General features: G+C 65.7%; 50 protein-coding genes and 1 tRNA gene (1 of these 51 cut by a window edge). 13 read left to right on the top strand and 38 right to left on the bottom strand.

The features are described from left to right. A partial coding sequence (locus tag G7Y49_RS00780) for a heme lyase CcmF/NrfE family subunit (RefSeq protein WP_165170245.1) occupies positions 1-1,628 on the bottom strand: 1,628 nt, incomplete at its 3' end. Positions 1,629-1,631: 3 nt separating this feature from the next. Next, the gene (locus G7Y49_RS00775; protein WP_165170243.1) at positions 1,632-2,303 is read right to left on the bottom strand and encodes a cytochrome c maturation protein CcmE; all 672 of its coding nucleotides are present in this window, start codon (positions 2,301-2,303) and stop codon (positions 1,632-1,634) included. A 327-nt stretch (positions 2,304-2,630) separates the two neighbouring features. On the opposite strand from G7Y49_RS00775, the gene G7Y49_RS00770 reads away from it, so the two are divergent. Next, positions 2,631-3,539, top strand: a complete 909-nt coding sequence (locus G7Y49_RS00770) for a class I SAM-dependent methyltransferase (RefSeq protein WP_165170241.1) — start codon at positions 2,631-2,633, stop codon at positions 3,537-3,539. Between the two features lie 222 nt (positions 3,540-3,761). Here the strand turns inward: G7Y49_RS00770 and G7Y49_RS00765 are convergent, their stop codons facing one another. The 7 genes from G7Y49_RS00765 to G7Y49_RS00735 form a co-directional block, all read right to left on the bottom strand. Further along, positions 3,762-4,460 carry a cytochrome c3 family protein gene (locus G7Y49_RS00765; protein ID WP_165170239.1) on the bottom strand — a complete coding sequence of 233 codons (699 nt, stop codon included), beginning with the start codon at positions 4,458-4,460 and terminating at the stop codon, positions 3,762-3,764. Positions 4,461-4,499: 39 nt separating this feature from the next. After that, a complete protein-coding gene (locus tag G7Y49_RS00760; protein ID WP_165170237.1) occupies positions 4,500-5,747 on the bottom strand; it encodes an ammonia-forming cytochrome c nitrite reductase subunit c552 in 1,248 nt (415 codons plus the stop codon). A 118-nt stretch (positions 5,748-5,865) separates the two neighbouring features. Further along, on the bottom strand, positions 5,866-6,804 hold the full coding sequence (locus G7Y49_RS00755; RefSeq protein ID WP_241157210.1) for a 4Fe-4S binding protein: 939 nt from the start codon (positions 6,802-6,804) through the stop codon (positions 5,866-5,868). 56 nt (positions 6,805-6,860) lie between these two features. Further along, positions 6,861-7,130, bottom strand: coding sequence for a chaperone NapD (locus G7Y49_RS00750; RefSeq protein WP_165170235.1), 270 nt, complete (start codon positions 7,128-7,130; stop codon positions 6,861-6,863). 3 nt (positions 7,131-7,133) lie between these two features. After that, positions 7,134-7,457, bottom strand: coding sequence for a hypothetical protein (locus G7Y49_RS00745; protein ID WP_165170233.1), 324 nt, complete (start codon positions 7,455-7,457; stop codon positions 7,134-7,136). Between the two features lie 14 nt (positions 7,458-7,471). After that, a complete protein-coding gene (locus tag G7Y49_RS00740) occupies positions 7,472-10,012 on the bottom strand; it encodes a molybdopterin-dependent oxidoreductase (RefSeq protein ID WP_165170231.1) in 2,541 nt (846 codons plus the stop codon). A gap of 86 nt (positions 10,013-10,098) precedes the next feature. Then, entirely contained in the window at positions 10,099-10,803 is a 705-nt protein-coding gene (locus G7Y49_RS00735) for a 4Fe-4S dicluster domain-containing protein (RefSeq protein WP_165170229.1), read from the bottom strand. A gap of 217 nt (positions 10,804-11,020) precedes the next feature. Between G7Y49_RS00735 and G7Y49_RS00730 the strand changes: the two genes are divergently transcribed. Further along, positions 11,021-12,502 carry a PLP-dependent aminotransferase family protein gene (locus tag G7Y49_RS00730; protein ID WP_165170226.1) on the top strand — a complete coding sequence of 494 codons (1,482 nt, stop codon included), beginning with the start codon at positions 11,021-11,023 and terminating at the stop codon, positions 12,500-12,502. A gap of 104 nt (positions 12,503-12,606) precedes the next feature. On the opposite strand, the gene G7Y49_RS00725 is transcribed toward G7Y49_RS00730, so the two are convergent. The 4 genes from G7Y49_RS00725 to G7Y49_RS00710 all read right to left on the bottom strand — a co-directional run bounded on the left by G7Y49_RS00725 (position 12,607) and on the right by G7Y49_RS00710 (position 17,662). After that, positions 12,607-13,251, bottom strand: a complete 645-nt coding sequence (locus tag G7Y49_RS00725; protein ID WP_165170224.1) for a molecular chaperone — start codon at positions 13,249-13,251, stop codon at positions 12,607-12,609. Positions 13,252-13,400: 149 nt separating this feature from the next. Further along, the gene (gene nrfD, locus G7Y49_RS00720) at positions 13,401-14,600 is read right to left on the bottom strand and encodes an NrfD/PsrC family molybdoenzyme membrane anchor subunit (protein WP_165170222.1); all 1,200 of its coding nucleotides are present in this window, start codon (positions 14,598-14,600) and stop codon (positions 13,401-13,403) included. Positions 14,601-14,612: 12 nt separating this feature from the next. Next, positions 14,613-15,230 carry a 4Fe-4S dicluster domain-containing protein gene (locus tag G7Y49_RS00715; protein ID WP_165170220.1) on the bottom strand — a complete coding sequence of 206 codons (618 nt, stop codon included), beginning with the start codon at positions 15,228-15,230 and terminating at the stop codon, positions 14,613-14,615. An 8-nt stretch (positions 15,231-15,238) separates the two neighbouring features. Then, positions 15,239-17,662: a molybdopterin-dependent oxidoreductase gene (locus G7Y49_RS00710; protein ID WP_165170218.1), complete on the bottom strand. Its 2,424-nt coding sequence runs from the start codon at positions 17,660-17,662 to the stop codon at positions 15,239-15,241. A gap of 109 nt (positions 17,663-17,771) precedes the next feature. Between G7Y49_RS00710 and G7Y49_RS00705 the strand changes: the two genes are divergently transcribed. Continuing rightward, on the top strand, positions 17,772-19,238 hold the full coding sequence (locus G7Y49_RS00705) for a PLP-dependent aminotransferase family protein (protein WP_165170216.1): 1,467 nt from the start codon (positions 17,772-17,774) through the stop codon (positions 19,236-19,238). A 150-nt stretch (positions 19,239-19,388) separates the two neighbouring features. Here G7Y49_RS00705 and G7Y49_RS00700 read toward each other — a convergent pair whose 3' ends face one another. The 3 genes from G7Y49_RS00700 to G7Y49_RS00690 form a co-directional block, all read right to left on the bottom strand. Beyond that, complete coding sequence (locus G7Y49_RS00700; protein WP_165170214.1) at positions 19,389-20,618, bottom strand: MFS transporter; 1,230 nt, start codon at positions 20,616-20,618, stop codon at positions 19,389-19,391. 292 nt (positions 20,619-20,910) lie between these two features. Beyond that, positions 20,911-20,986, bottom strand: a tRNA-Ala gene (locus G7Y49_RS00695). 213 nt (positions 20,987-21,199) lie between these two features. Continuing rightward, positions 21,200-21,526 carry a Veg family protein gene (locus G7Y49_RS00690; RefSeq protein WP_165056403.1) on the bottom strand — a complete coding sequence of 109 codons (327 nt, stop codon included), beginning with the start codon at positions 21,524-21,526 and terminating at the stop codon, positions 21,200-21,202. A gap of 298 nt (positions 21,527-21,824) precedes the next feature. Here G7Y49_RS00690 and G7Y49_RS00685 point away from each other — a divergent pair, with 298 nt between their 5' ends. From G7Y49_RS00685 to G7Y49_RS00670, 4 genes are all read left to right on the top strand, one after another. Continuing rightward, positions 21,825-22,625: an SDR family NAD(P)-dependent oxidoreductase gene (locus G7Y49_RS00685; RefSeq protein ID WP_165170212.1), complete on the top strand. Its 801-nt coding sequence runs from the start codon at positions 21,825-21,827 to the stop codon at positions 22,623-22,625. Positions 22,626-23,114: 489 nt separating this feature from the next. Further along, complete coding sequence (locus G7Y49_RS00680) at positions 23,115-23,669, top strand: TetR/AcrR family transcriptional regulator (protein ID WP_241157209.1); 555 nt, start codon at positions 23,115-23,117, stop codon at positions 23,667-23,669. A gap of 131 nt (positions 23,670-23,800) precedes the next feature. After that, a complete protein-coding gene (locus G7Y49_RS00675; protein WP_165170208.1) occupies positions 23,801-24,853 on the top strand; it encodes a DUF5692 family protein in 1,053 nt (350 codons plus the stop codon). Positions 24,854-25,359: 506 nt separating this feature from the next. Further along, complete coding sequence (locus tag G7Y49_RS00670; RefSeq protein WP_165170206.1) at positions 25,360-26,016, top strand: hypothetical protein; 657 nt, start codon at positions 25,360-25,362, stop codon at positions 26,014-26,016. 133 nt (positions 26,017-26,149) lie between these two features. Here G7Y49_RS00670 and G7Y49_RS00665 read toward each other — a convergent pair whose 3' ends face one another. The 4 genes from G7Y49_RS00665 to G7Y49_RS00650 form a co-directional block, all read right to left on the bottom strand. Further along, a complete protein-coding gene (locus G7Y49_RS00665) occupies positions 26,150-26,410 on the bottom strand; it encodes a DUF3343 domain-containing protein (protein ID WP_165170204.1) in 261 nt (86 codons plus the stop codon). Between the two features lie 310 nt (positions 26,411-26,720). Further along, positions 26,721-26,939 carry a DUF3791 domain-containing protein gene (locus G7Y49_RS00660; RefSeq protein ID WP_206214493.1) on the bottom strand — a complete coding sequence of 73 codons (219 nt, stop codon included), beginning with the start codon at positions 26,937-26,939 and terminating at the stop codon, positions 26,721-26,723. Position 26,940: 1 nt separating this feature from the next. After that, a complete protein-coding gene (locus G7Y49_RS00655; RefSeq protein ID WP_165170202.1) occupies positions 26,941-27,186 on the bottom strand; it encodes a hypothetical protein in 246 nt (81 codons plus the stop codon). Beyond that, complete coding sequence (locus tag G7Y49_RS00650) at positions 27,183-27,662, bottom strand: DUF3990 domain-containing protein (protein WP_165170200.1); 480 nt, start codon at positions 27,660-27,662, stop codon at positions 27,183-27,185. Before G7Y49_RS00650 ends, G7Y49_RS00655 begins: the two co-directional genes overlap by 4 nt. 956 nt (positions 27,663-28,618) lie before the next feature. On the opposite strand from G7Y49_RS00650, the gene G7Y49_RS00645 reads away from it, so the two are divergent. Beyond that, entirely contained in the window at positions 28,619-29,104 is a 486-nt protein-coding gene (locus G7Y49_RS00645; protein ID WP_165170198.1) for a C-GCAxxG-C-C family protein, read from the top strand. Between the two features lie 265 nt (positions 29,105-29,369). On the opposite strand, the gene G7Y49_RS00640 is transcribed toward G7Y49_RS00645, so the two are convergent. The 8 genes from G7Y49_RS00640 to G7Y49_RS00605 form a co-directional block, all read right to left on the bottom strand. Next, entirely contained in the window at positions 29,370-30,257 is an 888-nt protein-coding gene (locus tag G7Y49_RS00640) for a TetR/AcrR family transcriptional regulator (protein ID WP_165170196.1), read from the bottom strand. Between the two features lie 230 nt (positions 30,258-30,487). Continuing rightward, positions 30,488-30,769 carry a hypothetical protein gene (locus tag G7Y49_RS00635; protein ID WP_165169982.1) on the bottom strand — a complete coding sequence of 94 codons (282 nt, stop codon included), beginning with the start codon at positions 30,767-30,769 and terminating at the stop codon, positions 30,488-30,490. 9 nt (positions 30,770-30,778) lie between these two features. Further along, the gene (locus tag G7Y49_RS00630) at positions 30,779-30,997 is read right to left on the bottom strand and encodes a DUF4332 domain-containing protein (RefSeq protein WP_165170194.1); all 219 of its coding nucleotides are present in this window, start codon (positions 30,995-30,997) and stop codon (positions 30,779-30,781) included. Positions 30,998-31,114: 117 nt separating this feature from the next. Next, positions 31,115-33,367, bottom strand: coding sequence for a molybdopterin-dependent oxidoreductase (locus G7Y49_RS00625; protein ID WP_165170192.1), 2,253 nt, complete (start codon positions 33,365-33,367; stop codon positions 31,115-31,117). A 263-nt stretch (positions 33,368-33,630) separates the two neighbouring features. After that, positions 33,631-34,845 carry an acetate/propionate family kinase gene (locus G7Y49_RS00620; RefSeq protein ID WP_165170190.1) on the bottom strand — a complete coding sequence of 405 codons (1,215 nt, stop codon included), beginning with the start codon at positions 34,843-34,845 and terminating at the stop codon, positions 33,631-33,633. Next, entirely contained in the window at positions 34,839-35,870 is a 1,032-nt protein-coding gene (locus tag G7Y49_RS12385; protein WP_165170188.1) for a spermidine synthase, read from the bottom strand. The genes G7Y49_RS00620 and G7Y49_RS12385 overlap by 7 nt, the downstream gene beginning before the upstream one ends. A 148-nt stretch (positions 35,871-36,018) precedes the next feature. Then, entirely contained in the window at positions 36,019-36,606 is a 588-nt protein-coding gene (locus G7Y49_RS00610) for a DJ-1 family glyoxalase III (RefSeq protein WP_206214492.1), read from the bottom strand. Between the two features lie 145 nt (positions 36,607-36,751). After that, complete coding sequence (locus tag G7Y49_RS00605) at positions 36,752-37,849, bottom strand: aldo/keto reductase (RefSeq protein ID WP_165170186.1); 1,098 nt, start codon at positions 37,847-37,849, stop codon at positions 36,752-36,754. Positions 37,850-38,386: 537 nt separating this feature from the next. Between G7Y49_RS00605 and G7Y49_RS00600 the strand changes: the two genes are divergently transcribed. Then, entirely contained in the window at positions 38,387-39,619 is a 1,233-nt protein-coding gene (locus tag G7Y49_RS00600) for an ATP-binding protein (RefSeq protein WP_165170184.1), read from the top strand. 361 nt (positions 39,620-39,980) lie between these two features. Here the strand turns inward: G7Y49_RS00600 and G7Y49_RS00595 are convergent, their stop codons facing one another. The 5 genes from G7Y49_RS00595 to G7Y49_RS12430 all read right to left on the bottom strand — a co-directional run bounded on the left by G7Y49_RS00595 (position 39,981) and on the right by G7Y49_RS12430 (position 43,101). Continuing rightward, entirely contained in the window at positions 39,981-40,340 is a 360-nt protein-coding gene (locus tag G7Y49_RS00595; RefSeq protein ID WP_165170182.1) for a YccF domain-containing protein, read from the bottom strand. 189 nt (positions 40,341-40,529) lie between these two features. Beyond that, positions 40,530-41,264 carry an EcsC family protein gene (locus tag G7Y49_RS00590; RefSeq protein ID WP_165170180.1) on the bottom strand — a complete coding sequence of 245 codons (735 nt, stop codon included), beginning with the start codon at positions 41,262-41,264 and terminating at the stop codon, positions 40,530-40,532. A 59-nt stretch (positions 41,265-41,323) separates the two neighbouring features. Beyond that, the gene (locus G7Y49_RS00585) at positions 41,324-41,980 is read right to left on the bottom strand and encodes a DUF4230 domain-containing protein (RefSeq protein WP_165170178.1); all 657 of its coding nucleotides are present in this window, start codon (positions 41,978-41,980) and stop codon (positions 41,324-41,326) included. 8 nt (positions 41,981-41,988) lie between these two features. Then, positions 41,989-42,819, bottom strand: a complete 831-nt coding sequence (locus G7Y49_RS00580) for a hypothetical protein (RefSeq protein WP_206214491.1) — start codon at positions 42,817-42,819, stop codon at positions 41,989-41,991. A gap of 78 nt (positions 42,820-42,897) precedes the next feature. Continuing rightward, a complete protein-coding gene (locus G7Y49_RS12430; RefSeq protein ID WP_370519549.1) occupies positions 42,898-43,101 on the bottom strand; it encodes a helix-turn-helix domain-containing protein in 204 nt (67 codons plus the stop codon). Positions 43,102-43,227: 126 nt separating this feature from the next. Here G7Y49_RS12430 and G7Y49_RS00570 point away from each other — a divergent pair, with 126 nt between their 5' ends. Next, complete coding sequence (locus tag G7Y49_RS00570; RefSeq protein ID WP_165170174.1) at positions 43,228-43,482, top strand: helix-turn-helix transcriptional regulator; 255 nt, start codon at positions 43,228-43,230, stop codon at positions 43,480-43,482. A 902-nt stretch (positions 43,483-44,384) separates the two neighbouring features. Here G7Y49_RS00570 and G7Y49_RS00565 read toward each other — a convergent pair. Beyond that, positions 44,385-45,509: an AAA family ATPase gene (locus tag G7Y49_RS00565; RefSeq protein WP_165170172.1), complete on the bottom strand. Its 1,125-nt coding sequence runs from the start codon at positions 45,507-45,509 to the stop codon at positions 44,385-44,387. A gap of 294 nt (positions 45,510-45,803) precedes the next feature. On the opposite strand from G7Y49_RS00565, the gene G7Y49_RS00560 reads away from it, so the two are divergent. Next, complete coding sequence (locus G7Y49_RS00560) at positions 45,804-46,658, top strand: HipA domain-containing protein (protein WP_165170170.1); 855 nt, start codon at positions 45,804-45,806, stop codon at positions 46,656-46,658. Continuing rightward, complete coding sequence (locus G7Y49_RS00555; RefSeq protein ID WP_165170168.1) at positions 46,655-47,440, top strand: helix-turn-helix domain-containing protein; 786 nt, start codon at positions 46,655-46,657, stop codon at positions 47,438-47,440. The genes G7Y49_RS00560 and G7Y49_RS00555 overlap by 4 nt, the downstream gene beginning before the upstream one ends. Before the next feature lie 98 nt (positions 47,441-47,538). Here G7Y49_RS00555 and ettA read toward each other — a convergent pair whose 3' ends face one another. Continuing rightward, a complete protein-coding gene (gene ettA / locus G7Y49_RS00550) occupies positions 47,539-49,218 on the bottom strand; it encodes an energy-dependent translational throttle protein EttA (protein WP_165170166.1) in 1,680 nt (559 codons plus the stop codon). 122 nt (positions 49,219-49,340) lie between these two features. Between ettA and G7Y49_RS00545 the strand changes: the two genes are divergently transcribed. After that, positions 49,341-50,159 (top strand): 5-formyltetrahydrofolate cyclo-ligase, encoded by an 819-nt coding sequence (locus tag G7Y49_RS00545; protein WP_165170164.1) that lies wholly within the window; start codon positions 49,341-49,343, stop codon positions 50,157-50,159. Between the two features lie 13 nt (positions 50,160-50,172). Here the strand turns inward: G7Y49_RS00545 and fdhF are convergent, their stop codons facing one another. The 3 genes from fdhF to G7Y49_RS00530 form a co-directional block, all read right to left on the bottom strand. Beyond that, entirely contained in the window at positions 50,173-52,887 is a 2,715-nt protein-coding gene (gene fdhF / locus G7Y49_RS00540; protein ID WP_165170265.1) for a formate dehydrogenase subunit alpha, read from the bottom strand. A 67-nt stretch (positions 52,888-52,954) separates the two neighbouring features. Further along, a complete protein-coding gene (locus G7Y49_RS00535) occupies positions 52,955-54,793 on the bottom strand; it encodes an NAD(P)-binding protein (protein WP_165170162.1) in 1,839 nt (612 codons plus the stop codon). A 156-nt stretch (positions 54,794-54,949) separates the two neighbouring features. Next, positions 54,950-55,752: the 3' portion of a radical SAM protein gene (locus G7Y49_RS00530; RefSeq protein WP_165170160.1), read on the bottom strand. 481 nt of this gene lie beyond the right edge of the window; the window shows 803 of its 1,284 coding nt (coding positions 482-1,284); its start codon lies off the right edge, out of view — the gene reads right to left on this strand; it ends in the stop codon at positions 54,950-54,952.

Raw genomic sequence — 55,752 nt, 5'->3', positions numbered from 1 at the left:
ACGCCGGCCGCGCCCGAGCCGGCCGCGCCCGCGCGCTTGCCCGCGCCGCGCAGCACGCGCGCCACCATGAACGCCGCGTTGAAGAACAGGCAGGACGCCACCGCCAGGCCCACCACGGCCAAGCCGTTGTAGTACCAGCTCGGACCCTGCTCGAGCAGGCCCTCGGCGCCCGTGCCGCCCGCCGCCACGATGGCGTCGTAGCTCGGCAGGAGCACCATGAGGTAGTACGCCATGAGCGCCGCGAACAGCGCCGCCGCGCAGATGCCGGGCACGAGCGCCCGCTTCGCGAACGCCTTGCCCTCGGTCTTGCGCCAGCCCAGGAGCGGGCACACCGCGATGAGCGCGCAGTACACGATGCCCAAGGGGCGCGCGACCGCGTTGTACGTGCCGGCGGAGAGCGCCTGCCCGCCGAACGGCAGGAACTCCGGCAGGGCGCTTGAGAGCGTCATGTAGGCGAGGAGGAACGCGAACACCACCATGATGAGGTTGTTCACGTAGTAGGCCGCGTCTCGCGAGGCCAGCGAGTCGATGTCCTCGTCAGACGCCGTGACCGCGCCGAAGCTCCCGCGGCGCACGAGCAGCCCGACCGCGCCCGCGAGCAGCGACAGCACGATCAGCGCGAGGAACAGCACGAGCGACACCGGGTCGCCCTCGAAGGCGTGCACCGACTGCACGAGCCCCGAGCGCGTGATGAACGTGCCGAGCACCACGAACGAGAACGCGAGGCACGCGCACATGACGCTCCAGCGCTTGAACGCGCCGCGCTGGCGGTAGATGGTGAACGAGTGGATGAGCGCGACGCCCACGAGCCACGGCAGAAGGCTCGCGTTCTCCACCGGGTCCCAGCCCCAGTAGCCGCCCCAGCCGAGCACCACGTAGGCCCACACGGCGCCGAGCCCGATGCCGACGCCCAAGAGCAGCCACGAGAACATGAGGAAGGGCGTGGAGCGCTCCACCCACGCGGGCGAGTCGTCGTTCACCACGAGCGCCGCGATGGCGTAGGCGAACGGGATGGTGAGGCCCGCGTAGCCGATGAACAGCGTGGGCGGGTGGATGGCCATCGCCCAGTGCTCCAGAAGCGCGTTCATGCCGAGCATCGAGGCGGCGTTCGTCAGCGTCCCGTCAGCGTTGAGGTAGCGCGGGTCGATCACCGCGAACGGCATGTTCTCCTCCGAGAACAGGAGCACGCCCACGAACGCGACGAGCACGAGCTGCGCCACGGCCACCGCGCCGTTGTCGAGCGGGCGGGTGTCCTTGCGCGTGGCGAAGACCACCGCCGAGCTGAACACCGCGATGAGCCACGCCCAGAACAGCAGGCTGCCCGCGCGGCCCGCCCACAGGCCCGACAGCTTGAACAGCCACGCGAGCTCGCCCGTGGCGTCCGAGCGGTTGTGCACCACGTAGTCGAGCGAGATGTCGCCGCTCATGAAGCAGAACACGAGCACCGCGCAGCACACCGTGAGCGCCGCGGCCGACACGAGCACCGCCAGGCGCCCGCCCCAGGCGAACGCGTCGGAGCGCTCGAGGCTTCCGCGCGCGTGCAGGACGTGCGCCACGCCCAGGCACGCGAGGGATATGAGGCATCCCGCGAACGCGACGAGCAGGCCGATCAAACCGATCATAGACATAGGCTAGCCCTCCAGCGCGACGTCGGACGCCGCGAACTTTCCGTCTTCGTTCATCGAACCCGTGAGCACCACGGAGGCGCCCTCCGTCACCTCGTCGGACAAGGCGCCCTCGAAGAGCACGCTCACCGTGCCCGCCGCCGCGCCGTCGGCGTCGACCAGCGTGAAGCGGTCGCCGAGGCCCGCGGCCTGCAGGCTGCCCGCCCCCACGGTGCCGGCCACCTTCACCACGGTGCCCGTGATCTCGTCGCCGTACTCGAGCATGCGCGCCACCGTGAGGGCCGCGTCGGCGTTCTCGTACTTCGAGGGACACTTCGTGACGAGCTCAGAGCACGCCAGCACGCCGTCGTCGCCGATCTTACCCGTGCAGATGGCCGTCACGTCGTTGCCGAACGTGGAGGACGCCGCGCCCTCGTAGCGCACCGGAAGCTGCATGGCGGGCGAGCCCGCGGGGTCGTAGATCTTGAACGTGAGCACGTCGTGCTCCGTGACGAACGAGTTCTCCACCACGTTGCCCGACACCTGGACCTTCTGCCCGGCGGGCGTGCTCTCGACAGCCTCGGCCACCGTCACGGTCTTGGCCGCCGTGCCGCCGCCGACCACGGCCAGAAGCACGATGAGCACGATCACGACAATGCCCGACACGGCGATCAAGCGCTTCTTCATCTTCGCGTTCACGAGGCATCCCCTTCCGCATCCTGTCCGAAGCGCCCGGACAGGCGGGCGCGCATCTCTTCACGCACTACTTTGCCCCAAGCGCGCCGCCGCATAAAGGGACGGTTTTCCCCGAATACCGCATGACAGCCCGCAAGGGTCTCGTAAGAAGGCTACCACACCCGCCGCGCCCGCCGCCCCTCATCCGGCGCAATTTGACGAGCCGCGCCGCACCCGCCATGGTTCCTGCGCCCACGACGATGGCTCCCGCGACCACGACGGCTCCCCGTCCCATAATGATTCCCCATCTAGTATAATCTGCTGAGATCATACTCGAGCAAGGAGGATGCTATGGGCGACGAATCGCTTGGCGCCGGTTCTGCGCTGATCCCCTCCCACGACTGGGGGGCCGAGTGGCGGGCCCTGCAGAAGCTGCGGCGTCATGCCGATGACACGGCGTTCTGGGACAAGCGGGCGGCCACGTTCTCGCGGAAGGACGCACCGAACTCCTACGCCGAACAGTTCCTGGAGCGCGCGGGCATACGCCCCGGCGAGTCCGTGCTCGACATGGGGTGCGGGACAGGCGCGCTCTCGGTGCCTTTGGGGACGGCAGGGCATCCCGTGATCGCCGCCGACTTCTCGCGCGGCATGCTCGACGTGCTCGAGGGCGCGCTTGGCGCGCAGGGCGTCACGTGCGTCACGCCCCTGCTCATGAGCTGGGAGGACGACTGGGACGCCCACGGCGTGGGCGAGGGCGCCGTTGACGTGTGCCTGGCGTCGCGCTCCATCGCCGTGGACGACCTGGAGGCCGCGCTTGCGCGCCTCACGCGCACGGCGCGCCGCCGCGTGTGCATCACGCTCCCGACCGGCTCCTCCCCGCGCACCGACGGGCGCGCGCTCGAGGCCGTGGGGCTCGGCGGCGTCACCGGGCGCGACCACCTCTACGCGTTCAACATCCTGGCGGGCCACGGCATCCAGGCCGAGGTGAGCTACATCAGGAGCACGCGCCGCGACACCTTCGCCTCGCTCGACGAGGCGTGCGCGAAGTACGACGCCATGGTGCGCGCCGCCGCCGTGCTCGCCACGCCCGCCGAGCTGGATGAAGCCTGCGCGCGCCTGCGCCCCTGGCTCGCCGGCCAGCTCGTGGCGAACGAGGAGGCAGGTATGCCCGACAGCCACGGCGTCGCGCAGGGCGCCCTGCGCCTGCGCGAGCCCCGCGTCATCACCTGGGCCTTCCTCGCCTGGGACAAGGGGCTCTAAGCCGCGAAAAGGCAAACGGATGTTTCACGTGAAACATCCGTTTGCCGAGCATGCGGAAGGCGAGCGCGAGCGCCTTCGCGAGGCGCCGCCAAGCTGCGCCTCGCAAGCTCCGGCGAGCGCCCGCGAAAAGCGAGGGAGGCGAGCCCCCGCAAGGACCCGCCTCCCTCTCAAGCCGACTCACACGTCAGCCTCATGACCCCCGCGCATGCGAGGGAAACAAGCTCAGTACCTGAAGCCCGCGCTCGTGATCTCAGCCGCTTCCTCAGCGGAGAGCCAGCCGTCGGGAACCTTCACGTCGTCATGGCAGCGCGAGCACGCGTTGACCGACTGGCGATGCGACTTGTGGCAGTCGCTGCACTCCATCTCGGTGTGCTTCACCTCGGTCACGTGCGGGTTGCGCTTGCCGTAGCTCGACGTGGCGCGCGCCAGGTCGTCGCGCGTCATGTTGTGGCAGCTGTCGTTCATGCAGAACGCCGACTCGTCCTCAGCCTGCAGGTAGTGGTTCAAGTCGGTGAGCGAGCGCTCGTCGAGCGGGTACTGGTAGTTCCCGCTGGCCCACAGCATGCCCTCGGTGACCTGCTGGCCGATGGTGGGCACATGGCAGCTCAGGCACGTTGCGTCAGCCGCCTCCTTGTGCTGCACGACCAGGAGGTCGCCCATGTCCTCAACCGGGTTTCCCCACTTGTCGAAGCCCGCCTCGCCCGAGACGCCGTCATACGTCTCGTTGATCGGGTCTTGCGGAGCATGGCAGATGGCGTTGCAGAAGCTCGGCTGCTCATGCCATACCCAGAAGCCCGCGCCTGCCACGATGATCACGGCAGCGACGACGCCCAGCGTGATGGCGCGCTTGCGCTTCTTCTCGCTCGGTTTCTTGGCGGTGGCACCCGCCTCACCGGTCTTGATGTCCTTCTCTTCGCTCATTGGCCTTGCCTCCTCTCTGTCTTCGCAGATGCACTCACGTTACGAGACGAGAGCGAGTCCCTGGTCAACGGCGGCCTCGGCCTTGTCAAGCGTCGCGAAGGTGAGCTCGGGGTTGTGCGCGCCCTCGCTGTTCTCCACCATCACGAAGTCCCAGTAGAACTGGGCCGTGCGGTGCAGGTTCTGAGCCGTGGCCAGATCCTCAGCCGACAGCGTGTCCTTGGCAGCCGCCAGCTTGTTGATGTAGTCCTCGATCTTCTCGCTGATGGCCGTCACGCGCTCCTCTTCCTCGGCCTGCCACGCCTTCACCTGGCCGGCGAGGTCCTCATGGCAGGTGGAGCAGGTGTTCTTCATCAGGTCGGCGTTCTCGAGCGGGCTCGTCCACGTGTGGTTGGTGAACGAGGTGCCGTCCTCGGCGACGCTCGTGCCCATGTGGCAGTCAGCGCACGAGTAGCCCAGCTGAGCCATGTGCATCTGCTTGCCGCCGTAGACCGTCTCGAACTCGGGGTGCTGGACCTTGAGCATCTTGGCGCCCGTGAGCGGGTGCTCCCAGTCCTTGAAGCCCAGGCCGTCGTAGTACGCCAGGATGGCCTCGGGCGTCATGGCAGCCAGGCCGCTGTAGGGGTTCGTGGTCACCTTGGTCTCGGGGTTGAAGTAGTACTCGTTGTGGCACTGGCCGCACACCTGGGCAGCCATGGGGACCTTGGCGCCGTCGTTGCCCATGGACTTCTCAGTGAAGAACTTGCTGGCGACGGTGAGCTCCTTCGGGTCGTTCTCGTGGCAGTTGTAGCAGCTGATCGGCTCGGTGAAGGTGCCGATCAGATCGTTGAACTTCTTCGCGTAGACGCCGTCACCCTCGGAGTTGACCTGCGCGGTGAACTGCGGGGTCTTGCAGGTGATGCAGTTCGCGAGCTGCTCCTTCTGCGTGGTGCGCGGCGTGTTGGACACGCTCTGGAGCGCGTACACGTGGCTCGACGCCTCGTCATAGCCCAGCGCGAACGCGTAGCCCTTGTACATGGTGTTCAGGGCCGGGTACAGCTCAAGGTAGTTGTGCTTTCCCGACTCGGGGCCGTTGGCCTCGTTCGCCTCGTAGGTTGCATGCTGGTTGGGGTACAGCCCCGACCACTCATCGGCCACGACGACGCCGAACGAATCTTGATCAGGCATGATCTGAGACTCGGCGGAGCCAGTGGTGTTCGACTGAGGAGCGCATGCGACGAGCCCGGCTACGAGCATGATCGCGCATACGCACGTACCAGCGAGCACTGTTTTCTTGCTCTTGATTTTCATCTGGTATTCCTCCCCTCTTTTTCACTTACCTTCAAAATACCTATGGAACAGCTAACGCTGAAGTGACAGTTGCGCCGAATCTTCAAGGACGGTTCAGACGTTGCTGACGCGCCCCTGATCAGGCGGAGACCTCGCCTCCTTTCCCCTCTGCACCGACAGCGTCACAGGTATTGCCCTTTGCTTGCGCGCCCGCGGCGCGCGGCCTCCCGACGCCCAGCTTGAGCGCGCCCGCAGGGCACGCGTCAACGCAGGAGCCGCAGGCCATGCAGTCGCCGGCGCGCACGATCACGTCGTCGCCCGCGAGCGCGGGGGCGAGTATCTCGGGGTCGGCGAGGCACGCGTGCGCGCATGCGTCGCAGCGGACGCACTTCGCGTGGTCGATCCTCACGTTGACGAGGCCCACGCGCCCCAGCACCTCGTAGAAGCCGCCGAGCGGGCAGACGGCGCGGCACCACACGCGGCGCCCCCACGCGCACTCGGCCACCACGATGGCCGCGAGCGTGAGCACGCCGGCGACGGAGCCGAACAGGATGCCCTTGTTGATGGCGGAGATCGGCGAGAGCAGCTCGAAGACCGGCACGCTCACGAGCGCCGAGAGCACGAGCACGCCCGCGGCCACGCCGATCTTGGCGCGGCGCGGCAGCACGCGCTCGGCCACGCGCAGGCCCAGCTTGGCGCGCAGCCAGTCGACGGCCTCGCACAGCAGGTTCACCGGGCACACCCAGCCGCAGAACGCGCGCCCGCGGATGAGCCCGTAGACCACGAGCACGGGCAGCGCTCCTGCAAGCCACGCCACGTCGAAGGACTTCGAGGCGGCGATCACCTGGAGCGCCGCGAAAGGATCGAGCACGGTCACGCCGGCGACGCTCGACGAGGACAGGCTGCCGTAGAAGACGCCCTCGGCCGGCGTGGCCACGGCGGCGTCGCCGCCGGACACCTGCCCGAGCAGCCCCCATCCCGCCGCCAAAAGCGGCAGGCAGAACAGCACGAGCATGCCGACCTGCACCACGCGCCGCGCAACCGTCCAACGGGTCTTATGTTTGTCGTTCTTGCTCAAAGCTCTCTTCCTTAGTCGGCCGCGCCGTAGGCGCCCGCTGCGCCCGCGGCTGCGGCTCACATGGTCATGTCTGCGGCTTCGCCGTCGGCGCCGAGCGTCTCGTCCTCGAAGTTCACGTACACCAGGTTCACGTTCGTCACGCCCTCGACGCCGACGAACGAGCTCGCCACGGCGTGCGACGCCCGGGAGGAGCCGGCCTCGACGGTCACCACGAGCTTGCAGCCCTGCGCCTCGTGCACCTCGACGCCCTCGATGCGCGCCAGCTCGCGCGCCACCGCGTCCGTATGCTCAGGCAGCGTCTCCACCACCAGGCTCGAGATAACCATCCCCTATCCCTGCGGGTGGCAGGTGTTGCACTGCTCGCGGACGGAGTCGAACGCCAGCGACGCGTACTTCCCCTGGGCGAAGTGGTCCTCGGGGACGATCGTCGCCGTCGCCAGCATGGGGTTCGCCGTCTCGCTCGCGCCGTGGCAGCCGTAGCAGCCGTTCGCGCCCAAATCCTCGAAGCGGCCCGCGTGGCTCGCGGGCATGGGGTCGGGAGCCCCGTCAGGTGCCGAGGACGCAGCGGACGTCGCGCCTCCCGCGCAGCCGCCCAGCACGCCGAGCGACATCACGAGCGCGCCCGTGGCAAAAGCCATCGCAATCTTTCTCATAAATCGCACCTCCCCTAGATCTTCTCGATGCGCACGCAGGTCTTCTTGTAGTCCGGCTCCTTGGAGAGCGGGCAGTAGGTGTCCTGCACCACGAGGTTGATGAGCGTCTCCTCGGCGAAGAACGGAGCGAACACCAGGCCCGCCGGCGGGCGCGTGCGCCCTGCCGTGGACACCTTGATGTCGCAGGTGCCGAAGCGCGAGGTCAGGCGCACCATGTCGCCGTCGGACACGCCGAGCGCGGCGCAGTCGTCGGGGTTCATGTCGAGCAGCGCCTCGGGCAGCGCGCGGTCGAGCTCGGCCACGCGGCGCGACATCGAGCCGGTGTGCCAGTGCTCGAGCAGGCGTCCCGTGCAGAACACGAACGGGTACTCCGCGTCGGGCAGCTCGGCCGGCGGCTCCCACGGGCGGAAGACCACCGAGGGCTTCGCGCCCGCGCTCTTGTAGAAGCTCACGCCGCCCGCCAGGTCGTGCGTGCCGTACATCTCCACGCCGTACTCGTCGAAGCCGTCTTCCTGCTTGCCGTCGCAGAAGCGCCACTTGGTGGGCAGCCACTGGCCGTCAACCTCGCGCACCGGCCAGGTGAGGCCGTGGTTCTCGATGTAGAGGTCGTACGGCGCCAGCTGCTTGTTCTCCATCTTGAGCTTGGCTTCCTTGTTGATGGCCTCCGCGTCGGGATTCAGGCTCGGGTTCGAGAACGTGCGGTACTCCTCCCAGACGGAGCGGCTGACCTCGCGCTGGTCCCCCTTGAAGTCGCGGGCCTGCTTGTCGTACCACTCGCCGAACAGCACGTCGAAGGCGTCCTCGCCGCCGATCTGCTCGCCGTCGAGCACGCGGTGCGCGACCTCCATGAGCATCCACAGGTCCCACTTCGCCTCTCCCGGCGGGTCGATGGCGGCCTTCTCGAACACGGCGGTGCGGCGCTCGGCGTTGCCGAACTGCCCCTCGCGCTCAACCCACATGGCGGCGGGCAGCACCACGTCGGCGTACTGGGTGGACAGCGTCGGGTACACCTCGCTCACGCAGATGAACGCGTCCATGACGCCCTTCTTGTCGCCGCGGCCCAGGAAGCGCGTGAGGTTCGGCAGCGAGACGGCCCAGTTGTTGTGGGCGCTCCACAGGAAGTCGATGTTGCCCTTCGACAGCTCGCGGAAGATCTTGATGGTGTGGAAGCCCGGCTTCTTGATGGCGTCCAAATACCCGTTCGGCAGGTTCCAGATGGCCTCGGTGTAGCGGCGGTGCGCCTCCTGCGCCACCAGGAGGTCGGCGGGCAGGCGGTGCGAGAACGTGCCCACCTCGCGGGCCGTGCCGCAGGCGGAGGGCTGGCCCGTCAGCGAGAACGCGCCGTCGCCCGGGCGCGCGTAGCGGCCCGTGAGCAGGTGGATGTTGTAGATGCAGTGGTTCATCCACGTGCCGCGGTTGTGCTGGTTGACGCCCATGGTCCACAGCGACAGCATCTTGCGGCTCTTGTCGGCGAACTCGTCGGCGAGCTCCTTGATGTCGGCTGCGGGCACGCCGGAGAGCTCCTCGGCGTACTCGAGCGTGTAGGGAGCGAGGCGCGCGGCGTACTCCTCGAAGGTGATGCCCGTGACCGCGTCCACCTTGCTGCCGATCTCGGAGGCGTCGTAGGTGTCCTCGGTGGCGTTGCCGATGTTCTCGGTGCCCTGCTTGAACTGCAGGTGGTCGGCGACGAACGCATGGTCGTACAGGTCGTTCTGGACCAGGTAGTTCGCGATGGCGTTGGCGATGGCCAGGTCGCTTCCGGGCTTGAACACCAGGACCTTGGTGGCGTTGGCGGACGTGCGCGTCCACAGCGTGGTGAGGTCGTAGTGCTTGACGCCCTTGCCGTTGGTCATGCGCGCCATCACGCGCGAGTAGAGCATCGGGTGCGCCTCGGCCATGTTGGCGCCCCAGGTGACGAAGGTGTCCGTCTCGTCGATGTCGGCGTAGCAGCCGGCCGGCTCGTCGGTCTGGAAGATGTTCATGAAGCCCACCACGGCGCTGGCCATGCACAGGCGCGCGTTGGGGTCGATGTTGTTGGAGAGCAGGCCCGCCTTCCAGAACTTGGCGGTGCAGTAGCCCTCGACGATGGGCTGCTGGCCGCTGCCCCAGAACGCCAGGCGGCTCTTGTCGGCCTTCCACGTCTCGCGCAGCTTGCCCGCCACCAGGTCGAGCGCCTCGTCCCAGGTGGCCTCGCGCAGGCCGCCGTCGGTGCCCTTGGTGGACTTGTCGTCGCGGATGAGCGGGGTGGTCAGGCGGTCGGCGCCGTACAGCACGCTGGCCAGGTAATAGCCCTTCACGCAGTTGAGGCCCTTGTTGGACTGGTTGTCCGGGTCGCCCGTGACCGACACGATCTTGCCGCCCTTGGCCTCCACGATGACGCCGCAGCCGCAGCCGCAGAAGCGGCACACCCCCACGGTCTTGGTGGTTTCGCCCGACGCGGCGCCGCCCGAGCCTGCGCTCGAGCAGCCGACCATGCCGGACATCGTTCCCGCAGCGGCCGCGCTCGCAAGGGCAACCGCTGTGGCTTTCACGAACGAACGACGTGTGATGTCCATGAAACCCTCCTTCTCCTTAAGCTTCCTCAAGCTCAACCGGCGCGCCCCGTCAGACTTGCCGGCTCGTTCACTTCCCTGCGCCCCGATCAGGCGCCTTTGCCGGGCCCGCCGCCCTCATGGGCGCCTTTGCCGGACCCGTTTCCCTCATGGGCGCCCTGCCCGGGCCCGCCTTCAGCCCCCGAGCCCTGCTGCTCGCGCGCCCTGCGCTGGGTGGCAGGCTCGATGCGGATGGCGCACTCGGGCTCGCTCACCACGCAGCGCTCCACGCACAGCCCGCAGCCCACGCACTTGTCCTCCACGATCACCGGCGCGAACACCGCGTGGATGGAGTCGCCCTCGCGGGCGCCGTAGTTGATGTAGATGGCCTCGTCGATGAGCGGGCAGGCGCGGTAGCACACCTCGCAGCGCATGGCCTTGTACGACAGGCACAGATCCTGGTTGATGACGGCCGTGCCCATGCGCACGTCCTCGCGCGCCGCGACGGGCTCAAGCGCGCCGGTGGGGCACGCGGCCACGCAGGGGAAGTCGGCGCACAGGCGGCATGCCTGGGCGCGCGCGTCGATGACGGGCGTGCCCGCCTTCGCGCCCGCGTCGAGCGGAGCGGCGTGAAGCGCCTGGTACGGACAGGCCTCGATGCACTTTCCGCACTTCACGCACTGCGCGATGAACTTGCCGCCGTGCCGCGCTCCCGGCGGATGCAGCAAGGCGGGCTCCGGGAGCGCAACGTCAAGCGCTGCCTTCACGGCAACAACGCCCGCAGCGCACGCAGCGACGACGCCTCTCAAACTCACCAGGGCCTCCCTTCCCTTTCGCCTTCCTATACAATGTACTAGCTTACGTGCGTGCGCAGGCGCGCGAAAAGGGACGCTCAGTCGCGTTCTTATGGGGACAATCTGTCGATTATGTGGACGATCCCGCCCCCCAACGCGCCCTCTCTCATATATGATGATGAGGTGAGGACGCGAAAGCGCGCCTTCCCGTTGAGCAGCACGAAGAAACGGAGCGCCCATGCACCTCGACGAAACGTCAAGCACGCCTTTCTACCAGCAGATATTCGACGAGTTCCGCGCCGGCATCGAGTCGGGCGCCTACCCGGCGCACTCGAAGCTCCCCTCGATCCGCGGGCTGGCGAACGACCTGGGATGCTCGCGCAACACCATCGAGGCCGCCTACCGCCTGCTCGTGCAGGAGGGCTTCGCGAAGAGCCGCCCCGGCTCGGGCTACACCGTCCAGGACGCCTCGTTTCTGCAGGCCACGCCGCCCTCATCGCATGCGCAGGCAGGAGGGCTCCTCCAGGAGCACCTGGACAGCCGCGAGGCCGCCTCTGCGGCTGCGGCCGCGGGAGGCGCGGGCGCCGCGGGAGGCGCGGGCGCCGCGCGAGGCGCGGGCGCGGCCGTGCGCTTCGACTTCACGTACGGCAACCTGCAGAAGGGGACGTTTCCCGCCGCGAGCTGGCGGACCATCACCGACGACATCCTGCTGAGCGTGGAGCGCGAGCACGCCGACGTCTACCCCGACCCGCTCGGCGAGCTCGAGCTGCGCGCCGAGGTCTCCTGGCGGCTGTGCGCCCTGCGCGGGATCAAGTGCACGCCCGAGCAGATCATCATCCAGGGCGGCACCCAGTCGAGCGTGCAGAACCTGCTCACGCTGTTCAACGGCGCCACCGACGTGGTGGCCATGGACGACCCGGGCTACGACGGCGTGCGCGCGGTGATCGAGCGCAACCACTTCACCGTGGCCCCCTGCCGCGTGATGGAGACCCCCGACGCGTTTCTGTCCGACGTGGACGCAAGCGGCGCGCGCCTCGTCTACGTGACGCCCTCGAGCCAGTTCCCCACCTGCACGCACATGCCGTTCACCACGCGCAAGCGCCTGATCGACTGGGCCGCCGAGCACGACGCCTACATCCTGGAGGACGACTACTGCCGCGACTTCCGCTACAAGGACCGCCCCGTGCCGCCCCTGCAGTCCATCGACACGCGCCAGCGCGTCATCTACATGGGCACGTTCTCGAAGTCGCTCTCGCCCGCGCTGCGCATGAACTACCTCGTGCTGCCGCCCGAGCTGATCGAGCGCTGGCGCGAGGTGTTCTCCGGCGCGTACTCGGCGGTGCCGTGGCTCTCGCAGGCGGTGCTCGCGCGCTTCCTGAGCTCGGGGCTGTGGGACCGCCACCTGCGCCGCCTGCAGGCGCGCAACCGCCGCAAGTACGAGCTTCTGGTTGACGCGCTGCGCGAGCACATGGGGGACAAGGTGGAGGTGATGGAGAACGGCACGGGAATGCACCTGCTGGTGAACGTGCCCGGCGGGCGCCCGCAGTCCGAGCTCATCGCCGCCGCGCGCAGGGCCGGCGTGCAGGTGTACGGCACCGAGCAGTACTGGATCCGCAAGGAGAACGCGCTGCCCGGATGCGTGCTCGTGGGCTTCTCGGCCATCGAGGAGAAGGACATCGAGCCCGGCGTGCGCGCCCTGGCCCGCGCGTGGTTCGGGTAGGAGGGCCGATTCCCCGAGGAAGAGAGAGGCGCCCCGGACTCCGGAGCGCCTCTCTTTCCCAGGGGTATTTCTGGAGATTCAAACCGCGAGATCGGGGCACGTCCCTACTTCCCCGGCTCCGCGGATTCGCAGGCCACCAGGGACAGAAGCGCGCTTGCGAGCTCGACTACGCCTCGGTAGTACCCGTCGGCACGTTCGTCGCAGATGCGCTGGCAATACGCGTCGATCCAGACAAGGGGGCGGTCAGCCGCAAAGGCAGCGCCGGCTTCGGCGCTGGCCTGGTCACCGCAGGCAGCGCGCTCGCAGAGCGTGGCGAGGTACAGCAGCTCGATGCCGATGTGGTCCGCGTACTGGTTGTTCTCGTTCGAGATCCTCAGGCCGGCCTCGCGCAGAAGGCGCTGCATCTCGAACGTGGCCTCGCCGAACCCGACGGAGACGTCAGCGTTGCGGTAGAACGTCTCCCAAGGCGCGGCGCTCGGCCGCGGCGGGCCGATGAACAGGTGCGTGTACTCCACCGAGATCTCCCGAACCAGGTCGTCCTCATCCAGGGCCGCGCGCTTCCCCTCGGCGTAAGCGAGGCAGCGCGAAACAGAAGCGGCCACTTCCTCATCCCCGAAATCGGGGAACTCCCGCCAAAACGAGGGGTCAACGCCATACCGCTCCGTCTGGCTCATGGGAGCGAGCAGGGAGTTCCCCAAAAAGGCGAACGCCTGGGAGAGCTCCGTCCAAGTCTGGGAGTCGAAGTTCATCACAAGTCCTTTCTCGAAGGGAGGCGCGGCTGAAGCCAGCAGCTTGCCGCGCCTGAGGCGCCCCCGCGCCGCAGGAGGGGGCGCGGCGCGGGGGCTGACGGGGAGGGGGCGCGGCCGGGGAGGGAGCCCCGGCGCGCCGTCGGGGAGGGCTACTTCGAGGCCGAGGCGGCGCGGCCGGCCCCGGAGGCCCGGCCTGCCGAAACGCCCGCGACCAGCCTGTTCGACAGGACCATGAACACGAGCGCGCCCGCCGACACGACGCCGACGGCCACGAGGACCTCGACGGGGGTCGGCGCGTAGGAGCCGAGCAGCATCCACATGGCCGCGGGGTCCTGCTGCGCGGCGAAAGTTCCGGACGTGACCCCGGGGCCGCCGTAGACGTTGGGGTGGACGAAGCTCGTGAACAGCAGCCACACGCGCTTGCACGCCACGCCCAGCACGACGAGCGCCGAGGCGAGCGCCACCGCGCCGCGCCTCCGGCGGTTCCCCGCAACGGCGAGCACAATAAACGGCACGAGCAGGCCGCCCACGACCTCGAGCCAGAAGAACGGGGCCGTGGCGCCGGCGAGCATCTCGGAGAGGGCCACCGCCTCGCCCGCGCCCGGGTAGGCCATCGTGAGCAGCTCGCACGCGATGAGGAACGCGTCGACGGCGACGAACGTGGCCAGCAGCTTGCCGAGCGACGCCATGAGGCCGTCGTCGAGCGCGGCGACGCCGACCTTGTCGAGCAGGAGCAGCGCGAGCAGGAGCAGCGCGAGGCCGGAGTCGAGCGCGGAGGCCACGAAGATCGGCGCCATGACGGCCGTGTACCAGGCGCGCGCGATCTGCAGGCCGAAGATCCACGCCGTCACGCTGTGCACGAGGACGGCCACCGGCAGCGCCACGTAGGACAGCCTGCGGACCTTGTCCTCGTCGCCCCTCTGCATCCAGACGAGGTCGAGGACGTTGATGACGAGGTAGACGGTGATGACGCACATGTCCCACAGCAGGGGCGACAGGGGGTTCGGCCCCGTCAGGATGCGCCACACGCGCGCGATGCCGCCGAGGTCGACGAGCACGAACATGCCGGCGACGCAGATGCACGCCGTCGAGCAGATGACGGCGGGCTTGGCCACGGCCTTGAACCGCTCGACGCCGAACACGTGCGCCGAGCTCGCCACGATGAGGCCGCCGGCCGACAGGCCCACGAACAGCATGAACATGCAGATGTAGAGGCCCCACGAGTTGGCGTTGGACATGCCGGTCACGGCCAGGCCGCGCGCCAGCTGGTAGGCCCAGCACGCCGCGCCGACGGCGGCGAGCACGCCGAACGCGGCCAGGACGGGCTTTCTGAACGTATTGGTCTTCATGGTTGACACCCCCTAGCTGACGTAGAAGACCTGCGGGCGCGTGCCCTTGTCTTCAAGCAGGATGCGGACAGGTTTCTCGCGCCTGAGCCTCGAGACCTCGGAGCCCGGGTCGTCGAGGTCGCCGAAGACGCGCGCCTTGGTCGGGCAGCAGGCTACGCACATGGGGACGTCGCCGTCGTCCGTGCGCTCCTTGCACAGCGTGCACTTCTCCATGACGCCGCGCGGGCGAACCGGCACGCGCGGATCGCCGTAGTTGAAGTCGGGATCGCGCAGAGGCTCGGCCCAGTTGAACACGCGGGCGTTGTAGGGGCAGGCCGCCATGCACATGCGGCAGCCGATGCACTTGTCGTAGTCGATCTCCACGCGGCCCTTGTCGTCCTTGTAGGTGGCGCCGGTCGGGCACACCTTCTCGCAGGCCGGGTTCTCGCAGTGCTGGCAGGCCAGCGGCAGGAAGGTGCGCGTGAGGTTGGGGTAGGAGCCCACGGCGCCGTTCACGGAGTCGGCCCCTTCGGTGATCACGCGGTTCCACAGCATGCCGGACGGCACGTTGTTCTGCATCTTGCAGGCGTTCGCGCACGTCATGCAGTCAATGCAGCGCGCGGTGTTTATCGCGATAGCCAGTTTCGTCATCTCTTCACCTACGCTTTCCTGATCGCGACGAGCGTGTCGTTGAACGGCGTGACGCCGCCCTTCATGAAGTCGACGCGGCGGTCGGGCATCCAGTCGTTGGTGACGGTCTGGATGTTGCCGCCGTCCATGTTGCGCGACCATGCGCCCTCGGTCGTGCGCACGGATCCCGGGCGCACCGCCTCGTTGGCCACGACCTCGCACTTGAACGAGCCGCGGTCGTTGTAGCACTCGACGAGGTCGCCGTCGGCGATGCCCTCCTCGGCCATGTCGGCCGGGTTCATCTCCACGTGCGCGTCCACGTACTGGTTCATCCACTTGGCGTCGTAGAACATCGAGTGGATGAGGAAGCGGCTGCGCGTCTGCGTGATCTGGTAGGGGTACTCGGCGCGGGCCGGGTTGTCCGCGTAGATCTCGCTGCACTCCTCCCAGGTGGGAAGCGCCTGGTTCCACTTCGCCATCTTCTCGTAGTAGACGTCCAGACGACCCGACTCGGTCTTGTACTTCTGGTCGGCGAACCCGATGCGCGGCTTCTCGATGCCGGCGAGGGGCATGAGGCCGTGGTTCTCCTGGAGCTTGTCGAGCGTGACGCCCTCGAGCGCCTTGGCCGTGTTGTTGTCCACCTGGTAGCGCACCCACTCCTCGGCGGTCTGCGGCATGGCGTCGTCAAGGCCGACCGCGCGTGCGATCTCCAGCATGATCTGGAAGTCGGTCTTGCTCTCGAAGAGCGGGTCGAGGCCGCGTCCCACCGTCATGATGTGGTTGGAGGCGCACTTCACGTCGCCCACCTCCTCGGGGCACTCGAACTTCGTGCATGCCGGCAGCACGATGTCGGCGAACCGAGCGCTCTCGCAGTCGTAGATGTCGATCTCCAGCACGAAGTCGAGCGTCTTCAGCCACTCCGCGGTGAGGTTCATGTTGGCGAAGAACTGCTGCAGCGTGTTGCCCACCGAGATGACCGCGTGCACGTCGTTCTCCTGCGTGCGGAAGTCGTAGGCGAACATCGGGAGCGTGTTGGCCTTCATCGAGGCATCGGGGAACTTCCACGAGGCCAGCGAGGCGCTGTGGCCGCGGCCGCCGTTCAAGCTGCCCACGGCCTTGCCCGGGCCGCCGATGTTGCCGGTCAGCGCCACCAGGACGGCGACCGCGTGCCCCAGCACGTCGGCGTTGCTGTACTTGTCCGAGCCGCCCATGCCGAGGCCCAGCATGGAGGCGCCGCTCGACGCGTAGCGCTCGGCGATGTAGGCGAGGTCGTCGACGGAGATGCCGGTCCTCTCGGACGCCCAGTCCAGCGTGTACGCCTTCTGGCTCTCCTTCAGCTGGTCGAACACCGTGGCGTAGCCGCTCGACGCGGGCGCCGAGAGCGCCGGCTCGGCAGCGGCGTCGTCGTAGACCTTCGGCCCGTTGGTCTTGGAGTCCCACACCACGAAGGGGTCGAACTCCTTGACCTTCTTGGTCTTCGCGTCCTCGACCTGGCGCGGGGCCTCGCCGGAGACCTCATGCCAGCGCAGAAGCGAGCCGTCGGCCTTCACCAGGTAGGGCATCGAGCTGTGCGCGCGCATGAACTCCTCGTCGTACAGCTCGTTGTCCAGGATGTGGCTGATCATGCCCAGGTACATCGCCGCGTCGGCGCCCGGCGTGATGGGGATCCACTTGCTCGCGATGCCCGCCGTGGTGGAGAAGTGCGGGTCGACCACCACGACCTCGGCGCCGGCTTCGATGGCGTCGAGGAGGTTGCGCGCCTGCATCATGCACGTCTCGGCGAAGTTGTGGCCGTTGATCATGATGAACTTCGAGTTGACCATGTCGCGCGTCTCGTTCGTGCCCGGGTAGAAGCCGCTCTGGCCGGTGGCGGGGTCGAGGCCGTTGCCGATGCCGATGTCGATGCCCGGCTCGACGTAGGTCGAGGCCGAGAGCAGGCCGGCGAGCAGGCCGAAGCGCGGCTCGCTGGAAAGCGACACGTACACGCTCTCCTTGCCGTGCTGATCCCAGACGGCCTTCAGCTTCTCGCCGACCTCCTTCATGGCCTCGTCCCAGGTGATGGCCTCGAACGAGCCCTCGCCGCGCTCGCCTACGCGGCGCAGCGGCGTCTGCAGGCGCGTGTCGCCGTAGATGTGCTGGATCTCGGACATGCCGCGGGCGCAGCACATCGAGTACTCCTCGTCAAGCATGTCGTTGGGCTCCACCTTGCACAGGCGCCCGTCGCGCATGGTGCACTTCAAGCTGCAGTTGCCGGTGCACAGCGTCTGGTGGAACGTGTAGAAGGTGCGCTCCTCCGACTCGGCGTGCGCCGTCGTCGGCGCGAACCAGGAGCCGGCGCCGAACATGCCGCCCGATGCGGCGCCTATGGCGCCTGCGACGGCTGCGGCCTTCATGAAGCCGCGGCGCGACATCGTCGTCGCGCTTGCGAGTGAACTGCGTTTGGTTTCGTTCATGAAATCCCTCCTCTTCTCGTCATTCACCCAACGAGCAGGGTAAAATGAATCTGCCCGCTCAAAAACGGACAGATTGCGTAATGTAAATGCGGGCAGAGCGAGGTTCAAGATGAGCGCGAAGAGGAAGGCGGAAGTGCTCCTGCAGCTTGACGAGACGGCGAGGGCACCGCTTTACCAGCAGATATACGAGCAGATCCGAGACGCCGTCATGTCAGGCAGGCTCGTCCAAGGCGACCGGCTCGTCTCCATCCGCAAGCTCTCCTCGGACCTGGGCGTGTCGCACACGACCGTCGAGCAAGCCTACCTGCAGCTCACGACCGAGGGGCTCGTCGCCAACGTGCCGCGCTCGGGGTACGTCGTCGAGCACGTCGACTCCGACTACTTCAAGCTGGAGCGCGCGTCAGGCGAGGAGGAGGTGCGCAAGCTCGCCGAGACCCGCGACCGCGAGGCGTTCTTCGCGGAGAACCGCAGCGGCGGGGAGATGCGCTACGACTTCTCCTACGCCAACCTGCAGCCCGACTCCTTCCCCGTGCGCACCTGGCGGCAGCTCCTCGACGAGGTCCTGTACGCCAAGACGGCCCCCGAGTTCGCCCGCTACGCCTACACCGACGAGGTGGGATCGCTGCAGGCGGAGCTGGCTCGGCTGCTCCGCCGGACGCGCGGCGTGGACTGCTCCGCCGAGCAGGTCGTCGTGCAGGCGGGGACGGGCGAGGCGCTCACGATGATCATGCAGCTCTTCAACCGCGCGACCGACGTCATCGGCATGGAGGACCCGGGCTACGCCACCGTACGCGAGGTGGCGCGCCGCCAGGACTTCTCCTTGGTCCCGCTGCCCTCCGACCAGGGCGTCGAGGCATTCCTCGCAGCCGTCGAGCGGCATTGTCCCACCGTCGTGTTCTGCACCCCCTCGCACCAGTTCCCCACGGGGCTGCTCCTGCCCCTCGACGCGCGCACGCGGCTGCTCAAGTGGGCCGAGGAGCATGACGCCTACATCATCGAGGACGACAGCTGCAACGAGTTCCGCTACGCCACGCGCCCCGTCCCGTCGCTGCAGTCGCTCGACGCCTACGGGAGGGTCATCTACCTGTGCAACGTGTCGAAGGTGCTCTCGCCGAGCCTGCGCATCGCCTACGCGGTGCTGCCGCCGCGGCTGCTCGAACGCTACTGGGACCTGTTCAACTACGCGCACCCCTCCGTCTCGTGGCTCAGCCAGGAGACGCTCGCCCGGTTCATCGCCCAGGGGCACTGGGACGCCCACGTGCGCAAGACGGCGAAGGGCAATCGCCGCCGGCACGACGAGCTCCTGCGCTGCCTGCGCGCCGAGATGGGCGGCGTCCTGGACATCTCGGGCACCGACACGGGCATGCACCTGTACGTGACCGTGCGCAACGGCATGAGCGAGCAGCAGCTGATCGACGCCGCGCTCGCGCAGGGCGTCAAGGTGTACGGCACCGCCCGCATGCGCTTCCCCAGCACCGCGCCCACGAGCAGCGTGATGATCGGCTTCTCCGCCATAGCGTTCGAGGACATCGAGCCGGGCGTGAGGGCCCTGCGCCGCGCCTGGCTCGGCGACTGAGCCGCCGGGGGCTGTCGCCCGCCGGGCGGCTGTCGCCCGCCGGGCGGCTTTGCCAACTGGGCAGTTGTCGCCCGCTGGGCGCGGGAACCCCCGGCAATCCCTTGGCATCTCCGCCATGCCAGACCAGGCAAACTCAGGTTACGGGGCGCCTCAAGCTCGGCAGCGCTTCATCTTGCGGCTGCAGACCGCGCGGTAGTACAGCACCGCGCAGAACGCCACGACGGCGCACGAGAGGTACATGGCCTGGTATCCGAAGCCCGACAGGACGAACCCCCATATGAACGGGCCGATGCCGCACCCGCCGTCGCAGAGCAGGAAGAAGGTGGAGATGGTGCGCGAGGTGTCGTTGCCGGTGGCGAGCCTTATGGCAGCGGCCTGCCCCACCGACATGCTCGTGCCAAAGCCCGTCGCCATGAACACGCCGCACGCGAGGAGCATCGCGGGGGAGCTGACGAACGCGGCGAGCAGCAGCCCCACGCCCATCGACGCGATGGAGGGGTAGAGCACGCAGTTCTCGCCGTAGCGGTCTTGCAGGCGCCCCGTGAACAGCCGCGTCACCAGCAAGGTCACCGAGTAGACCAGAAAGACGAACGGGGCGTACACGCCCATGCCCAAGTCGATGGCGTAGCTGTTGATGAACGCGTTGATCGACGAGTACGAAAACGCCACCAGGAGCATGAACACCGAGAAGGTGAAGGTCGAGGTGTCGATGAAGGACGCGAGGCCCCGCTTCGGCTCCGATGCGGAAGAAACGCTCTCCTTTGAGGCGCACGCCCCCTCCGGGCGGCCAGACGCCTCTTCCGAGCGGTCGGACGCCTTCACGGGAACGGTGACCAGGAGCGCTATGACCGACAACGCGATGCACAAGACGAAGAGAAGCGAGTAGTCGAATCCCAGCGCCGTCAGCACCGACATGAGGGGTCCGATGCCCAAGCCGAGGGAGCTCGAAAGCATGAAGTACCCCGTGCCCTCGCCAAGGCGCTCCGCCGGCAGGGCGCTCACGGCCAAGGCCGGCATCACGGTGTTCGCCACGCCGAACGATATGCCGTGGACAAGCCGCACGGCTATGAGAAAGCCTATCCCCCAGCCGTCCGCCAAGTAAAGCACGCACATGAGCACTTGGACGACGAGCGCGACGATCGCCATGCGCTTCATCCCGAAGCCCTGCGCGTATCTGCCGCTCAAGATGCGCCCGATCACGCCTCCGACCAAAAACACCGAGGCAGCCAGCCCCGCGAGGGAGGACTCCACGCCGAACGAGCTCGCCGCGTAATAGGCCATGGTGGTCAGCAGCAGAAAGTAGACGGCCATCACGATGAAGTTGCCGATGAACAGCAACGCGAAATCGCGCGTGACTATGCGCGTTGGAGATTGGGACATGTTGATCCCCCGTAACCCTCTTCTCCCGAAAACGACCATTTCTTTATGCCTAAAGTTTGCTCGGCACAAAATGGGCAGGTATGGGAGAATTGATACGGACAGATGGGGTCGAGGCCTTCGGCGAACGCTCTGGGTTAACGCGCTCGGCCCTCGGCGCAGGCGCCTTCGGGCGGTCGCCTGAGAACAGCCCGCAAGGCTGTCCTCCTGACGGCGTCCGGCCTCACGGCTCGAATCCCCTGCGAGGCCCCCGGAAATGAGAAGCGCCCCGGAGTCCGAGGCGCTTGGAGTGACGTGGTGGAGATGATGGGATTCGAACCCACGACCCCCACGTTGCGAACGTGATGCTCTCCCAGCTGAGCTACATCCCCACGTGTGTGGCGCAGCGCTTTCGCGTCATGCGCAAGGCAGTATTTTGATGCTTGCGCGCGCTTTTGTCAATGAAAAACTTGCGTTCACATTTTGAACACGTCCCGCCGCGCCTTCGCCCGAAGCCGAGCTCGAAGCCACAATCAGGGGAGACGCAGAGGCGCCCGCGCAACCCTCGGGCTGCGCGGGCGCCTCGTTCTCGCGAGAGATGCCTGCTAGATCAGCACGCGCTCCTCGACGGGGGCCTCCTCCTCGGCGGCGATCTCCTCGATGAAGGGCGCGAACAGAGGCTCGCCGTTCTGGGAGAGCTCGACCATGCCGGTGAGCACGTCGACGTACTGGTAGGACTGACGCGCCGTGCGACCGCGCTTGCGGTCGACCTCCATGATGAACAGCTGCGGGTGAACCTGGGTCAGAACGCCTTCGCTCTCGACGATCTTGGAGCGGCCCATGTTGGCGCGGACCTTGAGTCGTTGACCAACAAAGTCGTTGAGGGTATCATGAATAGAGTCAACGATTTTCGCTTGCTTAGCCAAATCCATGCTCGAAACATCCTATCGTATGTTGCAGATACAGATAACAGCTGCACATTGTACCACGTCTGTCAAGAGAACGTTAGATGCGCACCAACTATCCGCAGTTCGGGCGGTCTGACGCGCCGTGTCGCCCAGCCTTCCGCGCGTGCCCGCGCGTCCGTTCGCGCCGCCTTCCACCTGCCCCTCGCGGCATCTGGCCTTTTCGTTTCACCCCCGCCCCTCCCCTTCGCCTAGGATGAACTCGTTCCCTCACGCTCATGCGCGCTGCGCACTCACCTGGCGCGCTCGTCCACAAGGAGGCCCCATGGGATTTCTCGAAGGTAAGACCGCCATCATCACCGGCGCCGGCTTCGCGGCGCTCAAGGACGGATCGGCCGGCTCCATCGGCTACGGCATCGCCACGGCCTACGCCAAGGAAGGCGCGAACCTGGTGATCACCGGCCGCAACGTGAAGAAGCTCGAAGCCGCCAAGGAGCGCCTCGAGGCCGAGCACGGCATCCAGGTCCTCATCATGGCCGCCGACGTGAACGCCAGCGCCGACAACAAGGCCGTCACGCAGGGCGTCGTCGACGCGGCCATCGAGAAGTTCGGGCGCATCGACGTGCTCGTGAACAACGCGCAGGCGTCCGCCTCGGGCGTCACGCTCGCCGACCATACCCCCGAGCAGTTCGACCTGGCCATCTACTCGGGCCTCTACGCCACCTTCTACTACATGCAGGCATGCTACCCGCATCTGAAGGAGACGAAGGGCTCGGTCATCAACTTCGCCTCCGGCGCGGGCCTGTTCGGCAACTTCGGCCAGTGCGCCTACGCGGCCGCCAAGGAGGGCATCCGCGGCCTGACGCGCGTGGCCGCCACCGAGTGGGGCCCCGACGGCATCAACGTGAACGTGGTGTGCCCGCTGGCGTGGACCGCGGCGCTCGAGAACTTCAAGGACGCCTACCCCGAGGCGTTCGAGGCCAACGTGCACATGCCCCCCATGGGCCACTACGGCAACGTGGAGACCGAGATCGGCCGCGTGGTGGTGCAGCTCGCCAGCCCCGACTTCAAGTTCATGAGCGGCGAGACCATCACGCTTGAGGGCGGCATGGGCCAGCGCCCGTAAGCGCCTGGACCTGCGGCCGCCCAACTGCCGCCCGCTCCCGCGAGCAGCCGACCCGGCCCACGCCCGCTCCTGCGAGCACCCGCTCCCGCGGGCGGCCCGTACAATTCGATACCCCCCCGACGCGACCCGCTGACGGATGCCCCGCATCATCGGCGGGTCGCGTTGCGTCTGGAGGCGGAAAGCCCTCAAAAGCATTGACGTTTTCCCGATTTGCGTAAACGGATTGACGGATCGCCGAATCTGTCGATTGACGATCTGTCAACAAGCGACGTATGGTGTCCGCAGCACGACGAAGCGCCCGCAAAACCAGGATGCCCGCAAAGAGCGGGCACCCGCGCGGACATCCCGCGCAGCGCCGCCAGGCGGCAGGACCAGGGCTTCGCCATGCTGCTGGACGCGCGCAAACCAGCCGTTGAAGGAGGGCCTATGCACTCGCAGGAAAACGAAGCAGCACGCGCTTCCCATCCCCCGACGCGCAGAGGCGCAAACGTGCGCGAGCGGCGCGAGGAGATCATCGACGCCGCCCGCAGCCTGTACGAGGAGAAAGGACTGTCCCGCACTTCGATCCAGGACATCACCAAGCGAGTCGGCGTCACGCGCTCGCTGTTCTACCACTACTTCCCCAACAAGGAAGCCGTCACGTCAGCCGTGCTCGACACGTACGTCGCCGACTTCATCGAGGCCGTGCACTACTGGGACGCCCAGCGCACGGTCGGCGAGATCGAGGACGCCCTCACCAGCGCGGTGCGCCTGCTGCGGCTCGCGCTGTTCGAGAACGACTCGTTCCGCATCGCGCTGGCCTCGAAGGAGAACGCGTCGCTCTACATCGAGTTCATCAACCGCGTGGCCGACCGCGTGGCGCGCTTCATGGAGAGCCACACCGTGCGCGACTACGAGGCGCTGCACGAGCTGCGCATCACGCACGTGTACGAGACGTTCTACGTGCTGCTCATCGGGGTGACGGCCTTCCTGCGCCGCAACCCCGACGTGAGCGACGAGGTGATCAAGGACCTCATCGCGCAGACGCTGCACATGGACCGCTGAGGCGCGGGAGCAGCTGCAAGGCCCAGGCGGAAGCGAGGGAGCGGACGCGGGGAGGGGCGGCTTGAGGCCGCCGAGGGCTGGAGTCGAAGCGCGGGGCAGACCTGCCTCGCAAACCCAAAGGAGGGGTTCTCATGTTGTTTGACGTATACGGCGACCAAGCCTTATACCAATGGGCCGGGATGATCGTCGTCCTCGTCGCGCTCATCCTGCTGAACGAGTTCGAGCGGCGCACGAAGGTCGGCGGCCTGACCGTGTTCGTGGGCCTGTGCGGCGCCATGACGGTGTACTGCCTCGTCGTGGAGATCAGCGCGGCGATGGGCGCCGAGTGGGCGCTTGCCAACCCCACGCACACCGACATGAACGGCTGGTTCCACTACGCGAAGGTGTATGCCGCCACCGCGGGCTGCATCGGCTTCATGATGCTGAAGTACTCGTGGACCAAGATCGGCCGCTCGCAGTGGTTCAAGTACTTCCCGTTCGTCATCGTGGCCATCAACATCCTGATCGCCGTGGTGAGCGACTTCGAGAGCGCCGTGCGCGCGTTCGGCACCACCTGGGTGTCCCCCGAGGGCGTCCTGCTCTACGGCGGCTGGCACAACGTGCTCAACGGCATCGCCGGCATCCTGAACATCGCCTGCATGACCGGCTGGCTCGGCATCTACATCTCCAAGGACCGCAAGGACATGCTGTGGCCCGACATGACGTGGGTCTTCATCATCGCCTACGACCTGTGGAACTTCTGCTACACCTACAACTGCCTGCCGACGCACTCCTGGTACTGCGGCGTCGCCCTGCTGCTCGCCCCCACCATCGCCTGCTTCCTGTGGAACAGGGGCGGCTGGATCCAGAACCGCGCGTTCACGCTGGCAACCTGGTGCATGTTCTGCCAGGTGTTCCCGATGTTCGCGAACGACTCCATCTTCGCCGCGCAGTCGGTGAACAACCCCGACGTGAACCTCGCCGTCTCCGCCGTGGCCCTGGCCGCCAACGTGGCCGCGCTCGCCTACATCCTGTACCGCGCGAAGAAGCTCGGCGTGAACCCGTGGCTCAAGGAGGTCTTCGTGGGCACGAGGGACTTCAAGCGCGCCATGGCGCGCCGCGAGTCCGCCGAGCGCCTGCTGGCAACCGCCCCGAAGTCGGCGACGCCCGAGGAGCTCGCCCGCCTCGAGGCCGCGCACCGGTAGCGAGCCGGCAGCGGGCGTCGGCAGCGCGTCAGTAGCGGGCCGGCTGCGGGCGTCGGCAGCGGCCCGGCTGCGGGCCGCGCCCGCCCACCGCAACCGGGCCGCACTCGCCCACCGCGCTCGCCACCGCAGCCGCATGACAGCTGCATGGCCGTGCCCGAGCGCACCGCTCGGCGGCGCCGCAAGCACCCCCTCGGAGAGTCCGCCCCCCAGGCGGGCTCTCCGCGTTTTGGGGCCGCGACGCCTTCTGACGGCGGCTCGGCAGAGCATTAAAGGTGACTAACAAGGCTCTCACCTGGGGTGTTGGTTTTCTTTCGAAGACGTTGTGGGGAAAGGGCGCAGCGGACGTGGAGAACGGATGCGCAAGACGTGGGGGTTGGGTGCATCGGATGTGGACAGCTCGCACAGATTGAGGCGATTTCCGACGAGGCGGCGACGCTTTGGTAACCTCTTCGGCGGCCGCGCCCACGTCAAACGCACCCTATGCGGCCGGGAAAGGACGCCTTCACGTGCCCCAACGCGTACTCGAACGCCTCGCGCGACCCCTCGCAGCCGCCGCCCTCGCCGCCTCGTTCGCGGCGTTCTCCCTCGCAGCTGCGCCCGCGCCGGCCCTCGCCGCCGAAGGAGCGCCCGGCGCGCTCAGCGTGCCCGCCGTCGCGCGCGAGGTTGCCGTGAAGGTCACCCAGGCGCAAGCCGACCTCAAGGCCAACCGCACGCTTCCCTACGACCCCACCATCATCGCGCAGATCGGCAACCAGATGGCTGACGGCCACATGATCTGCTGTCCCGGCTACGCCTGCGCCTACGGCGACGCCGTCATCACCGGGCAGGCCACCGACCACTCCTTCTACGGCTGCGGCTGCTGCACGTGGCCCCGCTGGGGCGGCGGAAACTCGTCGTTTCGCAGCCTCGGGTCTGACGCCGCGCTGCTGCGGGAGGCTTACGACGAGATATCCGCCGGGCGCCCGACCGTCATCCACGTGGCCAGTTCGTGGGGCGAGCACTGGATCTGCCTCATCGGGTTTAGGGATGCGCACGACCCCGGCAACCTCACGCTGGGCAACTTCGTCGCGCTCGACCCCGTGTACGGAAACGAGATCACGGCCTCGGACGGCTACGTGCTCTACGGCGACGCCTGCCAGCACGTAAGCGACACCCGCGCTTAGCGGAACAGCCCCGGGCACGACGCGCCCGCGTGCGCAACTCTCTCGCGGCCAGATCCTTCTACTCCGCGCCCTGCGGGCGCTCCGTCCAGGATGGCATGAGAGATGCGGATGCGCTTACAGAGCACGAGCTCGCTTACAGGGCGCAGATGCGCTCGCAGGCCCCGTCATCGGCGACGCGGTAGAGAGAGGCCAGGCCCGTGTCGCGCTTCGCGCCGAAGATGCGCGCGAGCACCTCCTCGGGGTCAGGCGCATCGAACTCCACGGCGATGTCGCAGCCCGCGCTGATCGCGGCGGGCGCAGAGATGGTCCGGAAGTCCACGCTGCCCGAGGCGAGCGTCTTCGAGGCCGCCATGGCCGCTTGGCTCGACTCAAATGCAATCACGTACGTTGACACGAAAACCTTCTTTCCTTTCATTTCCTTTGCCAGCTTGAGGCCAATCTGGAGCAAGCTTAGGGCCAGCCCGGGATCAGTTTGAAGCCAGCCCGGAGTCAGCTTGAGGCCAGCTTGGAGCTGGCACGCGAGCAGAATAGCCGCATCCGCAGGTTCCCTTCGAAGTCGTGCGAGGACGTCGCCCATGAGCAGAGGCAGCGAACGGCGCCGGGCACGCCGCGCCTCGCGCCGACGCTGCCGCGAGGCGCCGATGAACGCGATGGCGAACGATCCCGCAGAGCCCCTCGATCACATGCCATCGCATACCACGATCTCACCACGCATGCCTTCCCGTCGCCAGCAGGCTGTCGATGTCCTCGAAAGCGTTCTCGATGCGCTCGCTGTGGTACATCTCGTAGTTGTCGTATATCTCCTGCGTAATGCCGTGAGCGTCCCACTCTTGCAGAACATCTCCCGCAGGACGCCCCTTCGCCTCGGCATAGCATTCGATCAGGAAAATGAAGAACTCCGTTTCTTTTGCCAGATCAGACACGCTATTCCCCTCTCATGTATGCCGAGTTTCGCGGATCACCGGTTCTTTGCTCCGCTTTCCACATATCGTATATCCCGTATTCGGAGTAGTCCCACATCCCGTTCTCGATGCGCTCCAAGAGACCATGCGTCTCGGACGTGAGGAACGCCCTCACGGCATCCATCTGCTCCATCTCGAAATCGTTGACAATGCGCCTGATCACGTGCCGATCATAGTAGTCAACGGCGAAATAGGGGATTCTCTTCATACCGAAATCACCTCAATGCAGCGGAGGCGCCTCAGCGCCTCTACGGTCTTGAACACGAACTGGTCCTTCAGCTTCTGGGGCATGAGCAGCTCTATGGTTCGGTCAGCTGTAAGAAACCCGTCAATAAAGAGCAGCAGCGTGGGCATCGTCTGGTCATTCGCCACCGGTCCGACAACGACGTCCCAATCACCTGGGATGCTCTCGCTCCTCCTGTTCTTCGCCACGAAGGACAGCCAAGCCTCGTCAGGTTCGTTGAACCTGAGGACGCGCAAGTCATCGAAAGACGATTCGTCAACCTCATAGACCGTAACGCAAGGACGTCCTTTTCCGCGAAGGCGAGCTGTACGCCTTGCCCACGATGATGCCTGCCGCAAGTCGGAAGTCGTGTAGAACCCGTTTCCGAAATCCAAAGCACGCTGATCTCTCAGAAGCCTGGGGGTTCGCACCTCAACGTTGCTCCCATGATAAAGCTCCATGCCGAGTTCGCCTCCTCGCTTCAGTCCTCACGCCCTCCCGCCAGAAGCACCTGCCGCTTTTCGCCATTATAGCTTCTATCCGAGCTCGCGTTGCCGTTCTGCGAAAACGCGCATCCCACCTGAAACTCGCGCAAACTTATGCGAGGGTTTCGGGCGGGAATGTTCGATGTCTTCGCTCTGCCAAGAGGCAATGGGCGAAGCTCCGGCCACAGTCTGCGGCAGCAAGCTCCTTCCACAATCCGCGCCTACACAGAGCACGCCACATCGCGCAATCCCCCTTCTTCAACCCGTGACAGCACGGAGCGTGGCGCGACGCCAACGAGTCCCTTCCCGCGCTGCCCATGCCTCCCGTGCCTCCCGTGCTGTCCATGGCGCCCACGGCACCCATGCCCCCATGCTGCCCATGCCCCCATGACACTCATGTCGCCCACGACACCGACAACGGCGGTTTTTCATCCACCTTGGGAAAATACTGGATGAAAGCACCCCGTTATCGGCGATTTCTCGAAGAAAGTGGATGAAAAGGGCTCGTTATCGGCGGTTTTTGCGGCTTGGACCACCGATAACGACCTAGTTTCATCCACGTTTCAATGAGGGGTGGATGAAAAAGCGCCGTTGTCGGTGGTTCCCGGGGCTTGCCGCTTACCCGGGGCTCGTCACCTGCCCGCGCCTCGCGTCTGCTGGGCACTTGCTGCTTGGTGGCCCTTGCCGCCCGCATTGCGTCTGTTGGACGCCCGTTGCTTGCTGGCCCTTGCCGCCGCGCATTTCACCTGCCGGGCGAGAGCTCGCTTGCGCCTCGCGCCTGTTGGGCGGACGCCCGCTTACGCATTGTGCCTGCCGAGCGCTTGCTGCGTGCCGTCGACTGGAAGGTGATCTCCATGCAGCGTGGGCGCATTTCGCGTTATCATCAGCGGAGTCGATGCATGCACGCCATCTGAACTATCGCGAGGATCACCATGCCCCATCTCAACGAAACCGCCGAGCCTGCCACGCAAGCCAAACCCGCCGAACACACCGAGCCCTCGGCTCGCGCGCTCACGTCCGAGGTGCTCGCACGACACGAGCGGCGCCACAACTGCGCGCAGTCGGTCGCCTGCGCGTTCTCCCGCTTCACGCCCGTGGACGAGGACACGCTCTTCCGCATGATGGAGGGGTTCGGCGCAGGCATGGGCGGCAACGCCGAGACCTGCGGCGTAGTGTCGGCCGGCGTGGCCGTCATCAGCGCGTGCGCGAGCGACGGAAGCGCCCAGCGCACCACCAAGGAGCACACCTACGAGGTGGCGAAGGGGTTCGTGGAGGCGTTTCGCGCCACGCACGGCACCACCTGCTGCCGCGAGCTGAAGGAGCTCAGCAGCGTGCCCGCCCCGCATCGCTGCGACGCCTACATGGAGAGCGGCACGCAGCTGCTCCTCGAGACCTTGCAGAAGCGCAACCTGGCATAAGCGCGCTGTCTGCGCGAAGGGACCGCAACTGGTCGCCATGCCCACATCATGGCACGTGGATAGCGCGTGCGCGCGAAAAAGCGCGTAAGCTTGATCGCAAGGGCACATCCACGCGAGAAGGAGGGGGCATGTGCATACCATGCGTCATGTGCGGCGCCTGCATGAGCGCCGCGGGGCAAGTCGTCGAAAGCGGGCTCTGCCCTGCCTGCGGCGCACCCGTGGATCCTGACGCCGTCAGCTGCCCGTCTTGCTACACGTTCCTCGGTCAGCGTCCCGCTGCTTCTGAGGGATCCTCCGCATCAGGCGAATCAGGCAAATCAGCCGCACTTGAAGGATCCGCCGTACGCGCGGCGCCCAGCGAATCCGCCACGTCCGTCGCGCACCGTGAGTTCGCCGCACGCGCCGCGCACACTGCATCTGTCACGCCTGCCGGGAGCTTCGCGTCGTCGAGCGCCGAGGAGACCCGCGCGACCTCCTGACGAATGATCCAGCTGAGCGAGTCGTGGATCACGTTCTCGAACGGCGAGACCTGCTCGGCGGTGCGCCCGATCGGCGCGTAGTTCAGGCGCTGGATGTAGCGCGAGATGAACGCACCCGTGAAGAAGTCGGCGAGGAAGGCGACCGAACATCCCCTGTCGACGCGCATGCGCAGGCCCTCGCGCGAGATGGCGCTGCACTTCGACAGCTCTTGATCGATCAGGTAGCGGATGTCCTCGGTCAGGGCGGGGCGGTACAGCTCGAGCAGGTAGTGCTCGAGCGTCCCCGGCCCCAGCGATGAGAGCACGTTGCGGTAGTACGCGCGGCGACGCTCAAGGCAGCTGTACGCCGCGTCGAAGAACAGCGCGTTGTAGATGCGGCCGTCCTCGTCCACGTTGCGCACGTAGTAGGGGAACGCTGCGTACCGGTCGTCCGACGCCTCGTACACCAGCTGGCCGGGCGCGAACGTCTTCTCCAACTTGCAGGCCAGCTCGTAGCGGAACAGCCAGACGACGAGCTGGCTCTTGTCGGAGAAGTGGTAGTAGAACGTCTTGCGGTGCTTGCCCAGCTGGTCGACTACCATGTTGACGGTGATGCGGTCAAGCGGCATCGCCTCCGCGAGCTCGGCAAACGACTCCGCCAAGCTCAGCTTCGCCTCAACGTTTCTTCGAGCCACAGCGTCCCCCCCTCCCGCCTCTCGATAAGCGTTCATGCGGCGCGTCCGCCAAAGCGGGCGAGCCTGCCAAAGACGGCCGACGCGCGCACCAAAGCCAGGACACCCGCCAAAGTCGGCGCGCCCGCCAAATCCAAGGAGCTCGCCAAGGCCGACGCGCGCACCAAGGCCAGAACGCCCGCCAAGGCTAGCGCGTCCGCTAAAGCTGGCGAGCTCAAGAGCCAGGGTGCCGCCTATTCCCCGCCCTGCGGCGATCGGGGCGCGGGCGGCGGCGCAGGGGCCGCCGGCGCACTCGGAGCCGCAGGCGCAGGCACACCTGGCGCACTCGGGGCCGCAGGCGCAGGCACGCCTGGCGCACTCGGAGCCACAGGTGCGCTCGGGCCCGCGACGCCTGCCGGCGCGCGCATGACGGCCCCGCACTCAGGGCACGTGCCGTCGGGGTTGGGCATGACGACAACATAGCAGCCGGGGCACACGCTCTCGCCCGCCGCGGCCTCAGGAGGTCTGAAACACATGGGAAGCTCCTACCACTCGCAGTTCATCATCAGAATGAAGTTCCCCGCCGTCGAGGACCACTCCTCGAGCTTGAACGGGTCGAGGCCCGTCTTCTCCGCCAGCTCCCCGCGCGAGTCGACGTGCTTGGCAACCTCGTAGAACTCCTCGATGGTGGTAATGCCCTGCTCGTTCAGCTTCTCGACGCCCTCGGGGGTGATCCCAAACAGCTTGTCCAGTTCGGCAGCCATGGCGGCCTTCCTTTCCTCGAATCGACTCTGCGAGCGCGCCCGGAGCACCCGAAAGCCCGGATGCGGATGCGGACGCGCTCGCCTCGTTCTCGCTCGTCAACCGAAGCGCAAGCGATCCTAGTCCTCGCAGCGGTACACCTTCACGGCGACGCCCGTCTGCTGCCACGCGCCGATGAGCTGGTCGAGCGAGTTGGGGTCGTCGTCCAGAAGCACGTTGGCGTTCGACTCGAAGGCGCCGAACAGCGACGGGTACGCCTCCTCCTTCTCGGGGAACCACCAGTCATGCTGCACGCTGATGACGCGCGGGTCCACGCTGGAGGTCTTGCGCGCGCACTGCTTGATGCGGCCCATGTGCGTCTCGATCCAGCACCAGTCGCCGTCGCGGATGTCCAGGTCAACTGCCGTCGACGGGTGGATGTCGAAGATGGGGTCGGGGTGCAGGTCGCGGTACGGCCCCGGCTGGCGGTGCTCGGAGTGGTAGAACGGCATGAAGCGCGCGCCCGTGATCATGACGAGCGGGTACTCGTCCGCCCACTCGGGGTGCTTCTCCACGCTGGCCGCCGGGTACTCGAAGTGCGGCAGCGGGTCGAACGGCAGGCCCGTCTCCGCGGCGAGCTTCTCCACCACCGACGACTTGAGCTCCACCTTGCCCGACGGCGTGAGGAACTTGAACCCGGGCTCCTTGTACTTCTCGAACTTCTTCTGGCCGGCCATGTACTTCACGTCGTTGTAGAACTTCTCATGCGTGAGCCCCATGGGCGCCAGCTGGAAGTCGAGCATGTCCTCGGCCTTCGGGCCCCACCACTTGTCCTCTTGCCCCAGGCGGACGGCCAGGCCGTAGAAGAACTCGTAGTCGTCGCGGAAGTCGACGTCGGCGCCGCCCTCGAAGCGGTCGATCACGCGCGCCTGCGCGCCGAAGTACATGGGGCGGTGGTTCATGACCGCGTAGCAGTTGTCGGGGCGCTCGAGCCATGTGGCCGCCGGCAGCACGTAGTCAGCCAAGGCGCCGGTGGGCGTCATGAAGTAGTCGTGCACCACCAGGAGGTCGAGGTTCATGAGCGCCTCGACCACGAGCTTCGTGTTGGAGAACGCCATGACTGGGTTGTCGGCCTGCACGATGAGCGCGCGCACCGGATACGGGTCGCCGTCGCGCATGGCGCGGAACAGAAGCGGCGCGTTGGAGTACGGGTAGAACGACGGGTACGCCTGCGAGATGACGTCCCAGCCCTTGAACGTGAGGCCCGGGAAGCGGTCGTTCCCGATCATCTTGTCGCGCTGCTCCTGGGAGAGCGCGTAGTGCTCGTAGAACGCCGGTGGGAAGCGCGACGGCGGGGCCAGCTGATCGCCGCCCTTCTTGTCGAGGTTGCCCGTGATGGCACGCAGGATGGCCTTGGCCTGGATGGCGCTCGAGGCGTTGATGCCGCTCGCGTCGCCGCCCTTCTGGCCCCACGGCAGGCACGCCGGCTTGATGGTGGCGTACATGCGCGCGGCCTGGACGATCTTGTCAGCGGGAATCCACGTGATCTCGGCGACCTTCTCGGGCGGGTACTCGGCCGCGCGCGCGGCGAGCTCGTCGAAGCCGATGCACCACTCGTCCACGAACTCGTGGTCGTAGAGGTCCTCGGCGATGATGACGTTGATGAAGCCGAGCGCCAGCGCCGCGTCGGTGCCGGGGCGGATCTGCAGCCACAGGTCGGCCTGCTGGGCCACCTCCGAGCAGCGCGGGTCGATGACCAGCAGCTTCGCGCCGCGCTCCTTGCGGTTCGTGTCAACCCAGTGCCACAGGAGCGGCTCGGAGGCTATGGTGTTGCGGCCCCACAGGACCACCAGGTCGGCGTTCACCCAGTCGGACTTGTCCGAGCAGAAGCCGCCGTAGGTGCAGGGCTCGAGCCACATGTCCGAGCTGTAGCAGATGGTGCCGTTGCCGCCGGTGTTCGGGCTGCCGAACAGGTTGGTGAACTTGTAGTGCAGCCAGCTCCACGTGCGCGCCGTGCCCTCGGTGAAGGCCAGCATCTCGGGGCCGTACTCGTCACGCAGGGCGGCGAGCTTCGCGGCGATCTCGTCGAACGCCTGGTCCCACGTGATCTCCTCCCACTGGCCGCCGCCGCGCTCGCCGACGCGCTTGAGCGGGCGGCGCAGGCGGTTCTCGTTGTACACGAAGCCGTCGAGGAAGCGGCCCTTCTCCAGGCGCGAGCACACGTACCCCTTGTTGTGCGGGCAGTCGGGATCGCCCTCGATGTCGACGATGCGCCCGTCCTTCTTCGTGACCAGCACGCCGCAGCGCACGTGGCAGAAGAAGCAGCCGGCCCGCAGGACCTCCACGTTCTCATCCGCGCATCCAGGGACTTCCACGTTCTCGTTCTCAGCCATGACTCTCTCCTTTTGATAGGATACCGACCGCGGTCGCCGTCGGTGCAGACCGAAAGAATCCCCCTTTCCCTCGCCGCAGATCATGGCTTAACTATAGAAGCCGCGCGCGACCAGCCGCCATGGCCAAAACGACCCCGGCGGCTAGTTTCGCGCGGCGCTGACGCCCGTGCGCGGGCCCGTGGCGCTGGCGCCCCGTCCTGGTGCGCGCCTCGCGCGCCCGTGGCGCCGACGCCCACCGATGCGCCCCGTCCCGCTTGCGCGCCCTACCTCAGCTGGCTCACCAGGTTGTCGGTCTCGCGGGCGATGCGCATCTCCTCGTCGGTGGTCACCACGCAGATCTTGATGGGGCTGTCGTCGATGGAGATCACGCGGTTCATGCCGATGGCGCCCTCCACGTTGTTGCGCTCCTTGTCCAGGATCATGCCCATGTGCGCCAGCCCGCGGAAGATGCGCTCGCGCAGGTCAGCCGAGTTCTCGCCGATGCCCGCCGTCATCACCACGGCGTCGGTGCGCGTCATGGCGGCGTAGTAGCTGCCGATGGACTTCTGCACGCGGTACACGTACATGTCGATGGCGAGCTCCGCGTGCTCGTCGCCGCGCGCGGCCGCGTCGAGCACGTCGCGCATGTCGCCGCTCGAGCCCGCGATCCCCAGGATGCCGCTCTTGCGGTTCAGGATCTCGTCCATCTCGTCGAACGTGATGCCCTCGCGGCGCATGATGTAGGTGATGATGGCCGGGTCGATCGAGCCCGAGCGCGTGCCCATCATGAGGCCCTCGAGCGGCGTGAAGCCCATGGTGGTGTCGATGGACTTCCCGTGGTTGACCGCCGTGATGGAGCCGCCGTTGCCCAGATGGCACGTGATGAGGCCCAGGTCGCGCAGGGGTCGCCCGAGCAGGTTCGCCGCCTGCTGCGCCGCGTAGCGGTGGCTCGTGCCGTGCGCGCCGTAGCGGCGGATGGAGTACTCGTCGTAGTAGCGCATGGGCAGCGGGTACATGTACGCCTTCGGCGGCATGGTCTGGTGGAACGCCGTGTCGAAGACGGCCACCTGCGGCGTGTTCGGCAAAAGGCTCCGCGTCATGTCGATGCACGCGTCGGCCGGCGGGTTGTGCAGGGGCGCGAGCTCCTCGCACTTGGCCAGGTTGGCGCGCGCCTCGTCGTCGATGAGCGCGGCCCTGGTGAAGAACTCGCCGCCCGCCACGATGCGGTTGCCGATGGCGTCGATCTGCTCGAGGCCGCTGATGGGGCTCTCCGGGTCGTCCACCATGATGTCGAGCAGCTTGCGCAGGCACTGCTCCACCGTGAGCCCCGCCACGTTGTACGTGACCTTCTGGAAGTCGGGCGCGAACGACACGTTCATGAACGCGCGCTCCGTGCCCACCTTCTCGGCCAGGCACTTCATGCGCGCGTCCTTGCCCTCGGTCTCGATGAGCTGCGACTTGAGCGAGGAGCTCCCCGCGTTCACCACGAGCACTAGCATGCGGCATCTTTCCTCTCAGGCGTCGGGATCACGTCGGAAAACGCGTACTCCGCGTCAGAGGCGATCACCAGGTAGTTGTCCTTGTCGCTGAACCGCTCGTCGGACGCGAAGATCACCGTCACGTGCGCGAAGAAGCGATCCAGCTCGTTGATCAGGCGGATGAGGTGGCGGAACTCCCGCCACTCGGGCCCGCTCACCACGTTCACCAGGTAGAGGCCTCCCGGGTTCAGGCGGTCCTTCACCGCGCGCAAGCCGGCAGCGCCCGCCAGGTCAGCGGCTGCGGCAGCGCCCGCGAACGCGTCGTTGCAGATGGCGTCGTAGCGCTTCTCGCAGCCGGCGAGATATCCCAGGCCGTCGTCGACGATGAGGTTGAAGCGCTGCGCCGAACCCTCGCGCGAGCTCAGCTCGCGCTCGAGCTTGTCGACGAAGAAGAAGCGGCGCGCGATCTCGGCGACGGCGGGGTCCGACTCCACCACGTCGACGCGCAGGCCGGGCCGCGTCATGAGCGCGTGCTTGGGCCACGCGCACCCGCCGCCCCCGATCATGAGCACGTCGCGGATGGCGAAGGGGGCGTCGGCGGGGCGAGTGGCGCCAGCGGGCTGGGCGGCGCCAGCGGAACAGGTGGCGTCGGCAAGCTGGGCGCCGTCGGCGGGCTGGGCGGCTTCCACGGCCACGCCGGCGTCCGCGTCCGCACCCGAGCCCGCGACCGCGCCCTCCGCCTCGAACATGCGGTCAAAGGCGCGGTAGTACTCGAACACCGGCTCATGCCAGCGCTCTCCCAGGTAGGTGGCAGACTGATACGCGCCGCCCACGTTGAGCACGCGCACGCGCTCGCCGTCCTCGCCGCACACGGTGTACACCCGCGCCAGCCCCGCGTCCGTGCGCCGCACGTGCGGGTCGAGCTGAAGCAGCTTGCGCACCGCCAGCGCGTTCGCCGCCGTCACGCCGACGCCCGCCGCCACGAGCGCCGCGCCCTTCGCGCGCCCCGCCAGGCCGGCAACCTTGCCCACGCCCGTCTTCGCCATAGCACGCCCCCTTCCCGAAGCGCGCCCGCAAGGGCGCGTCGTCTTTCAGCTCATCCCATGATACCTGCTGAATCCCTCACGAAGCGCGACGTTGCACCATCGCGTTCACGCGAAGGCGGCCATCGCCACGATGTCCAGCCCGCAGCTTCTAGCAGGCGAGCATGCCGGACGCCACCTGCACGGCCACGTCCTTCCCCGCCAGGGCCTCGAGCACCGCGAGCGCGAACGGCAGCGACTTCGCCGGCCCGCTTCCCGTGATGAGGTTCCCGTCGCGCACCACGTCATCAGGCTGGTACGCGCCCGCGGGGAACACGTCCTCGCAGCTCGGATAGCACGTGGCGCGGCGGCCGTCGAGCAGGCCCAGGTGCGCCAGGAGCATGGGGGCGGCGCAGATGGCCGCGACCAGGCGTCCCTCCTCGAGCCGGGACGCGAGCGCCGCGCGCAAAGGCTCGCAGGCGGAGAGGTTCTCGTAGCCCCCCATGCCGCCCGGCAGGATGATCGCGTCGAAGCCGCCCAGGTCAACGTCGCCGTCAGCCACCGCCGCGTCGGCCGTGACAGGCACTCCCTGCGCCGAGGCCACCTCGCGCGTCGGCATGACCGATGCCACAACTACTTCCACGCCCGCGCGTCGCAGCACGTCAACCGAAGTCAGAGCCTCGATCGTCTCGAACCCCTCGCCCAGCATGACCGCCACCCGGCAGTCCTCGGCAGCCTTGCACTCCATGGCGCATCCCATAGCGTCCCCTTCCTCACAGCACACGTGAACACGCTGAGCATAACGCCCCGAGGGCATGATCGCCGCGCGAATCCGCAACCCGACAGGTCAGCGGCGAAATCTCCATGCGCCAGCCGCAGAGGCGGACGCGGACGCAGACGCAAGGCTAGATGCCGAAGCACCCGCTCATCTCGCGCATTCGGGACATCTGGTCGACGCCGAACGGGCACCGCTTGTTGCAGTGTTCGCACTCGGTGCAGTCGGAGGCGTGATGCTCCAGGTTGAGGTAGTGGCTCTTCGCCATCTCGTCGCCCATGCGCGACAGGTCGTAGTACTTGTTGGCAAGGCCGATCGATATGCCCGCCGGGCAGGGCTGACAATGGTTGCAGTAGACGCAGACGCCCGTCGTCTCGGGCGGAGCGAACCGCCCGACCACCGAGTAGTCCTTTTCCTGCGGACTGGCGTCGAAGAACCCGAGCAGCTCGCTCAAGTCGGACAGCCCTCGGATCCCGGGCAGGACGGTGAGGACGCCCGGCCTGTCGAGGGCGTATTGGATGCACTGGTACGAGGTCAGGGCATGCCTGAACGGGGAAGCCTTCGCGTCCAGAAGCTGGCCTCCGGCGAAGGCCTTCATAACGGAGATGCCCACGCCTTGCGCCTCGAATTCCTTGTAGAGGGCGGCGCGGTCGTCGGCGCTGCCCTTGCCGTACGCCGACTCGTCGGTGTAGTCGTACATCGGGTTCAGGCTGAACATGCCCAGATCCATCATTCCCGTGGCGAGGAACCTGCGGGCAATCCCCGCATTGTGGGTGCTGAACCCCAGATGGCGGATCGTGCCCGCCTGCTTGCACTTCAGGGCGTAGTCCCAAGCCTCCCCGTTCATCACCTTGTCGAAGTCGGCGTCCTCGTCTATGCAGTGCACGAAGGCGAAGTCTGCGTAGTCGGTGCCGAGCAGCGCAAGGCGAGCTTCGAACTCCGCGATCGACTTCCGCGCGTTGGTCGTCCAGCCGTACTCTCCGCTGGAATAGTCGGCGCCGATGTGGACTTGCAGCATGACCTTGTCTCGCCTGCCGCGCAACGCCTTCGCATAGCCGCCGAAGGCGCATGCCTTGCTCGGCACGAAGTCCAAGAAGTTTATGCCCGCGTCCACGGCAGCATGCAGCGTCTTGACGATTTCGCCCTCGCTTGCATTGTGGATGCTGCCCATGCCAAGGCCGATGACGCTGATCTCCTCCGTACCATGAGGGAGCTTGCGATATTCCATGTATCTATACCTCTATCAACTCGTAGTTCTGCCCATTTGCAAGCTCCCCCAAACCCTCTCAGATGCTCCGACATCGCAGGAGAAGCAGCTACGGAGCCTGCTGCCCCGAGGATGCCCTGTCATCTGCACCGTGCCAGGCGAGCGATCCATGCAAGTAATGCCGACATCTTGAAGCGGCGCCTTGCTTCCCCTCTTTCGCCATCATGGGGATAGCTTTCCTTGGTAACAAGGCTAAGCCAGCTGATGCAGTATGTACAATGCCTGTATTGAGAAATATTCTATTCCTGCCAGGCATATGTTGCTTGGGAGCAATGCAGACGGTGCGCGAAAGGCGCCCCTCGCACGCCAAAGAGCTCGCTACCTGATCTCAGCGCCGAAGGGGAACAGGCTCAGCTTCGCCAAATGGCTCGCGAAGGCGGTGCCGGAATGGATGCGACACTTGCGAGACATATAGCCTAACTCCATGAAAACAGCCATTTAAGGGGCACAATGTTGCTATAATCGCAAAAAGTGCCCGTTAACAGAGGATGGGACATTATGGATAAGAAGCTTTACCGGCGGGAACGTTACCTCGCGAAGCTCCGGCCGTTCTACCACGACGACGACATAATCAAGGTGATCACGGGCGTTCGCCGATGCGGGAAGTCCTGCCTCATGGAGACCGCCGCCGAGGAACTCAGGGAATCCGGCGTGGCGGAGAAGGACGTGCTCTACCTCGACCTGGACTCGAAGAGGTACCGCAAGGTTGCCACGCCCGACCAACTTGAGGCTGCCATAGACGGACTTGTCGACGACGATGACCCCAAGTACCTGTTCATCGACGAGATCCAGAACGTCAGAGGATTCGAGGAGGTCGTCAACGCCTATCGCAACGACGGCGGGTTCTCCATATTCCTCACAGGCTCGAACTCGTACCTGCTCTCTGGCGAACTCGCGACCAAGCTCACCGGCCGCTACGTCGAGAGCGAGATGTTCACGTTGGGCTTCTCCGAGCACCTGGGCATGAAGGAGTTCCTGGGCAAGCCGCTCCTGCCCGATGCGCAGGAGTTCGAGCGATGGCTCGCCTACGGAGGTTTCCCACGTGCCCTGTCCATCGAGGAAGCTTCTGCAAAGGATGCTTATGTACGCGACGTCGTCGACCAGATCTTCGAGAAGGACATACGCAGAAGGAAGAAGATCCGCAACCGCATCGCCTTCGAGCGATCCATGGCCTACGCCATCAACAACTTCGGAGCCACCACCAACCTGACCAACATCGTCGACTACCTCAGCAACGTGGAGCGCATCGCCGTGAAGAAGCAGACCCTTTCCGGCTATCTCGAGCTGCTCGCCAACGCGAAGCTTCTATACAAGTGCCCACGCTTCGACATGAAGTCGAAAAGATCGCTCCGCAGCGAGGAGAAGTACTACCTCGCCGACCCGGCGATCTACCGCGCGCGCAACGCCGACGCGCGCGTCAACTACGGCCCCGCGCTTGAGAACGCGCTATACACGCACCTCCTCTCGAAGGGGTACAAGGTGAGCGTCGGACGCATCGGCAAGCTGGAATGCGACTTCATCGTACGCAAGGGTGACGAATACGCCTACGTCCAAGTGTCCATGACCGTCGCCGACCCCGAGGTGGAGCGGCGCGAGTACGCCCCGTTCGACAAGGTGAGAGACGCATGGCCACGCTACCTGCTCACACTCGATCCGCTACGCAACCAGCGCGACGGTGTGAGGCACCTTAACCTGATGGAGTTCCTCAAAGAGGATGGCGACCTGCTGTAGGCGGATCGCATTCTCGCAGGTCGGGCTCAATCAATCACAACCAGCAGACTGAGCTTGCAATCCGCAACAAAGGAGGCAATACCTCGAATTCAGACTCCCGTGGGAGCGATCCTTGTCCGCCCGAGACCGATGTTAAGAAGGATAGACTTGCCTTTCTCCCCAATTGCCTAAAGGCGACGGTCCCGAAAAGGACGGGGTTGGCTGAGCGCGTAGCATTTGAATCACTGCTGGAAGGAATGTCCGGAAGCGATATGGCGACAGCCGTCACAGTTGGCTGCGAATGCAGCCCGAGCATAGCCGTAGCGCCGAAAGGCGTGAGCGTAGAGGGTGCGAAAAGCGCTTGTGCTCGTTCAAAAGCTCGCTACCTGATCTCAGCGCCGAAGGGGAACAGGCTTAGCTTCGCCAGCTTGAACAGCTGCAATCCGAACGGGATCCCCACGATGGTGATGCACCACAGCACGCCGAGGACGGCGTACGAGATCGCCTCCCACAGGCCGATGACCACCAGCCAGACGATGTTGGCCAGAAGCGACGGCGCTCCCCCGCCGTAGCTAATCTCCTTGCCGAACGGCGCCAAGGTGAGGCTCGCGAACTTGAAGCACTGCCGCCCCAGCGGAATGCCCACGATGGTCACGTAGAAGATGATTCCGGCAAGCACCCACCCCAAAGCCGTGAGCAGCCCGCCGAAGATGATCCAAATGATGTTCCCAACCGTGCGCATGGCCTTCCTTCCGTCGTTGCGCGTCCGTACAACATGAAACTCGACGCGAAACACAGTTTAGCTGTCAACCCCGAGTCTATCTTGGTTGGCATTGAGGCTCATCCTCGGTTTTCCTTCGACAAGCCAACGCGTTAGTAAAGTATCCTGATCAGCTCTTTTTGAATAAGCTGATCAGGATCACAAAACCTTCTACAAAAGCATTTCTTCTTCAGAAACCTCTATCGCTTTTATCTCTTCCACTTCCTCCTCGGTAGGTTCAGAGCCGTCAGGGTTTTCATTGCTAATAAACATCCTTATTGCGTTCTTCGCAATAACGGAAGTAGAGAGAACGTCTACCCCTCCACCTATGACACCACCAGCAAGAGGAATCATCTTACCAAGATTAACGATGCCCTTCTCCCCGAACTTCGTTATAAACCTGAAGCCAATTTTCTGGTTTATTTTCACCAGCGCTGCACCTGGAATTTTCTTAATTGCTGCCTCGAGGCTCTTTTTTCCAACCTTGATTCCAAGCTCTCTAGCCACATCGGTAACAGCTGCCCCGGTCAAGCACATGTATATCATTGTCTGGACCTGGTCTGACTCAACGTCATAGCCGCCAATCCTCGCAATAGCAGCTATCATACGCATTTGAACATATGCGACACTTCCAATATTTGCGGGGATTGCAACAGGCAGCGTAATATAGCCTCCTAAACCGGTAATGAAACCTGATGCGGCACATTTTGCAATCTGGGACTTAACCAGAGCTTTTGCAGCTTTTTCCGGAGATTCATGCTTTGAAAGGTAATCATCTGCCAGCTTGTCGACAGACTTGCTCACCTTGGGGATTCCATCGAGAGCCTTCGCGTATATCTCATCAAGAATCTTTCCTGCAGTTGTCTCGTCAATCTCAGCAGATCGAACATCTTTCTGCTTGGTCATCTTGACTCCCTCATCGATACAGTGGGATACAGTCTATATTGCGCCCTCACATTCGCCATCTATTCAAACTCAACTGTATACTCATCACCGAGAGCCGCAATAAGCATATTACGCACATCGTTTTTTGCATTTTCTCGAGCTTCCTCGAGAAGGCCACCAGTCACAGCCTCCTCCTGGCTTCGCTGGAAGCACTGAGCCTGAAACGTATCCACGTCCTCCACATGAATAGGATTAAACACGTTGCTGTTTTCCTCCAACACGCCAGACTTCTCCATATCAGGTGTATTGGATATGAGATACGGTTCTCCAAGTTTCACATAGATCGTCTGACCCGTACGCCGATACGCAGCCTCTCCCATGTCAACTCCCGCTTTGATCGTACCTGCATAACGATACCAAAAGCTGCTGTTAACTGGAATATCGATAGAGTCAAAGAGCTTGATACTGTCGTTCGTCGCTTTGTCGACGATGTTGTATTTCTGCGAAACGCTCACCAACTCATTTTGCGCCACGATACGCTCGAACACGATAGACGCCTGGTCAACCTTCTCTTCATCCTCGGGGTTGTGGCTTTGGAGAAACATGACCCCTCCCACGCCTAACGCTAGACCTATAGCAATCCCGATTAAAACGAATCTCGCATTTGAAAACAGCTTCTTTTTGCCCGTCATCGCCATGGGAAAGCGCCTCCCCTTTTCTTTCTTCGCAATACTCATATATCAAACTATTCCTCTATGAACACAAGCGAGTCGATAATGGCCTTCTCGAGAGCCTCCTGCTGAGACGCCGTCAGTTTGTCAGATGTCCTCACCAGCGTCGTCCCCACCACCGCATGGGACCCAGATGCCAAAGCACCGCCATCGAACACAGCAAGATACTCCTCACGCTTTTGGGCGTCCTCAGCCGTTGAATAGACCTCGACACAACCACCGCCATCAGTTCCCCTGTCGATTATCGAAGAGCCTGCCCCTGGCAGCTTTGACAAATCAACGAGCGGGCTCGAAAAGTACACTGCAGCCGTATAGCCTCCCGCTTTGTTGAGATTGCCATTGGGATCGTGCTCCTCCGTTACTGCTGATATGTCCTGAACGCCATCAACTTCCCCAAGCCTCTCGATAACGTAGGCTTCCGTAGGCTGATCAACCAAATCGTACTGGCGAATGCTCCGTCTTACAGCTTCCGCTGTATTCTCTATGCCAGTCCTTTCCTCGACATAGCTCACAGCCTTCAATTCATTAGTCGTCGCCTCAATGTCTTCGATCTTGCTCGGAATGGACGGGATCTCGATCTTGGCGGCTTTTCCCTCCGACACAGCTGTTTCCAAGGCGGGGATCAGCTCGGGCTCAAGTAGGTTCTCACCAGCTGCAATTAGCTCCTCCCCATCCGCAATAGCCGCATCAAGCTCAACTTCTTGGCCTTCAAGCCTTTCGATTTCGGCGGAGCAAGCGCTTTTAGCTTCTTTCACTTCCTCAGACTCCGCACATCCCGAGATCATTCCGGCGATAAGAATCGCTGACGCCACGACGGCAAGTGTCTTTGTGGTTATCCTTTTCATGCTCATCCTTTCTCTTGGATCGGCAGCAACCCAGCGCGGCCGAAGACGAAACTCCGACCGCGCCAAGCCTGCATTACACTATTCTTCTCTTTCAATCCCTAGCAGCTCGTCACAGGTGCAGCTGTACGCGAGTGCCATCTGTCTGACCACAAGCGCATCGGGCTCTTCTCTCCCTTCTTCGAACCGAGCGAGGGTGCACGGTGGTACCTCAAGCTCTTCCGCTGCCTCACGGAGAGACATACTCGCCCGTTGACGACAGCGCTTAAAGCCTTCCGAAGCCATACTCATACTCACTTTCTGTATTTTCTTAGGGTGATTATAAACAATCTTATAAATTCGCTTTGCAGTAAGCTGCTTTTTTCTCCTTTCGAGTAGGATTTCCCTTAGACAACGTTGGAAAGGGTTGGTATGGAGGAAAGACGGCTCATCGGATCGCGCATCGCGTTTGCTCGCAAGGCAGCGCAGCTCAATCAGGCTGAGCTCGGCCGGGAAATCGGCGTTTCCGGCCAGACCATTTCCAACTGGGAGACAGCGCGCTACGTACCGAGCGCCAGCGACGTCGTAGCCTTGTCAAAGACGCTCCATTGCTCGTCAGACTTTCTGCTGGGCCTTTCCGATTCCTTCACGTTCACGCAAAGGAATCGCTCCTCGCATCTGCGCTGAGGGCAGTTGCCTAACTCGCCCGAAGGGCGTGCTGATGCGTCAACTGCATTGGCAGCCACGTTGTCTCATTATGGGCGTTGTAATTTTCGCGAGCCTGTTTGCTAGAGCAGGCGCATTCCCCTGCCCCTTACTCTGCGATTTTGATTAACTCAAGATTATTCACGCCGATTGTGCTCACAGTACGGAATAGAGAATTGGAGCCGACGCATGGGCGGAGAAGCGCACGCTGAGTCCGCCTTAGACCGAATAGTTCGCAACGCTGTATGCACTGAGATGAGTGATGCGAACATGCGCGAGCACATGGCTTCCAAGAAGAGATAACGCCCACAGGGATCTCACCGAGTGCTCGGGCGTAAAAACCCTCGCGTTCAGCGGGCCGGATCAGATGGTGCACAGCTTCGATGTTGCTTGCATGACGAGCGTGCATGCAGTCGCTGAGTGGCAGATAGAGCACGAAAGCTCCCGAGGTAGGTGATGACTCACCGTTCAGGAGCTTTTGCACCTCGAATGATAGCTACGAACGCTACGTAATGTCAGTGACGACCCCCCCCCTACGGTTCACGAAAAGAAGGTGCTTCAACTTCTTGATGCGCACCGTTGCGCAGATGCGCAGCTCGCGTTCGATGGCGGCATCCGGGATAGACTTTATGCGACGGCTATCTAATACGACATGGGCGCTCTGGTCAACAGCGCGACGGAGATTTCTCTCAATCGCGACACCGATCGAAAACACGGCAAACGCAACCACTGTCAGAAGGCCCAATCCTGCTGCTACTCAGCTGAAGGAGTGCACGGCAACGAGCCAGAACCTCGCACCCAACACGGAGATCGCCATGACGTTCGCAAAGGACCCCGAAAGCGGCTTGCGATCGGGATTTCACTTCAGCATCACGGCTTGCCCTCTACTCGATGACTTCCTTGAGGTACTCCCTGAAGCCGGGGAGGCTGAAGCGCAGCTTGCCCCTGAGGCCCTCTTCTATGATGCCGCCCTCCAAGAGGCGCTTCTTGTACGTTGAGACGTGTCCGCTTGACTTGCCGAGGCGGCTGGCCAAAGCCGACGAGTCGGTCTCTCCCTCGTCGGCGAGCATGGCGCGCAGGAAGTCCACGTCGCCATCGGACAGCTCGTTGAACGTTGCGTCGAAAACCTGCCGTCGCAGCTCACCTTGGGCGAGCCTCACGCCAGCCTCGACGCTCTTCTCGGTGATGACGTCCTCGCCGCGCGACGCGTTCCACATGCGATACCCCACCAGCTGGTACATGAACGGGAATCCGCCCGTCGCCTCGACGGCCCGGGAGAGGGCCGCCTGCTCGATGGCCTTCCCCGCGCCCTCGATCGTCACCACAAACGCTTCCTCGATGTCATGGGCGGGAATGGACCCGAGGTCATGCCGGAACGCGCGCCTGAGGAACGAGGTGGACTCACCCGAGAGGAGCACCGACACGTTGTAGGGCAGCCCGGCCATGAGAAGCGCCACCTTCCGGCCCTCGCGCACGAAGTGCTGGTACGTGGTCGCAAGCTGGACCATCTCGTCAAGATGGGGGTTGACCTCGTCGACGGTTATCAGAAGCCCCGTCTCCGTCTGGGCAAGCTGATCGAGCAGCAGGTTCATCTTCGATCGCCAGTTCAGCGACGGATCGGCAACGTTCTCCCAGCTGACGCTCACGAGCCTGCCCACGCCTATGCCGGTGGCCTTTCTCTTCGGAGCCGCCTCAAGCAGATGAGCAGCCTGCTCAGCCGCTCGCTGCACGACGTCATCGAGCATTCCCGGAACGGCCGTCACGCTTACCGCCACCCAGCCCCTTGACGAAGCCTCGGTGGCGAGACGGGAAAGCAGCGCGGTTTTTCCCGTTCCGCGCGCCCCGACGAATACCGACGAGAGGTTCGGATCTCCCTCACCCACCTCAAAGGCGCAGATCATGTCGCTGATAATGCGCTCACGCCCCGCCAGATAGGAAGGCACCTTGCCGAAGACAGGCGTGAAGGGATTGACGGACGGGTTGAGTTTTCCCCTTTGAGCTTGAGACATTGTCATCGCCTTCCTCACGCGCTTTTCGCAACCGCGCCGTGCCCTTTACGTGCTTTAGCCATTATTACAGCTTTTAGCGTCTTTTACAAGTTTTAGCAGTTTTTACAGCTTTTAGCTTCCTTTAGTTTCTTTAGCTCCCTTTAGTTCTTTTAGCTTCCTTTGGCTATTTGAGTGCAAACCTCTTCCATTTATGTGTCATAAATATCAATAATTAATTTTGACACGATACGGGCAAAATGCTCGATATACTATGTCAAAATTTACATCAAGTATTTTTGATACATAAGGAGAGCCATGGACTTCACCTCATGCGAGCTGAGCAACCGGTACTATGGCGGCACCGAGCGCAAGATCGGCGTCATCGTCGGCGACGAGCCGTTCATGCTCAAGTTCCAGAAGCGCACCGCCTTCGGAGTTCGGTTCAATCACCTGTCAGAGCATCTCGGATCGCGCGTGTTCGCATGCGCGGGAATCCCCTCCCAATACACGGTCCTCGGCACCTACAAGGGCGAGCCCGTGGTGGCCTGTCGCGACTTCCTTTCCGAAAACGAGCAGTTCGTCCCGTTCAACGACGTAGGGGAAAGCACGCTCGATCAGGACAAGGAGACGTATCAGTACGAATACGCCGACATCATGCGAATGCTTCGAGATAACTCAAAGCTCACCGATGTCGAAGGCACCGTCGCGGCATTCTGGGAGATATTCATCATTGATGCGCTCGTCGGCAACTTCGACCGCCATGGCGGCAACTGGGGGTTCGTGAAGCATGCGGGGCGCTATCGGCTCGCACCCGTATTCGACAACGGGTCGTGCCTGTTTCCCAGCCTCCTCGACGATCAAATGGCCCGCATCATCGCCTCTGACGAGGAAACGCGCAAGCGCGTGTTCGACTTCCCCACCTCCCAGGTCAAGCTCGATGGAAGGAAGAGCTCCTACTACGAGGTGATCAGCAGCTTGGCGTTCCCCGAGTGCAACAAAGCCCTCGCCAACGTGGTGGCGCGACTTGACATGGACGCCGTACGCGCCTGCGTGGCAGACCTCGCGGACGCCAGCGAGACGCGCCGGCTGTTCTACACCCACATGCTCGACGCACGCTACGAGCTCATCCTCCGATCTGCGTACGAGAAGCTGATGGGAGGACGCTCGTGAGGAAGACCACCACCAGCGGCGTCATTCGCGTACGCGACGAGCTGGGCTTCGCCTGCCACATAGCGCGCATCGACTACGCCGAGCGTGAAGACGGAACGTTCGAATACGCGTTCACGCCGCGCTATCCCGTGATCGACATGCTCTCGACTGCCGTCTTCCAGGGAATACCAGGACTTGACCTCGACATGCGCAAGAAGCGCTATCTGCGTCGGAACAGAGTGCCCACCTTCATCGACGAGCGCACGCCCAGCGAGCGCCGGGAGAACGTGCAGGAGCTGCTCGAGGCATGCGGAATGACCTACCTCAATCGCCTCGAATGGCTCATTCGGACCGACCTGCGCTACAGCGGGGACCTTCTCTACGTTGACCGCTGGCGTCCTGAGGACGAGAAGCGCGTCATCGACTTGGGAGACCTCTCGGAGTGCGGCGTGCGCGCCGCACAGGCGGCGAGCGCGCTCCTCTCGGAGATATGCCAAGGAAACGACGTTGCCACCAGCGCGTTCTCCATCGACGACGGCAACCGCGAGACTTGTTACCGGCTGCTCTCAGCGCTTCTTCGCAAGGAGAAGACGTTCCTTGCGAATCGACGCGAGGAAGGATGGGCGAAAGCCGCGTGCGCTGGCAAGACGCGCGGCCGCAAGCGCGCAGACACGAGCCTTGCGGAACTCAACGCCGTGCGCCGCGCTCATCTCGAAGGGCGCATGACCGCCGAGGCGGCGGCAGAGCAGCTCGGCATAAGCCGATCGACGTTCTACCGCCGCCTGAAGGAGATTGGGGCATAGCCCTCGGCCTTTGCTTCCCTGGGCGCCTTCCGCGCGGCTTCGCCTTGGTTTCCTCGAGCGCCCCGCACGTCGCGCGCTTCCCGCGCCCTCGGCTTCTGCTAGTCGCGCGTCAGCTTGCGGTGCAGGCGATGGGGCTTGGCGGCCTCCTTGCCGAGGCGCGCCTCGCGGTCGGCCTGGTACGCCTCGAAGTTGCCCTCGAACCAGTGCCAGTTGCCGGGGTTCTCGTCAGTGCCCTCCCACGCCAGGATGTGCGTGGCGATGCGGTCGAGGAACATGCGGTCGTGGCTCACCACCACCGAGCAGCCCGGGAAGTCCAAAAGCGCCGCCTCGAGCGAGGAGAGCGTCTCCACGTCGAGGTCGTTGGTGGGCTCGTCGAGCAGCAGCAGGTTGCCGCCCTCCTTCAGCGTGAGCGCCAGGTTCAGGCGGTTGCGCTCGCCGCCCGACAGCACGCCCGCGGGCTTCTGCTGGTCGGAGCCCTTGAAGCCGAACGCCGCCACGTAGGCGCGGCTCGGGATCTCGGTGTCGCCCACCACCATGTAGTCGGTGCCGCCGCTCACCACCTCCCAGAGCCGGGTGTCGGGGTCGATGCCCGCGCGGCCCTGGTCGACGTAGGAGATCTTCACCGTCTCGCCGAGCGTGAGCGTGCCGCCGTCAAGCGGCTCGAGCCCCACGATGGCCTTGAACAGCGTGGTCTTGCCCACGCCGTTCGGGCCGATCACGCCCACGATGCCGTTTCGCGGCAGCTCGAAGGACAGATCCTCGATGAGCACGCGCCCGTCGAACTCCTTGTGCAGGTGCTCGGCCACGAGCACCTTCGAGCCCAGGCGCGGGCCCACCGGAATGCGGATGTCGGTGAAGTCGAGCTTCTTCGCCGCCGCGGCCTCGGCCACCATCTGCTCGTAGCGCTCCAGGCGCGCCTTGCTCTTCGCCTGCCGCGCCTTCGGGGACGAGCGCACCCACTCGAGCTCGCGCTCCATGCGGCGGGCGAGCTTGGCCTGCTGCTGGCCCTGCGCGGCGATGCGCGCGGCCTTCGTCTCCAGGTAGGTGGAGTAGTTGCCCTTGTACGGGAACAGCTGGCCGCGGTCCACCTCGCAAATCCACTCGGCCACGTTGTCCAAAAAGTAGCGGTCGTGCGTGACGGCGAGCACCGCGCCGGGATAGCTCTTCAGGAACTGCTCGAGCCACAGCACGCTCTCGGCGTCGAGGTGGTTCGTCGGCTCGTCGAGGAGCAGCAGGTCAGGCGCCTCGAGCAGAAGGCGGCACAGCGCCACGCGGCGTCGCTCGCCGCCCGAGAGCACGCTCACGGGCATGTCGGAGTCGGGGCATTGCAGCGCGTCCATGGCCTGGGAGAGCTGGTTGTCCAGGTCCCATCCGTTGGCGGCGTCGATCTCGTCCTGGAGGCGCCCCATCTCGTCCATGAGCGCGTCGAAGTCGGCGTCGGGATCGCCCATCTCGGCGCTCACCTGGTTGAAGCGCTCCACCTTCGCCAGCACGTCGGCGAACGCCATCCGCACGTTCTCGATGACCGTCTTGTCCTCCTCGAGCGGCGGCTCCTGCTGCAGGATGCCCACGGTGTAGCCCGGCGTGAGGCGCGCCTCGCCGGCCGTGACCTCCTCGAGGCCCGCCATCACCTTGAGCAGCGTGGACTTGCCCATGCCGTTGGGGCCCACCACGCCGATCTTCGCGCCCGGGAAGAACGACAGCGACACGTCGTCGAGGATGACCTTGTCGCCATGCGCCTTGCGCGCCTTGTACATCTGGTAAACGAATTCAGCCACGCCGAAACTCCTTTGCGATAAGAGACGATTTCTGAAATTATAATTTGCCTCAACGCACATTCCAATCACGATGCGGCGTTTGCCGCAGCGTTTGCGGAAAGAGCACGTCCGGAAGGGGGTCCATGCGAGGCGAGAGCGACAGCCGCGAGAGGGCGGGCTGCGAGGATGCTGGCTGCGAAGGCGCCGGTTGCGAGAGTTCTAGCTACGAGAGCGCGAGCTGCGAGGGCGCCAGTTGCGAAGGCGTCGGCCGCGGAAGCGCCGAGGAGGCCAAGCGCGCGCTGCGCGCGCAGCTCAAGGGCGCGCGAGCGGCGCTTTCGCCCGACGAGCGCGCGGCGGCTGACGCGCGCATCGCCGCGCAGCTGTTCGAGCTGGACGCATGGCGATGCGCGGACGTGGTGCTTGCGTACCGGTCGTTCGGATCCGAGGTCGACACGCGCGGGATCATCGAGCGCGCGTGGGCGGAGGACAAGGCGGTGGCGCTGCCGCGCTGCGTGCCCGGCACGCGCCTCATGCGCTGGCATCACGTGACCAGCCTCGACGCGCTCGAGCGCAGCGCGTTCGGCGTGGAGGAGCCGCCCGACGACCCCGCCGCGCTCGTCGACCCATCGACGCTGGCGCCTGCCGCCAGCGTCGATGCCGCCGCGCCCACGTCCGCGACCAGCGCCGACGGCGGCGGCGTCACTGCCATCGCTGCCGCCGCCACGTCCGCAGGCGCCCACGCCCCGCGCGCCCTCGCGATCGTGCCCGGGCTCGCCTTCGACGCGCAGGGCTTCCGCATCGGCTACGGCGGCGGCTTCTACGACGCCTTCCTCGCCGCCTTCCCCGGCACGTCGGTCGGGCTGTGCCGCGAGGCGTCCCTGCTACCCAGCCTGCGCGCGCAAGGCGCCCTCGACGCCCACGACAGGCCCGTCGACATCGTGCTCGCGGAAAGCAGCCGGTGATTCGGCCCCTTCCCTACGCCTTCGAGAGCCGCACGGCGCACACCTTGTACTCGGGGCACGCGCAGATGGAGTCGAGGCTGTCGATGGTGAGCCAGTTGGCGTTGCCGTCCTGGAAGTGGAAGGGCATCCACGCCTCGCCCGGGTTCGTCTTGCCCGACACGCGGGCGGTGGTCACGATCGACCCGCGGCGGCTCTCCACACGCACGCGGCCGCCGTCATCGATGCCCAGAGAGGCGGCGTCGGCGGCGTTCACCTCGACGAACGACGAGCTGACGATCTCGTTGAGCCCGTCGGTGCGGCTCGTCATGGCGCAGGCGTTGTAGTGGTACAGGATGCGCCCGGTGGTGAGCATGAGCGGGTACTCCGCGTCCGGCAGCTCGGCCGCGGGCTTGTAGGTCGCCGTGGAGAACGCCCCCCGCCCGCGCGTGAACTTCCCCACGTGCATGATGGGCGTGCCGGGGTGGTCGGGCCCGGTGCAGGGCCACTGCAGGCCGCGCCCCGCCACCTCGGGGCTGTCGAGGCGCGCGTGGCTGATGCCGGCGAAGCTCGGGGTGAGCGAGGCGATCTCGTCCATGATCTCGGCTGGCGTGAGGTCGGGCTGCGCGTATCCCATGCGCCGCATGATCTCCGCGAAGATCCACGTGTCGGGCCGCGCGTCCCCCGGCGAGGCCACGGCGCGGCGCACGCGCTGCACGCGCCGCTCGGTGTTGGTGAACGTGCCCTCCTTCTCCGCGTAGCTGATGCCCGGCAGCACCACGTCGGCGTAGGCGGCCGTCTCGGTGAGGAACAAGTCGTCCACCACCAGGAAGTCGAGTGCCTCGATCCCGCGGATGACGTGGCTGATGTCGGGGTCGGTGCGCACCTGGTCCTCGCCGAAGATGAACAGCCCGCGCACCGTGCCCTCGACGGCCGCGTGGAACACCTGCGTGGCGAACAGGCCCGGCTCGGGCTTGATCTTCACGCCCCAGGCGGCCTCGAACTTCGCGCGCACCTCGGGGTCGGCCACCTTCTGGTAGCCCGGGAGGTCAGCCGGCGTGGCGCCCATGTCACACGCGCCCTGCACGTTGTTCTGGCCGCGCAGCGGGTTGACGCCGCAGCCGGGCCGACCCAGCTTCCCGCAAGTCAGAGCCATGTTGCTCATGGACATGACGCCCTCGGTGCCGGTGGAGTGCTCGGTGACGCCCAAGCAGTAGATGATGGGCGCCTGGCGCGCGGTGGCGTAGAGGCGCGCGGCGGCGCGCAGGTCGTCGGCGCTGATGCGGCAGATCTCGGCCACGCGCTCGGGCGTGTAGTCGGCCACCATGGCCGCGAACTCCTCGAAGCCCTCGGTGCGGCTGTCGATGAACTCCCGGTCGAGCAGGCCCTCCTCGATCATCACGTGGCACATGCCGTTCGAGAACGCCACGTTGGTGCCGGGGCGCAGCTTCAGGTGCAGGTCAGCCTGCGCCGCCAGCCCGATGTCGCGCGGGTCCACCACGATGAGCTTGGCACCGCGCTCCACGGCGGCGCGGATCTGCATGCCCGCCACGGGGTGCGCTTCCTCGGGGTTCGACCCCACCAGCATGATGACGTCCACGTCGGGCGAGGTGATGTCGGCGATGGGGTTGGTCATCGCGCCCGACCCGAGCGTGGCGGCCAGGCCCGCCACGGAAGGCCCGTGGCACACGCGGGCGCAGTTGTCCACGTTGTTCGTGCCGAAGGCGCAGCGCGCCATCTTCTGCAGCAGGTACACGTCCTCGTTGGTGGAGCGGCTGCAGGCGAAGGCCGCCAGGGCGTCCGGGCCGAAGTCCCGCTTGATCTCGCTGAAGCGACGTGCCACCAGGTCAAGCGCCTCGTCCCACGTGGCGGGCTCGAGCTGGCCGGTCTCGCTGCTCCTGACGAGCGGCGTGGTCAGGCGCTCGGGTGACTGCACGAAGTCGAAGCTGCCCGAGCGGCCCTTCACGCACAGGCGCCCGCGGTTGGCGGGGCCGAAGGCCGGCTCGGTGTCGACGATGCGCCCGTCGCGCACGACCAGGTTGAGCTGGCAGCCCACCGCGCAGTGCGGGCAGGTGGTGAGCGTCTTCCGCACCTCCCAGCTGCGGTACTCCCGGCGGCGCTTCAGCGTGAGCGCGCCGGTGGGGCACGCCGCCGCGCAGCACCCGCAGCTCTCGCAGCTCGTCGCCTTCCAGTCAGGGCCGAACGGCGCCTCGATGGTGGTGCGCAGCCCCCGCTTCGCCGCCTTGAGCGTGTGGTTGCGCGCGAAGCTGTTGCACGCGCCCACGCAGCGCTGGCAGAGGATGCACAGGTTCGGGTCGTAGGCGAGGAAGGGGTTGCCGTCGAGCACGGGCTTGCGCTTGGGCTCGGCAGGGAGCAAAGGCTCGGTGACGCCCACCTCGCGGCACACGTCCTGCAGCTCGCACGAGCCGTTGCGCGCGCACGAGAAGCAGAAGTTCGTGGAGTTCAGCCCGTGGGCGGACAAGGTGAGCCCGAGCGCGGCCCTGCGCGCGTCGACGACGCGCTGCGTGCCGGTGCTGACCTGCATGCCCTGCTCAACGGGCGTGTTGCAGGCCGTGACGAGCCCGGGGCGGCCCGCCACCTCGACCGAGCACACGCGGCACGAGCCGACGTCGCTCACGCCCTTCAGAAAGCACAGCGTGGGGATGCGCACGCCCGCCCTGCGCGCGGCGCCCAGGATGGTGGTGCCTGCCGGCACGCTGACAGGCGAGCCGTCTACGGTGAGCGTGATCATGGCGACCTCGTTTCGGGAAGCGATGACGGGAGCGGCGGGGGCAGGGGCTGTGGAGTCGAAGGCGACCTTAGGCATATTGGGTCCTCCCCTCATCCAGCGAGCCGCAGCCGAAGTGGTCGCAGCGCAGGCAGCGCGCGCACTCCTGCCGGGCCTCCTCGAGCGTCATCTCGACCTCGACGGCCTCGAAGTCGCGCCTTCGCTCGCGCGCGGGGCGCTCGGCGACGTTGACGCGGCCGGTGGGCGTGCGGTCGTTCGCACGCGCCGCGGGCGCGCTCACGCCGCAGTCGAGCGTGTGGTGGTACCCCAGGTGCTCGTCGATGTTGCGCGCGGCCACCTTGCCGGCGGCGATGGCGCGGATGACGGTGGCGGGGCCGCTCTGGCAGTCGCCGCCGACGAACACGTTGTCGAAGCCGGGCGCCGCCAGCGCGGCGTCGGCGACGAGGCGGCCGCGCGCGACCTGCATGCCCGCCTCCTCGAAGGGCGCGCTCACGACGTCCTGCCCCACGGCGAGCAGGATGACGTCGGCCTCGATGCGCCGCTCGGGCTTGCGCGCGTCGAGCGGCGCCGGCCGGCCGCCGCGCACGGGCCCGATCATCTGCGGCTGCGTGACGAGCGCGCTCACGCGGCCCCGGTCGTCCACCTCGACGCGCACGGGCGCCTCGAGCGTGATCATCTCCACGCCCTCGGCGATGGCGCTCTCGACCTCCGCGCGCAGGGCGGTCATGTCCTCCAGCCGCCGGCGGTACGCGATCGACACCTCCTCGGCGCCGGCGCGCACGACGGTGCGGGCGCAGTCCATGGCCACGTTCCCGCCGCCGACGACGACCACCTTCTTGCCCGCGAGGTCGGGGATCTCGCCGTCCCCGATGGCGCCGAGCAGCTCGACGGCCGACATGACGCCCTCGGCCTCGACGTTCTCCAGGCGCAGCTGCTTGGCCGCGTGCGCCCCGATCGACACGTACACCGCGTCGTACTCGACGGACAGGCGGCGCAGCTCGCGGGCGTCGACGCGGGCATTCGCGTGCACGGTTACGTCGCCCGCGCCCAGGATGGCGCGGATGTCCTCGTCGAGGCGCTCGCGCGGGAAGCGGTAGGCGGGGATGCCGTAGCGCATCATGCCGCCGAGCTGGGCGTGCATCTCGAACACGTCGACCGCGTGCCCCATGAGCGCCGCGAAGTACGCGCACGTGAGCCCGGAGGGCCCGCCGCCCACCACCGCGATGCGCCGCCCCGTCGGCGGCAGCGCCGGCGGCGTGGCGCAGCGGTCGGCAGGCGCCTGGTCGCAGGCGAACTTCTTGATGCCGCGGATGTTGAGCGGCGCGTCGACGAGGGCGCGGCGGCAGCGGCTCTCGCAGGGGTGCTCGCACACGAACGCGCAGGCCGTCGGGAACGGGTTGTCCTTGCGCACCATGTTCACGGCGCCCTCGTAGTCCCCCTCGCCCACCAGGGCGATGTAGGCGGGGACGTTCACGTGCGCCGGGCAGTCGGTCTCGCAGGGAAGCGTCTGGCCCACGCCGGCCTGGCAGCGGCCCTGGCCCACGTGGCTGGCGTACTCGTCCGCGAAGGCGTCGAGCCCGTCGAGCACCGCCTGCCCCGCCTCGTAGCCGATGGCGCAGTCGGACGCGTCACGCGCGAGCGTCGCCAGGGCGCGCACCTGGTCGAGGTCGGCGGGGCCAGCCTCGCCGTCGCGCACATGGCGCAGAAGGTCGGCGAGCTTCGGCAGGCCGTCGCAGCAGGGAACGCACTTGCCGCAGGTCTGGGCGACAGCGGCCTCGAGCAATGCCACCTGCGTTGCCACGGCGCAGGTGCCGGGAGGCGTTGCCGCGATGCGCCGCGCGAACCGGTCGAGCTGCGCAACGACGCGCGCATCGTCAACCGCGCGCGGTTCAATAGAAAGGACGCTCATGGGATCCCCCGATCTCATCTCGCTTCCTGCAAGGATGAAGTGCATGAACTGCTTGAAATGCGTGTAACCTTAGCTGCTCGCCCGCCTCGTCCGCGCGACGCATGGGGAGTTCGGTCGACTTCGGCCCGCGAGCGAGCAGGCGCTCCCCCGGCCGCGCTACTGCGCGTCGCTGAGCGCCACGTCGATCAGATAGCCGCCGCCCTCTTCGCACTCGTACACGAACGAGCACGTCATCACGCGCACGGGCTCGCCGTCCGCGCGCGCGGCGCCCGCGAGCACGCCCGCGAAGCGCGGCGGGAACGCGAGCGAGCGCTCCTCGGCGTCCTCCATGAAGTCGCGGCAGCCCGCGTCCTCGAGCAGGCGGCGCGCCACGTCCACGTCAGGCCCGAACACCTTCGCCGTCTTGAGGAAGAAGTCGCCCTCGTCGAACTCGACGCAGGGGTGGACGCGTGCGGCGCGCTCGTTCTTCTGGCGCATCTCGCTGCGGTGCTTGTTGTCGAGCGAGCAGTAGTGCATGCCGAGGGCAAGCCCCTCGTCGAGCGCCCACGCCATGAGCTCGAGGATGAGCTCCTCGGAGCCCGCCACGGCGAGCCCGCCCGAGTAGCCGTAGTCGTACATCACGTCGAACGGCGGGTTCTTCAGCGTGAACCCGCGACGTGCGAACTCGTCCCAGTTGGCGAACGGGAAGCAGAACTCGAGCAGGTTGATGCCGTCGACGCCCACCTCCTCGAAGCGGCGCAGCAGGTCCTGCATGTGGGCCTTCGCGCCGGGGATCACGGGCATCTCCACCATGACCGAGGGGATGTGGCGCTTGGCGAGCGCCATGGCAGCCAGCACGCGCTCCTGCTGCTCGGGCGCGTCGTCGTCCTTCACGCTGAAGCGGATCTCGTCGAGCCCCGCGTCGCGCAGGAGTGCCGCGCTCTCCTCGGTCAGCAGGTCGCCCGAGGTGTACATGCGCT

Origin of the sequence: Adlercreutzia sp. ZJ242 (genome assembly GCF_011038995.1) — a bacterium.
Taxonomy (GTDB): Bacteria; Actinomycetota; Coriobacteriia; order Coriobacteriales; family Eggerthellaceae; genus CAAEEV01.
Note: the sequence above shows the minus strand (reverse complement) of the source record. Positions and strands in the feature narration are given on the sequence as shown.

What these genes read in the sequence shown, in the direction of transcription:
- G7Y49_RS00770 (WP_165170241.1), top strand. Translation starts at nt 2,631, where the DNA reads ATGGGCGACGAATCGCTTGGCGCCGGTTCTGCGCTGATCCCCTCCCAC.
- G7Y49_RS00765 (WP_165170239.1), bottom strand. Translation starts at nt 4,460, where the DNA reads ATGAGCGAAGAGAAGGACATCAAGACCGGTGAGGCGGGTGCCACCGCC.
- G7Y49_RS00760 (WP_165170237.1), bottom strand. Translation starts at nt 5,747, where the DNA reads ATGAAAATCAAGAGCAAGAAAACAGTGCTCGCTGGTACGTGCGTATGC.
- G7Y49_RS00750 (WP_165170235.1), bottom strand. Translation starts at nt 7,130, where the DNA reads ATGGTTATCTCGAGCCTGGTGGTGGAGACGCTGCCTGAGCATACGGAC.
- G7Y49_RS00745 (WP_165170233.1), bottom strand. Translation starts at nt 7,457, where the DNA reads ATGAGAAAGATTGCGATGGCTTTTGCCACGGGCGCGCTCGTGATGTCG.
- G7Y49_RS00740 (WP_165170231.1), bottom strand. Translation starts at nt 10,012, where the DNA reads ATGGACATCACACGTCGTTCGTTCGTGAAAGCCACAGCGGTTGCCCTT.
- G7Y49_RS00730 (WP_165170226.1), top strand. Translation starts at nt 11,021, where the DNA reads ATGCACCTCGACGAAACGTCAAGCACGCCTTTCTACCAGCAGATATTC.
- G7Y49_RS00725 (WP_165170224.1), bottom strand. Translation starts at nt 13,251, where the DNA reads ATGAACTTCGACTCCCAGACTTGGACGGAGCTCTCCCAGGCGTTCGCC.
- nrfD (WP_165170222.1), bottom strand. Translation starts at nt 14,600, where the DNA reads ATGAAGACCAATACGTTCAGAAAGCCCGTCCTGGCCGCGTTCGGCGTG.
- G7Y49_RS00715 (WP_165170220.1), bottom strand. Translation starts at nt 15,230, where the DNA reads ATGACGAAACTGGCTATCGCGATAAACACCGCGCGCTGCATTGACTGC.
- G7Y49_RS00710 (WP_165170218.1), bottom strand. Translation starts at nt 17,662, where the DNA reads ATGAACGAAACCAAACGCAGTTCACTCGCAAGCGCGACGACGATGTCG.
- G7Y49_RS00705 (WP_165170216.1), top strand. Translation starts at nt 17,772, where the DNA reads ATGAGCGCGAAGAGGAAGGCGGAAGTGCTCCTGCAGCTTGACGAGACG.
- G7Y49_RS00700 (WP_165170214.1), bottom strand. Translation starts at nt 20,618, where the DNA reads ATGTCCCAATCTCCAACGCGCATAGTCACGCGCGATTTCGCGTTGCTG.
- G7Y49_RS00690 (WP_165056403.1), bottom strand. Translation starts at nt 21,526, where the DNA reads ATGGATTTGGCTAAGCAAGCGAAAATCGTTGACTCTATTCATGATACC.
- G7Y49_RS00685 (WP_165170212.1), top strand. Translation starts at nt 21,825, where the DNA reads ATGGGATTTCTCGAAGGTAAGACCGCCATCATCACCGGCGCCGGCTTC.
- G7Y49_RS00675 (WP_165170208.1), top strand. Translation starts at nt 23,801, where the DNA reads ATGTTGTTTGACGTATACGGCGACCAAGCCTTATACCAATGGGCCGGG.
- G7Y49_RS00655 (WP_165170202.1), bottom strand. Translation starts at nt 27,186, where the DNA reads ATGAAGAGAATCCCCTATTTCGCCGTTGACTACTATGATCGGCACGTG.
- G7Y49_RS00650 (WP_165170200.1), bottom strand. Translation starts at nt 27,662, where the DNA reads ATGGAGCTTTATCATGGGAGCAACGTTGAGGTGCGAACCCCCAGGCTT.
- G7Y49_RS00645 (WP_165170198.1), top strand. Translation starts at nt 28,619, where the DNA reads ATGCCCCATCTCAACGAAACCGCCGAGCCTGCCACGCAAGCCAAACCC.
- G7Y49_RS00635 (WP_165169982.1), bottom strand. Translation starts at nt 30,769, where the DNA reads ATGTGTTTCAGACCTCCTGAGGCCGCGGCGGGCGAGAGCGTGTGCCCC.
- G7Y49_RS00630 (WP_165170194.1), bottom strand. Translation starts at nt 30,997, where the DNA reads ATGGCTGCCGAACTGGACAAGCTGTTTGGGATCACCCCCGAGGGCGTC.
- G7Y49_RS00625 (WP_165170192.1), bottom strand. Translation starts at nt 33,367, where the DNA reads ATGGCTGAGAACGAGAACGTGGAAGTCCCTGGATGCGCGGATGAGAAC.
- G7Y49_RS00620 (WP_165170190.1), bottom strand. Translation starts at nt 34,845, where the DNA reads ATGCTAGTGCTCGTGGTGAACGCGGGGAGCTCCTCGCTCAAGTCGCAG.
- G7Y49_RS12385 (WP_165170188.1), bottom strand. Translation starts at nt 35,870, where the DNA reads ATGGCGAAGACGGGCGTGGGCAAGGTTGCCGGCCTGGCGGGGCGCGCG.
- G7Y49_RS00610 (WP_206214492.1), bottom strand. Translation starts at nt 36,606, where the DNA reads ATGGGATGCGCCATGGAGTGCAAGGCTGCCGAGGACTGCCGGGTGGCG.
- G7Y49_RS00605 (WP_165170186.1), bottom strand. Translation starts at nt 37,849, where the DNA reads ATGGAATATCGCAAGCTCCCTCATGGTACGGAGGAGATCAGCGTCATC.
- G7Y49_RS00600 (WP_165170184.1), top strand. Translation starts at nt 38,387, where the DNA reads ATGGATAAGAAGCTTTACCGGCGGGAACGTTACCTCGCGAAGCTCCGG.
- G7Y49_RS00595 (WP_165170182.1), bottom strand. Translation starts at nt 40,340, where the DNA reads ATGCGCACGGTTGGGAACATCATTTGGATCATCTTCGGCGGGCTGCTC.
- G7Y49_RS00590 (WP_165170180.1), bottom strand. Translation starts at nt 41,264, where the DNA reads ATGACCAAGCAGAAAGATGTTCGATCTGCTGAGATTGACGAGACAACT.
- G7Y49_RS00585 (WP_165170178.1), bottom strand. Translation starts at nt 41,980, where the DNA reads ATGAGTATTGCGAAGAAAGAAAAGGGGAGGCGCTTTCCCATGGCGATG.
- G7Y49_RS00580 (WP_206214491.1), bottom strand. Translation starts at nt 42,819, where the DNA reads ATGAAAAGGATAACCACAAAGACACTTGCCGTCGTGGCGTCAGCGATT.
- G7Y49_RS12430 (WP_370519549.1), bottom strand. Translation starts at nt 43,101, where the DNA reads ATGGCTTCGGAAGGCTTTAAGCGCTGTCGTCAACGGGCGAGTATGTCT.
- G7Y49_RS00570 (WP_165170174.1), top strand. Translation starts at nt 43,228, where the DNA reads ATGGAGGAAAGACGGCTCATCGGATCGCGCATCGCGTTTGCTCGCAAG.
- G7Y49_RS00565 (WP_165170172.1), bottom strand. Translation starts at nt 45,509, where the DNA reads ATGTCTCAAGCTCAAAGGGGAAAACTCAACCCGTCCGTCAATCCCTTC.
- G7Y49_RS00560 (WP_165170170.1), top strand. Translation starts at nt 45,804, where the DNA reads ATGGACTTCACCTCATGCGAGCTGAGCAACCGGTACTATGGCGGCACC.
- G7Y49_RS00545 (WP_165170164.1), top strand. Translation starts at nt 49,341, where the DNA reads ATGCGAGGCGAGAGCGACAGCCGCGAGAGGGCGGGCTGCGAGGATGCT.
- fdhF (WP_165170265.1), bottom strand. Translation starts at nt 52,887, where the DNA reads ATGATCACGCTCACCGTAGACGGCTCGCCTGTCAGCGTGCCGGCAGGC.
- G7Y49_RS00535 (WP_165170162.1), bottom strand. Translation starts at nt 54,793, where the DNA reads ATGAGCGTCCTTTCTATTGAACCGCGCGCGGTTGACGATGCGCGCGTC.